Raw genomic sequence first — 50,103 nt, forward strand, 5'->3', positions numbered from 1 at the left:
CATATCGTTGACTGCATAAATGAGGCTCAGGGGCATGAGCGGCAGGATCAGGAGAATCGCAAATCGTAACTTTCCCATCGTTCCTCCAGCAAGTTATGGGTAAATAAACATGACAGAATTGCGCGCCATCTTGCCAGACAGGGACAGGCTAAGAAAACGCATCCTTGTTGTGGTTCATGAACTACAAATGAGCAGAAAAAATCTGTCTCTATCATCTATTCCCCTAATGAATGTGTTTTTCAACACACGACATTTATCTTCTTCTGCGTTCTTTGGTAGGAAGCAATCCCGGCTCAATGGTATCCTTGATTCATTCCAAGACCTACACGCATATTTTTATGCTTGCGTTATTCTTGTCAAGAACTATTTTGCCTCGAGTTCTTTCGTATTTAGAGAAACTGAGCGCATGTACCGATGTTTCCTCGTGTAACTTTGCGTTCAGCGATGCAAAGATAAAAGACCATAGGATATTATGGAACACTCATTCATTGCTGTAATCGATACTCGTTCCTTGTTGATTTCAGACATAGCGTGGCATGGGTTTTCGGCAGAGTGGGCTCACCAATCTTCCATGGCTTATTTTCACATCTGTTGATCCGGGATTATGTATTTATTCCATATTCTGAAAATTATGCGCAAAGCTCTTTTGAAGTTTACAGAGAGGCTTGGAGGGCTTGTTTTGATTCAGGTCAGGCGTAGATGATCGGCCAGGTCTGTTAGGGCGATTTTAGCAGTCTCACTTTTCGATTGACAATTTCCCGCTTTCGATTACTTTGTCCTTAGATTAGCAGATTGCCCGAGCGAGTGCTAATAAATACAAGGGAGTGACAGCCGAAACGTGAAGAAAAATCAGATCAGACTCAATACCGCATTGGTCGCGCTGGTTGATGAATACATCAACAGCAACGAGCCTGTGTCATCTCGTGTTCTGAATGAAAAGTATCTCACTGAAGTGAGTTCGGCCACGCTGCGCCTCGACCTGATGAAACTGGAGCAGGCAGATCTGATCCGCCAGCCACACACTTCCGCTGGACGCGTGCCCACCATCATGGGCTATCGCAATTACCTTCGGCTCATTGAAGCGGAGCACGAAAACGTGCGCTTCCAGAATATGGAGCTGCTGCGCGAGTTGCTGATCAAGCATTACAAGGATACCCCGCTGGCGCTGCATTACATCATGCTGATGCTGGCACAGGAGACCGACCAGCTGAGCTTTGTGGCCGAGCCGGAAGTTTCCGGCGGCTATCTTGCCAAGCTGGAAGTCTTTCCCATCGGCAACAGCAAATACATCTTCGTGATGAGCCTCGATTCGGGGCTGGACAAAACCGTGGTGATGAAGATCGAACAGGAATTCACGAAAGCGCAGCTTAAAAAGCTGGTGCGCTATCTGAATGACGAACTGGCCGGTCTCCGCATCTACGATATAGCCAACCGTGTGCTGGTGGAAATGCGTGAAAACATGTACCGCGACAACCCCATGGTGAGTACCTTCCTGCGCGAGCTGCACAAAGCTTTCGTGGACATCAGCGATTTCTACATCAACTACGACGGCAGCGTCAAGTTTCTCGAGCAGCCTGAATTTGACAACAAACGCAACATACTCAGCTTTATGAATTTCATCCAGCGGCAGGACCTCGTTATCAACCTGATGCGCAGCAAAGACAGAGGTAAAGCGGTGAACGTGCTGATGGGAGAGGATTTCAACGTTCCGGAATGGACGGAGTTTTGCCTCATCTACGGCCGCTATGAGGTGTTCGGGATTCCAGGCTACCTCGGTGTTGTGGCTCCTCTGCGCACCCAATACCGAAAGCTCGTCCCGCTGATCCGCGACATCACGCAAACCATCACTGAAACCACCAGAAAAGGCATGATGGTGGCCAAATAGGAGAAGATGTGAAAAAGAAAAAAGATAAACTTAACGAAGACTTTGAAAAGAAGGCATTTCAGGAAGAACAGGCAGCCGAAAAAGCTTCGGAAGAATTGGCAGCCAACGCCAATGACGAAACGCAAGACGAGCCGGACCTGATGAAGCGAATGGCTGAACTGGAACAGGAGAATCAGGAACTGAAGGACAAATACCTGCGCAGCATGGCGGAATTTGAGAACTACCGCCGCCGCAGCATTGCCGAAAAGAGCGATTGGATCAAGCTGGCCACGCAGAAACTGGCTTTGGAGATTTGCGACGTGATGGACAACTTCGAGCGCGCCCTGAACCAGGTTGAGGAAGCTGCGCGCGAAGACGCCTTCGTGAAGGGCGTAACGCAGATCGAACAGCAATTGCGCGGTGTCCTTGGCAAGGAAGGCGTGTGCAGGATCGATGCCCTCGGAAAGGAGTTCGATCCCGCGCTGCATGAGGCTTTGGCACACATTCCCAGCGAATATGAGGCCAACCTTGTGGCCGCTGTCATCCAAAATGGCTACACCATGCACGACAAGGTGCTGCGCCCTGTGCGCGTGGCCGTATCTTCAGGCAAACATGAAGCCAATCAGGCAGAAACCGAGCCGCCCGCGGAGGATAAGCCTTCCAGCGGCAACGGTTCCGATAGCATAAACATTGAAATTAAATAAAAGTACCATGGAGGAATAAGAAATGGGAAAAATAATCGGAATAGATCTGGGTACCACCAACTCCTGCGTAGCAGTTGTAGAAGGTGGCAAACCCGTCGTAATCACCAACGCTGAAGGTGGTCGCACCACCCCTTCGGTGGTAGGTTTCACTAAGGACGGACAGCGTCTTGTTGGCCAACTGGCCAAGCGTCAGGCTGTCACCAACCCCATCAACACGGTGTTTTCGATCAAACGCTTCATGGGCCGCTCTTTCAGCGAAGTCGGCTCCGAAATGAAGCAGGTGCCGTTCAAAGTGAAGTCCGGCCTCAAAGGCCAGGCGGCTGTGCATATCGACACCGACAACAAGGATTACACCCCGCAGGAAATCTCCGCGATGGTGCTCGCGAAGATGAAGGAGACCGCGGAAGTCTATCTGGGACAGAGCGTAACGGAAGCCGTGATCACCGTTCCCGCTTATTTCAATGACGACCAGCGCCAGGCCACCAAAGACGCCGGCAAGATCGCCGGGCTGGACGTGAAGCGCATCATCAACGAGCCCACGGCCGCGGCTTTGGCTTATGGCATGGAAAACAAAAAAGAGCAGAAAGTGGCCGTTTACGACTTTGGCGGCGGCACCTTCGACATCTCAATCCTCGACATATCGCAGGGAGTGGTTGAAGTGCTCTCCACCAAGGGAGACACCCATCTTGGCGGAGACGACTTTGACAAATGCGTCATCGACTGGATGCTGGATCAGTTCAAGAAACTGGAAGGCATCGACCTTTCCAAGGATCCGATTGCGATGCAGCGCCTGCGCGAAGCCGCTGAAAAAGCCAAAATCGAGCTTTCGGGCACGCAAACAACCAACATAAACCTGCCCTTCATCACTGCCGACGCCACCGGCCCCAAGCATCTGAGCATCGACCTCAGCCTGGCTGAATTCAACCGTCTCACGGAAAACCTTGTCCAGCGTACGCTCGGACCCTGCAAACAAGCCCTGGCGGATGCCAAGGTGAGCGCCTCTGATATCAATGAAGTGCTGCTCGTGGGCGGAAGCACACGCATCCCCGCAGTGCAGGAAGCGGTGGAGAAATTCTTTGGCAAAAAGCCGAACCGCAGCCTCAACCCCGACGAAGTGGTGGCCATCGGTGCCGCCATCCAGGGCGCCATCCTTTCCGGCGACGAAAAGGTTAGCGATGTGCTGCTGCTCGACGTTACGCCCCTCACCCTGGGAATCGAGACCCTCGGCAGCGTGATGACGTCACTCATTCCGCGCAACACCACCATCCCCACGAAAAAAAGCCAGGTGTTTTCCACCGCCGCGGACAACCAGACAGCCGTCACCATCCATGTGCTGCAAGGTGAGCGTCCCATGGCGCAAGATAACAAGTCCCTTGGCCGTTTCGACCTTGTCGGCATTCCTGCCGCCCCCCGCGGGATTCCGCAGATCGAAGTCACCTTTGATATTGACGCCAACGGCATCCTGCACGTTTCTGCCAAGGACATGGGCACTGGCAAAGAGCAGTCCATCCACATCGACCGCGCCGGTGACATGAGCAAGGATGACATCGACCGCATGATCAAAGAAGCGGAAATGCACGCTGAGGAAGACAAGAAGCGACAGGAATTCATCTCCGCGCGCAATGAGCTCGACGGCCTCATTTTCGGCACTGAAAAAAGCCTGCGCGAATATGGCGACAAGCTGAGCGAAAGTGAGAAGAGCGAGCTCGAAGCAGAGCTGAAGAACGCCAAAGAGGGTATGGAAAAAGCAACTGAGGCTTCCGAAATCGAATCAATCAAGCAGAACCTGGCACAGAAAGCGCAGCGCCTCGGCGAGATCATCTACGCTCAGGCGCAGCAGCAGCAAGGCACGGAAGGACCAAACACCTCCGGCTTTGACCAACAGGGTTTCCAGGGAGAAGCGCCTGCCGAAGAAGCGCAACAATCTGAAGGCCCAATCGACGCCGATTTCGAAGTTGTGGATGATAAATAAATATGAAAGGTCCCGGCGGGGAATATCTTTCGCCGGGGCCTCACCTTATTCGCGAGCAGAGGAGTAAAAGTGGCGAAACGAGATTATTACGAAGTTTTGGGCGTGCCCAAGACGGCAGATGAAGCCGAGATCAAAAAAGCGTATCGCAAACTGGCGATGCAGTTCCATCCTGACAAGAATCCGGACAACAAGGAAGCGGAGGAGAAGTTCAAGGAAGCCTCCGAAGCCTACGAGGTCCTTTCCGACAAGGATAAGCGCCAGATTTACGATCAGTATGGGCACGCTGGCATCGATCAACAGTTTGGCAGCGGCGGCTTCAACTGGGAAAATTTCAGCCGCTTTGAAGACATCAGCGACCTCTTTGGCGGTGGGAGCTTCGGCTCCATCTTCGACACCATCTTTGGCGGAGGTTTTGGAAGAAGTGGAGGGCAGTCGTCGCGCTCCAACAAGGGCAGCGATTTGCGCATCGAGCTCTCACTTAGTCTGAAAGAAATCGCCCTCGGCACCGAAAAGACCGTAAAGATCAACGCCAAAACAGCTTGCGACGCCTGCAACGGCAGCGGCAGCGCGGATGGAAACACCGAAACCTGCACCCAATGCCGCGGCACTGGTCAGGTGCGAACAGTGCGCCAATCGCTGTTCGGACAGATGCAGACGGTCTCCGAATGTCCTTCCTGCCGCGGGGAAGGCAAGATCATCCGCAATAAATGCTCCAAATGCTACGGCGAAGGCCGAATGGCCAAGACGAAAGAAATCAAGGTCAAGATTCCCGGCGGCATGGAGGAAGGACAAATCCTGCGTGTGCGCGGTCAGGGCCATATCGGCCCGCGCAACGGCCCCCATGGCGATTTGCTGGTGCAGGTAAACGAAAGGCAGGACGATCTTTTCGAGCGCCACGGCAACAATGTGGTCCTCGAGTTTCCTGTGCATTTCACGCAGGCTGTGCTGGGAGACGAAATCATCGTGCCCACCATCACCGGCAAAGCCAGGATGAAAGTTCCCGCTGGAACCCAGAGCGGAAGGGAATTCCGTCTCAAGGGGGAAGGCATCCAGGGCCTTTACAGCGATTCCCGCGGTGACCTCATCGTGCGGATAAACGTCCATACTCCCAGCCGGCTATCACGCGAGGAAACAGAGCTTTACAAACGTCTCGCTGATCTCAACAAGAAGCGCGAACTCAAGCCCGGCAAGACCTTCAAGGAAAAGCTGAAGGATTTCTTCACATAATCAGAGTAGCGCGATGCCGTCTGTTTATTATCCCGGTCTGGAAAGGCTGCAAGCAGATAGTCTTGTAAGGCTCGAAGGCGAGGAATTCCATCATTTGGCACGGGTGGCCAAACGCCGCCTAAAAGATATTTTGCTGCTTAATTCGGGCAAAGGCACTCTCGCCACCGCAAAGGTGGAAAAACTGGAGGCGCACTCGGTCCTGTTGAGGCTCACGGAGATAAAATTCCCAGAAGAGCGGAGGCATCCCTTCGCGATAGCTTTCGCCCTCCTCAGGAACCGAAACGATGAGCTGCTGGTGGAAAAATGCACCGAACTTGGCGTATCGGCTTTGGTTCCTCTCATCACGGAGCATTCGATACACCAGGCCATTGACAATACCATAACCCGTTTTGGCAGGATCAGCCTTGCCGCCGCCAAGCAATGCGACAATCCCTGGCTGCCTGAGATACGTCATCCGCAAAAGCTCGAAACCGCTTTGGAAACCATTCGCGAAGCCGGTTATACTCCCATCCTCTGCTCGGAACGCAAACCGGATAGATGGTTGCATCATTTGACGGAGGAAGAGGTGGGACGGCCATGTTTCCTGATCGGACCGGAAGGTGGATGGAGCGAGGCGGAATTCAAGCTGATGGAGGGTTTGACAGAGATCACCTTGGGGGATCTTATCACGCGGGCGGAAACGGCTGGCATCGTGGTCGCGGCTCAGTGGCAAGCCTTTGCCAATAATCTGGATCAATAGCCCCTTGTGGGCGTTTGAAAGAGAGCCTTTGTAAGAGAAACCTATTTCATAGAGAGTAAAAGCTACTTTCCCCACAGCAATATCCTGCCAGTTGCGTCCTTAGCGCCCGAATTCACTCCCCTCTCACGCCCCGCGCAAAATACTCGCATCAAATGCGGGCATCATGCGGGAGGCGCTTCAGGGACACGGGGCAAGGCCTTCATGGCCAGACGGCATTGCTTCTTCCCGGTTACTTCTAACACCAATTAACACATTCATACCCATGGCGTTATCTATATCTTATAAAAGAGGAACTTTAAGCTTTAGCAACTCCATCAATGCCTCTTCGTCCTCGCAAACGAGATCCATCCTCAATGCCAGCAGCATATCCCTCAATTCCCCGTGCCGCGCCAGTTTCGCCAGATCCTTTTCTGTGCAAAGCAGCGTTTCGGCTCCGTATTTTCTGGCCAGGCAAGCCATTCGCCTGATCTCTGCTTTGTTTGTGAAAGCGTGGTGGTCGGCAAACCGGAAGTGGTGCAGCCGGCTTAGCCCTGCTGCTTTCAGAGTTGCTTCAAACGAGTCGGGATTTGCTATTCCGCTTATCAGCAGCAGCTTTTTCCTCCTTAAACTGCAGATTTCTATCGCTTTGCTATCTGCCGTGACCACATCCCGCGGTTGCAGCCTGCAGTGGAGCAAGGGTTGGCGAAATTCAGCCCAAAAGTCACTACCAGCTTCTGTTTCGCGGTAAGGGTGTTTGTGGTTGACAACGATCAGGGAAGCGAAGTTGAGGGCAGAGAGAGGTTCGCGCAAATATCCTGCTGGCAGAACCCTTCCGTTGCCGCAGCCGGTGTCCGCGTCGAAGCAGACTACATCTAGGTCGCGGGCGATGCTGAGGTGCTGAAACGCGTCGTCCAGAAGCACCGCGTCAAGATCGGGATACTTAGCCAGCAACAGGGAAACTGCTGCCACACGGTGTTTTCCCACCACCACGGGGATGCCGGGCAGACGGCTGGCGATGAGCAGAGCTTCGTCGCCCGCAGCTTCAACTTCATGCAGTAAGCCATCCCTGCCTGAAATCAGCGTGGGAGCGGATTTTTCCAGTCCGCCCTTATAGCCTCTGTGCGAAACTCCGACCCTGTATCCGGAAGCTTGCATAAGGGCGGCAAGATAGATGGTGAAAGGTGTTTTTCCGCTGCCTCCGCACACGATGTTACCGATGCTTATCACCTTGCAATGTGGACGCCAGGCATTGTTGGAAAGCCGCTTACGGCGCTGTGTCTGTAAAAGGGAGTTGATCCGGCCAAGGGGACTGAGAAGGTCGCTGAGCGGTGAGGGGCGTTTAAGGTGCCGGTCTGCGAAATCCGTCAATCAACCTTCCGGTTCAAGTTTGCTTTCGATCAACGCTATCAGTTTGTCGATGTCGAACGGTTTGAACAGAATATCCTGCAGGCCGTCGGTTTTGGCCCGCACCAGCACGTGGTTGGGGTCGTAGCCGAAGCCCGTCATCATGATCACGGGCAGGCTGGGATCGTGGTCTTTTATACGCCAGAAAAGCTCGTAGCCGTCCATGTCCGGCATGGCTATATCTGTGATAACGAGGTCAATACCGCCGCTGATGATCTCTCTGATGGCGTTCAAACCGCTGTTGAACCCCACCACTTTCCAGGCGGGGCGGAGCGTCTCCAATTCCTGTTTCAGACCAGCGATTATGCTTTCTTCGTCATCCACTATGCATATTCTTTTGGGCATGGATCAATCTCCAACGATTAGGTCTCGGATTTGCCGGTATTTCTCAAGTGCTTTATGCACAATTTCTTCCGGCAGGCACGGCGCGGGCGGTTGTTTGTCCCAACCTGTGCTGATGAGGTAATCGCGCACGATCTGCTTATCAAAGCTGGCAGGACTATGCCCAACCTCATACAGCGAAAGGTCCCAAAAGCGCGAGGAATCAGGGGTAAGGGCTTCATCGGCGAGGATTATATCGCTGCCGAGGGCTCCGAATTCGAATTTGGTGTCGGCCAATACGATGCCTTTATCCAGCAGCTTCGCGTGTGCCCATTTGTATAGTTCGAGGGATTTTTCCTTGATGTAATCGGCAATGGCAGGATCCATGTGCTGTTTCATCTGCTCGAAGCTGATGTTCACGTCGTGGCCGGTTGAGGCCTTGGTTGATGGAGTGAAAAGCGGTTGGGCGAATTTCTGGCTTTCGCGCAAATCTTCTTCTATGGCCATGCCGCCAATGCTGCGCGACTGCTGATATTCGCTCCAGGCAGAGCCGCTGATGTAGCCGCGCACGATGCATTCCACGGGGATGACGCGCAGCCTTTTCACCAACATGCTGCGTCCCTCAAGATAACTCTTAAAAGGCCTCAGTTCAGGCGGATAGTCCTCGATTTTGTCGGTGATGAAATGGTTGGGAACGATGTTCGCGGTAGTTCTGAAGATGTGCGCCGCGATCTGATTGAGGATCACTCCCTTGCCGGGAAGCGGATCGGGGAAAACCACATCGAAGGCGGAAATGCGGTCGCTGGTGACGATCAGCAGTTTGTCGCCAAGGTCGTGAATATCCCGAACTTTGCCCTGATGGCTGCTAAATACAATATCCAACTCATCTATTTGTTTGTACATAGACTATCCTTTACGATGTTTAACATGATATTCATAGAGCAATCTTGCTTCATCGGTGTCGATTAGGTTGATCGCCAGCAGCTCGTTGTCCCGATAGGAGACCGGTGCTTTGGCGAATTCGTAGCTCACCCCTTCATACAGACACCAGCTCATAAGGCCGTTCATCACACCGAATTTCTCTTCATTATAATTCAAAGACTTGGTCACGTAAAGAAAATTGAGCCAGTCGCGGTATTGGGTCAGTTTTTCGATCTCGTCATCCAGCAGGTCCGCCTTGGCAAATTCGAGATCATCGAAATAGCGGTCGCGTTCTTTTGAGATCATCTCCAGAATGCCGTTTTGGGGATGCAGATATGTTTCGCGCAGAAGGATCTCGAGCTTTTCCAGATCAGGTTTCTGGTCTTCGCTAAGATCCTCCGCGAAGGCCTGGCACCAGCCCTGGCAGGCGCCGCTTTCCAGCTTCTCGCAGGGATGGCTGTCAGTTTCGCAGTTGGGTAGCTTCAGGATGCGCGCGAAGCTGTCTATCACATCGGTAAGGAAAAAGCGTCCGCGCCATGGCCCCAGATATGTCCAGTCGTCATTTGTGTCCTCTTTTACGCAGACAAAGGGGAAGCGGCGGGCATCGAGGGCAAGATATACATAGTCACGGCTGGTCCGCATGGCATGCTGGAAACGGGGCTGTTGCTTGCTTAGAAAGACTTTGAAGCGGATTAGGGCGTCGATCGCCCGCGGATAGCTTTCTATCCGCAAAGTATCCGCGGCAGAGGAATTTTCCCCATAGCGGGAGTCGTTTTCCGCTTTCTGGCGGATGACCTTCAAACGCTGTGCCACATTGGGTGTGATGCCACACCACAAAGGCTCGTCGCCTTGCCGGAAGGTGTAAAAAACCCAGCCCGAAGGCAGTTCAATGTTATTTGGACAGCGATTTTTATCCCATTTTATACTAATCATATGCCCATCGTTTTGCCTGTGCAGATTGTGTCAATAGATATTCGAGCGGGTTTGGACATCGTTTATCCCTGCTTCTTTCCGTCATTAAACCACGCCCGTCAGGACGCCATCATCAGTACTGTAAGGCCGTTCCCGACTTCATTTCAGCTTTATCAACCAATGCGTTATGAAATAGCAGCCCACCATCACCAGCGTGGAGATGGCAAAGGCGAGATAAAAATTCATAGCGCGCTTCAGCAGAACCGGGAAGAGGATGAAAAAGACCAGCGAGGGAAGCACCAGCCAGAAGATTTCCGTGGAAAGAGTCGCGATCCTTGCCGTGTCCTTGGTTTCAAGGTATATCCAGAGGATGGCGAGGAAAGAAACCAACGGGATGGAGGCCAGCACCGCTCCCAAGATAGTGCTGCGTTTGGAAATCTCGCTGACCAGCACGATCAGGGCGGCAGAAACAAGGACTTTAATCACATAATACATCAGGCTATGGTACCTCCTCCCAAAAGGATGTCTCCATCGTAAAAAACAGCGTATTGCCCCGAGGTTATTGACATTTGCGGGGTATCGAACACCGCCTCGACAGAGCCGTTTGCCAGGATTCGGAGTGTGCCGGGAGCGGGGTTATGGCCCAGTCGGATCTTTATTTCGGCGCGGGTTTCAGCGCTGGTGGGCTGGATTGAAACCCAGTTTACCTTGGTTGTCGTGAGGCGGTCTTTGTATAGAAAGCTTTGGGGACCTACTTTCACCCGGTTTCGCTTATTATCAAGTCCAATCACATACCAGGGTTCGGACATTCCACTAAGGCCCAGATGCCTGCGTTGGCCGATAGTGTAATGTATCAAGCCGCGATGATTTCCCACAACTTTGCCGAGGGGATCGACCATTTCTCCCGGCTCGATTTTAGCCGATTTGAAAAGGCGGGGATGGTCCTCCTCGCTCAGGAAATCTTGGCTTTCGGCTTTGCTGAGCAGAAAATCCAAGCTGTGCAGACGGGCAATTTCCCTCACCCTGGCTTTGGTGAGTTCGCCCAGGGGGAAAAGCGTGGTGGCAAGATGTGCCTGTGTAAGCAGGCAAAGGAAATAGGACTGGTCTTTGAAGGAATCGCTGCCTTTGAGCAGTTGCCAGCGCCCGGATTGTTCACAGAAGCGGGTTCTGGCATAGTGTCCGGTGGCAAAAAGGTCGAATTTCATGCCTTTGTCCCTCAGCATTTTGGGCAGCAGGCCAAATTTCAGCCGGGAATTGCAGACCACACATGGATTGGGTGTCCTTCCTTCTAAATAGTTGGAGCGGTAATATTCCAGGACCTCGTTTTCGAACTGCTTGCTCAGGTCAATTGTCAGGATCTGGATGCCGAGTTTTTTCCCCACCCGTTCCAGTATTTGCCGGTTTTGCGGTTCCTGGGGGCCAAAACAGCCGCTGCTCACACCGTAGGGGTCACCATCAGAATTACGCAGACGCATCGTGGCACCCATCACTTCGAAACCTTGTTCCTGAAGCAAAACGGCGCTCACAGCGGAATCGATACCACCGCTCATGGCCAGCAGAACCCGCTTCATCCGTGCACCTCGAAAAAACTCTCCAAACGCAGCAGAGTCCTGTTATCCAGCGCTTCCGGCTGATCGCCTTCGAGAGTGAGGAAGGGCAGGTCGATGTGCTTTTTTAGCAGAATGTTGTCGATCTGCAGATGGCAAAAAGACTGGGTGTAGCTAATCACCACGTCGATGCGGCGCTGGCTGAGCTGGGGCAGGATATCCTCCAGACGCTCGAAAACGCTGTAGGGATAGGTGTAAGCGAGGTATTGGTCCACGATGTCCGGCAATAGAGATGGCATCGCGAACTGGCGCTGCACCTCATTGTAGAGCACATCCGCGCCCTGTTGAACGATGCTGTCATAGATATCACGGTATATGGGAGGCACGCCAAGATAGGCACAGCGCAGCCCGGAGGGTATGGGATCGCGGTTGGCGGCCTCGCGCAGAAAGGAATCGAGCTCTTCTTCGAAGCGATCAGGATCGCCCCAAAAATCAGACGAATTCACCAGCCAGATATGGTTTTCCTTGCCGGTCACAAGGCGTTCGCGCCAGGTCCATTCATCCAGCGTTTTAAGCTTGGCGCGGATGGCATCCAGGCGTCTTTTCACCTTCATCACCTCATCCCTGCTAACTTCGAAATGCGCTTCCAGTTTGATTATCTCGGCATCCAACGCTTCCCAGGTGCGCTCCAGCGGAAAGGAAAAATGCCAGACCGGCAATCCTGCTTCTGCCAGCATCGCGCTTAGCGAAGCGCCGTTTGAGCAATCTCCCTGCACAATGCCGACAACTTCATCAAGGTCAGCGCTGAGGGCAGCGTCGTAATTACCCTTTATCCAGGCACAGATTGTGCGCGGAAAGCCTTTCAGCTCAGCGTTGCGGACGTGCGTAGCTGAATCACCCTCCACAAATATGTTGTTGAGGTCAACCGGAGTGTGCCCCGCCGCGAAAACCACTTCAACGGGGAATGAGGTGGTGAAGCCTATCCGCTTATTGTTCATAGCTTTGCCGCAGATACTGCTCTTCCCATTCGTCTATCTGGTTTTCCAAGGTCCCGATCTCGCTTTCGAGCTCAGCCATCCGCGTTTGCAGGGTGCTAAGGCGTCCCGGTTCCGCATAAGTTTCCGAGCGCGAAAGCTCTGCGTGGATAGATTCAAGCTCGTTCTGCAGTTCTCCGAGGCGTTGCCCGCCCTGTTCAATACTCAGATGTATCTGCTCCAGATACCAGGGATTTACCTTCTTTTTGCGCTCACGGGGTGGGGGAGGGGCCTTGGTCAGTTCCGGTTCCTCGAAAGACAGCTCGATCGCTCTCTGCCAGTCGCAGTCGGGTTCCTCCACGGTAGTGTAGATTCCTTCTGGTGAGGTTTTCTTCCGGAAAACCCAGAACTTGGTGGCCAGTTGGCTGAGGAACCAGCGGTCGTGGGAAACGAAGATGATTGTACCGGAAAAGGCTTTCAGCGCTTCCAGCAGGGCGTCGGTCATGTCAATATCAAGATGGTTGGTGGGTTCGTCAAGTATCATCAGATTGGGATTTTCGTGGATCATCTGGCAGAGGTAAAGCCTGGAACGCTCGCCGCCACTAAGCACGTGAACCTTTTTATCCACATTGTCGCCGCGGAAGCCGAAGCGCGCCAGCCAGCCCAGAACATAGCCCTGCGGTGCCTGAGGCACAAGCTGCCAGATGGTTTCCATCACGGTGAGGCTGTCATCCAGCAATACCTGATGCTGGTCGTAATAGCCAATATCGAGGCTGGCACCGGTTTTGAGGCTGCCGCCCATGATCTCGTGTTCCCCGAGAAGGATGTTCAAAAGGGTGGTTTTACCGCATCCGTTTGGTCCTATAACACAGATACGATCACGGTAATGGGCTTTGAGGTCAAGCTCCCGGGCAAGCTCGAGCTCCGGCGGGATGCCGAAACAGAGGTTGGTGAGGGTGTAAACGTCATTGCCGCTACGTTTTCCGGCCGCCACGGGCAGTCGCAGTTGCTTCTGCTGGCCCGGCTTTTTCACTATTTCCATCCGCTCAAGCATCTTTTGGCGCGAACGGGCTGAACTGGTGCGGGTTCCGGCGATGAATTTCTGGATGTAGGCTTGGGTTTCCGCGATGAACTTTTGCTGGCGCTCATACTGGCGTTCCTGGCTGAGGCAGGCGATTTCGTCAGCGGCCTTGAAAGAGCTGTAATTACCCTTGGTAATAGATATCTGGCCTTCGCGCAGGCACCAGATGCTGCTCACGGTGTTATCCAGGAACTGGCGGTCGTGTGATACGATCAGAAAGGGTTTGGCCTGCTTCAGCAGATATCTTTCCAGCCAGGCCATCATCGCCAGGTCGAGGTGGTTAGTGGGCTCGTCCAGAATAAGCAACTCGTGCTCCAGCAACAGGATGGCGGCCAGGCAGATACGGGTTTGCTCGCCGCCGCTGAAATCTCCGCAGCGCTTGTTCCAAATATCCGGCGGCAGGTTAAGCGAGGTGAGTACATATTTAAGCTCGTTTTCAAACTCGTAGCCGCCCAAGCTGGTGTAGCGCTCCACGCAAAGATTCAGCCGGGCTTCGGTCTCCGCGCTGTGGGTGGCAGCAAGTTCCCGGGAGAGGCGGTCTATCTCATCTCCCAGGGAAATCAGGTCGGCTCGGGAGGCGCGAACATGCTCCAGCAGTGTGATGTCCGGTTCGAGCTTGAAATCTTGCGGCAGCCAGGCCACGCGGCAGTTCCTGGCGCGCAAAACCTCTCCGGAACTTGGCTGCAGTAAGCCAAGAAACAAGCGGATGAGGGTCGTCTTACCGGAACCGTTGGCCCCGATCAGCCCCACCCGGCTGTTCTGCTCCAAACTGCAGTCCACCTGGTCCAGGATGTAATTGCCGCCAAACTCCAGCGACAAATCACGCGCACGGATCAAACTCACTGTATCTTCATCTTCCTTTCTGAAACTTGGCGCTTGCGGCTTCAATGCACACTTGCGCTAACGAATAGACCATCCTTTCCAAAGGGGCCGGGATGTCAAATACAAATTTTGCTTGTCAAAAACGGGGTATGTTTTTTTTAGGTTCCACGGTCCGGGATGTAGCGCAGTCCGGCTAGCGTACTTGAATGGGGTTCAAGTGGTCGCAGGTTCAAATCCTGTCATCCCGACCAACACTATCAGACCCGGGTGGAAGCCCGGGTTTTGTTTTTCCCGGTGGTTTACCCTTCCTTTGCCCCTTCCAGTCCACCTCTTTTTCGCCTCCCGCTGAGTTCCCGCACTTCAAACGGGAAGTTAGCGGGAAGTGAATGGGTTGTGAGTGGGATAGGGCAAAGGGCGAATAAACAGCCAACAAAAGCTGAAATCAGCTTGGAGCGAGGCTTTTGATGAATGCAGAGGCTCCGATGAGTGAAAGGGTCGGGGAGGATATCAATTCAAATGCCAGAGGGCGAGTTCTTTTTGGCGCCTGATCTCTGAAGGTTTCGGCACGTGGATGGGTTTGCCGGTGTAATAATCCAGTCCCGTGTAATACATGCAGGTGCTGATCGTCATTGGCGTTGGGGTGAATTCCTGCACCTGTTCCACCTTCAGGCGGTTCCGGATCAGCCATTTGCGGAGTTCCAGAGCGTCCTGGATTGTGGTGCCGGGATGGCCGATGATGATGTAGGGGATGATTTGGCGCTTGAGGCCGGCTTGTTTGCAGGCATGGAGAAACTCGCGGGAAAACTCTTCAAAGCTGCTGACATCAGGCTTTCCCATCAGACGCAGAACACCCGGCACACTGTGCTCGGGGGCAAGCTTTAGACGTCCTCCGGTGTGTTTTGTGGCCAGGGATGAGATGTAGTCGGGGCTTCGTAAAGCCAGGTCGTGCCTGATTCCGGAAGCGATGAAAACGTGATTAACCTGGGGCAGATGCTCCAGCTTTTCCAGCAGACGAAGCTGCTCCTGATGGTCTGGCTTGAGCCGGGGGCAAATCTTCGGATAGAGGCAGGATGCGCGTTTGCAGCTTTCCGGCCAGCCCAGTTCACAGCTCGAGGCATACATGTTGGCAGTGGGGCCGCCCACATCGGTGATGGTTATGGCTTTCTTGCGGCGAGTGGAGAGGCTTTTGGCTTCGTTAACGATGGAATCTGCCGACCGGGACTGGATGGCCCGACCCTGATGTGAAGAAATGGCGCAGAAATTGCAGCCACCGTAACAGCCCCGGTGAGAGGTGAGCGAATCCCTGATTTGTTCGAAGGCCGGAATCTTTTGCTGGCCGTATCGCGGATGGGGGGCATGCTCGAAAGGCAGGGCGTAGAGCGCGTCCATGTCATTTCGCGAAAGCGTTTTCGCTGGAGGATTATGCCGCAGCCAGCGGCCGCCGTTCAACTGGAAAAGGGTTCTGGTATGCTGGTTTTCCTCGAAGAGGTGGGTCATGCGGTGAAAGGTGAGTTTGTCAGCGCAGACGAGGTTGTCAGGCAGCACCAGATCATCCTCGGAAGGTGGTTCCGGACTGAAAGCCACGGTCCCGGGGAGTTCGGTCAGTTCGTTTGCCTGTTTGCCTTCCCGAAAAGACCGGGCTATCTCTACAACCGCATTTTCCGCCATCCCGTAAACCAGAAGGGAGGCTTTGGTATCGGCCAGCAGGCTGCCCCGCACTTTGTTCTGCCAGAAATCGTAATGGGCCAATCTGCGCAACGAGGCCTCGATGCCTCCCAATACCAGCGGAACCTTTTTGTAGAGCCGCTTCAGGACGTTCGCATAGATCAAGGAAGCACGGTCCGGACGCAAACCCGCCCTGCCGCCGGGGCTGTAGGCGTCCTCATTGCGTTTTTTGCGCTGGGCCGTGTAGTTGCAGACCATGGAATCCATGTTTCCAGCCGTGATGCCGAAAAACAGGCGGGGCTCTCCCAAAACGGTAAAATCCCCGTCCCTGGCGGGATCAGGCTGTGGAATGATTCCCACGCGGAACCCGGCTGCTTCCAGGTGTCGGCCAATGATGGCAGCTCCGAAGCTGGGATGGTCCACATAGGCGTCCCCGGTGACGATTATAACGTCAAGTTCGCTCCAGCCGCGGGTTTGGGCTTCCTTCAGGTTCGTGGGCAGAAATGGCATAGGTCAAAAAAACAGGGACAAAAGCAACGTGCTTCCGCCCCTGATCAGAACATGGATCTGGCTGGATTTCAGCCGGAAATCCTGATAATATTGATAGCTTGGGTGCCTTTGTCTGTTTCCATCAAATCGAAAGTGACGATCTCGTCCTGTTCGAGCACTTTCAACTCCCTGGGGGAATTTGTGACGATGGACTTCCAGTGCACGAAGTATTCTTTGTTGTCTTCGGTAATAATAAAGCCGTAACCTTTATTCTTGTTAAACCACTTGACTTTTCCTCTCATTGGTACCTCATCAGTATTTGTGATTCCACTAATAATATAGTCCGAATTCAGTCAATATAAAAATGAAATTCAGAACAAGGGGAAAAGCAGATGGGTCTGGATTATTTTAGTTGACATTTTTGTGGGGATTTCTGAAAATGCAAGTCAGACTAAAAACACCACTCCGACAATTGCTTGAAAAGGGCAGGACGCGGTGTGGAAAAATCAACCCAAGCCAAGGCGGTGAAATGAACACAAGAATCCTGCTGGTTGACGACGACCGGCTTCTGCGAGAAGTCATAGGCGACTTTTTGCGCTCAAGAGGATATGTTGTGGACATCGCCAAGAACCGCAAGGAGGCGGAGGAGCATTTGCAAAAAGAACAATATGGGCTGGCCCTGATCGACCACGGCCACAGGCAAGCCAGCGGGATTAGACTGATGCGTGAGGTTCGTCAGGCCTATCCGAACGTGTTTTGTCTGATCATGACTGGCTATTCTGGCGTGAAAACAGTTTCCGGGGCGATGGAGGAAGGTTTCACCGATTATATCCTCAAGCCCTTCCAACTTGAGGAACTGATCAACATCCTGAAAAAGCACTCATATGTATGACATAAGTCTCCGCGCTCCTTCCGACCAGGCTTTGCCGTCTCCCCCCATCTGGATTGATTCGCGCTTTATGCTGGCGGTTCAGGAACTGCATCAGCTGGAAGCGCTGCAATTGCTTTGTCACAAAGGCGAACAACTGGTCGCGGTGCTGCCGCTATATGAAAAAAAGAGCCTGGGCCTGAGGCGGCTGATCTGTCCCATGAGTTCTTACTATCAGGGTTTGTGGTTTTTCTGGGAACCGGAGCGTGAGCAGAACCGCAATCTGCTGGACGAACTCAAGGTAACCACGGAAGTGGCGAAGTGGCTGAAATCCCGCTATAAGCGGATGCAATTCAACCTGTCGCCGCACAATTATGACGTCCGCGGATTCACCTGGCAGGGATTGAAAGTCTTACCCTATTACACTTTCTCCTACAACAGCGCCAAAGAAATGAAAATGCTGAGAGACGAACGCGAGAAACTGCGTTCCGCCAGGAAACACGATTACAAGCTGGTGGAGGAATTCCGTCCGGAGGAATTCATCACTTTGATCAAGGACCTCTACGACCGCAAAGAAAAGAGCTTGGGATTGTCCTACAAAGCCTTGCAGACTTGGATGGAGCGGTTGCACCGGGATGGCCTGTTGGCTCAGTTCAACCTGATGGAGCAGGACCGCATTGTCAGCACCAACATAGTGTTAGGCGGCATAAACGACCAGCGCGGCTATTCCATCATGCGCAGCACCCTTCCCAGTAGCTTTAAAAGTGGGGCGAGCACCTTGCACAGCCTGCTGTTGGTGGAGATGCTCAAGGATAGGTTTGCCTGCCTGGATTTCTGCGGCGCGAACTATCCTGATGTGGCAAGGTTCAAAGCAGCTCTGGGTCTTGATTTGGAGATGTTCTTCAAGATAGTGCGCTGAGGCGGTTTATATAAGCTGACAAACAGAGGAAACATGGAAAGAATAACAGTTTTGAAAGGCGGCGACTCTTCCGAGCGGAAGATTTCGCTGTTGAGTGGAGCGGCGGTCGCGGAGGGGCTGAGAGTAAATGGTTATGAGGTCACGGAACTTGATCCGGCTGATTTTTCAACCTTGGGCCAAATGATCGAGCGGATGCAGGAATTGGAAACCGAGCTCGTCTTTCTTGGTTTGCACGGCGGTTCTGGTGAAAACGGGCAGTTGCAAGCCGCTCTGGACCTCGCTGGATTGCGCTACACGGGGTCGGGGTTCCAGGCTTGCGCCCTCACCATGGACAAATACGTGTCAAAACTGATGGCCAGGGAGGAGGGGGTGCCTGTTGCTGACTGGGTGCTGCTTCGCGGTGACCAATTGGGCGATTATAATGATCCCCGCGACCTTCAGGGCATAGTGGACAAGCTGGGGCTACCCCTGATCGTAAAGCCGAACGATGGCGGCTCTTCGGTCGGCATCAGCAAAGTGGAGCGTGTAGAGCAGCTTCGGGAAGCATCTCAGCATGCCCTTAAATACAGCTCCAGCGCGCTTTTGGAGCGCTTCATCCCAGGCCGCGAGCTTACGGCTACCGTGATTGACGGCCAGGCCCTGCCTTTGGTTGAGATCAAGCCACTGAGTGGCTGGTATGATTATGACAACAAATACAACGCCGGACGCACTGAGTATCTGGCCCCAGCCCCAATCGAAGAATCAGTGGCCCAATTGATGCAGACATACGCTGTACGGCTGTGGCAGGTTTTCGGCTTGCGGGGCTACGCGCGGATAGACTTTCGCTATGACGGAGAAAAACCGTATTTCCTGGAAGTGAACACCCTCCCCGGGATGACGACGCTCAGCCTGACCCCGATGGCAGCCAAGGCCGTGGGGATCAGCTTTGTGGACCTGGTGGACAAGATAGCCCACCTGGCTTTGGATCAAGATAACACAGAAGCGACATAAGAAACCATCCGTCCCTCCTTAACCCCTGCTAGTTCCCATCTAGCATGCCCCCGCATGATTCCCGCATTTTATGCGGGCATTTGGCGGGAGGCAATACAGGGAAACATCAGCGAGGGCTAAGAACGAACCTGGGTGAACCCGAAATCCGGGATAACCTCATTTGTTGAAATAGGAGGTATGCACCCACATGCCACGTTCTTCAAGCCAGACATCCGCCCGGCTGTTGACCAGGTCTATCTGTTCCTGCGAGAGTTCCTGCATAAGTTTGATCCTGTTGGTATATCCGTCAACGCTGCCGAACGAACTTGAGAGCATGAACCAGTAATAGGCTTCCAGACTGTCACGCTCCACCCCGCAGCCGTAGAGATAGCACTCCCCGAGTTTGTTCTGGGATTCCGAATGGTCTTGCAAAGCGGAAAGCCGGAACATGTTGAAAGCGCGCTCCTGATCCATGGACACCGTTTTTCCGCTTTCATACAGGGTGCCCAGTCAATACTGCGCTTCCTTGGAACCCGCCGCCGCTCCTGAAGACAGCCATCTGACAGCTTCCTTTGGATTCGGCCAGGTGCCTTGCCCTTTCAGATACATCAGGCCGAGATAGCCCTGAGCCTCTGCGTGGCCTTGTTCCGCGGCCAGTTTGAAGTTACGAAAGGCTTCAATGCGATTGACACCGATACCTGTGCCGTGGTATTTATAAAAAGCCAGGGCAAACTGACCAGGCGCGAAATTCAATTCCGCGGCCCGGCCAAACCATAGCTCGGCTTCCTTCAAGTTTGCCGTGATCCCCGCTTCGGTTCTTTGGAGATAGTATCCCAAGTTATAGCAAGCCTCGGGCAGATTCTGTTCCGCCGCAAGGCGATAAAGACGCATGGCTTCTGGCAAATTCCTGTATATGCCCCGGCCCGTGGCATAACACCCAGCCAATTTGAACTGCCCCCAGCTGTAGTTTTGCTCCGCAGCGAGAGCGTACAGGCGGGAAGCTTCATCCTCGTTTTTCAGTACTCCCTCGCCATTCATGTAGCAGTTCTCGAGATTCACCAAGGCGGGCGGATGACCCTGTTCCGCAGAACGGATGAACCACTTTATCGCCTTCGCCAAATCTGGTTTGAAGCCAATTCCCTCTTTGTAGCATCTGCCGATGGCGTTCTGAGCCCTGGAATCACCTTCCGAGGCAGCTTGGCGCAGGTATTTTAGTGCCCTGCCAACATCAGGGTTATCCTGTTCCAGCAATCTTACCCCGATGATGCCAAGCGCTCTGGATTCACCGGCGGCAACAGCTTTTATGTACCACTTTAAGGCAATATCTGCATCGGCTTGTGTTCCAACGCCTTCCAGATATAGATCTGCGAGAGCCGTCATCGCCTTTGGTACACCGGCAACAGCAGCAAGATGAAACCTGCGAAACGCCTGCTTTTCATCTTTGCCGACACCCCAGCCCTGGAGGTAACAAAGCCCCAAATAATACTGTGCCTCGTCTACACCACCGTCTTTGGCCAGACGGAACAACTTCACCGCCAGAGCTGGATCCTGCTCCGCCCCGTCATCCTGATACAGCGACAATGCCTGTTCAAAAAGCTGTTTGGCTGATTCAGCGGCTTCAAGTGCCGGATTATTGTAAAGTCCGTCTGTGGCTGCAACGCACACAAGACACACAGCGATGATCAGTAAAGTACGCAATTGACACCTCTCATGCCATGGGTCTTCTTTTATTCAAGCCGGGCAATAATGTCAAGTAAAAATTGCGTTTTCCACAGCGAGAAATCCCTTGACGAAAATAGGACTTACAAAAATGTTGGCGCAAAATAGACTCATCTTATTGATAATAGCAAGGAGAAATAATGGTCAAGTTGAGACTGAGAAGGATGGGAGCGAACGACCAGCCCTTTTACCGGATTGTTGCAATTGACTCCCGTGTGAGCCGCGACGGCAAGTACATAGAGAGCATTGGCTGGTATGACCCCAAACCCAACCCTTCCAAAATCCAGATCGAAAAAGATCGCGCCCTGTATTGGCTTGGAGTCGGCGCGCAACCTAGCGACACCGTGCGTTCGCTGCTGCGCAAGGCTGGCATCCTGCAGATCCGGCACGAGCAGAAAATAGAAAGCAGAAAAGCAGCAGAAAACACACAAGAGGTAAGAAATGAAGGAACTGATTGAGTTCATGGTCAAGGCACTGGTTGACGATCCAAGCGAAGTCAACATCACAGAGATTCAAGGCGACAAGATAACTCTTTACGAGCTTCGTGTTTCCAAGACCGATATTGGCAAGGTGATCGGCAAAAGAGGCCGCACCGCTGGCGCCATGCGCACCATCATCAACGCCGTCAGCACCAAGCAGGGGAAGAGAGCCGAGCTCGAAATCATCGAGTAGATGAAGGTTTCGGACCTGACAGCCGTCGGCCGTTTAGGCGGAATGGACGCGGACGGTTTCTTCCAGGTGATGGTGAAACCGCATTACCGCAAGATTCTGACTGAAACCGAAGAAATATTTCTGATCTTTAACAGCGATAGAGTGTTTTTCGTAACTATTAGTGATAGAGACATATCCGATCGTAAGCTGCGATTGAGATTTGCTGAGGACGGAATAGACAGGGAACGAAAGCTTCACCGCGAGGTGATCCTGGCGCTACCTCCAGAGGAAGAAGAATCCGACGAACCGGATGAACTTCTGGGCTACACTGTGGTTTTTCAGGACCGCGAAGTCGGCAAGGTGACGGACTATTTCCACAATAACGCGCAATATGTACTGGTGGTTACCGCTCCCGACGGGACGGAGATACTCATCCCGCAGGTTGACCATTTTGTCGGCGAGGTAATTCCCAATCCCGGAGTGGTCGTTTTGATCAATGCCGAGAGCCTTTTGGCGACCAGCACCACATGAAGATAAACGTCCTCACCCTTTTTCCGGAAGCTTTTGCCAGCGTTCTGGAAAGCAGCATGATCGCCCGCGCCAGAGCCATGAAAGCTTTGGAGGTGGAGTTCACCGATTTCCGCACCTATAGCGGAAACAAGCACAATCAGGTGGACGACTATGCTTTTGGCGGATTCGCCGGCATGGTGCTTCGCGCCGAACCGGTGTATCAGGCGATCACTGAACTGGTCAAGGAAAGCTGGGCCCCGGTTGTGTATTTCACCCCTCAGGGGCGCAAACTCGATCAGGCGGTGCTGGAATACTATGCCGGCCTGCCACGCGTTATCTTGCTTTGCGGACACTACAAGGAAACTGACCAGCGACTGCGCGACCTGGCTGTTTGCGATGAAATCTCCATTGGAGACTACGTCCTTTCGGGTGGCGAGATTCCCGCCCTGGCTTTCATCGACGGCGTTGCGAGACTCTTGCCCGGTGTTTTGGGAGACATCTTATCCGCCACCAGCGATTCCTTCAGCGCGAGCAGCGATGAACTTGGTTTTTCCTGTTACACTCGGCCGGTGAATTGGATGGGGCAGAGCGTCCCTCCGGTGCTGCGTGAAGGCAATCACGCCAAGATTCAAGCTTGGGCCAACGAAAGCGCAAAGCGGTTCACCCGGGTGAGACGTCCTGATCTGAAGCGGGGCAAATGAGCGTCCTTTATATTGCCCTGACGCATCATCCAGTGCTGAACAAAGCCGGTGAGACCGTGACCACTTCCATCAGCAACCTGGACATCCATGACATTGCCCGGGCGGCTGAAACCTACGGCGTTAAAGCTTATTATATTGTTCATGCCGACCCCCGCCAGCAGGAACTGCTCAACAGCATCAGAAACTTCTGGCAGGATCAGGGATTGCCCTATAATCCGCAGCGCAGCCAGGTCCTGGCCCGGATTCGCCCCAGCGATTCGATCGATATGTTGATAAACGAGATAACAACGCAGGAAGAAAAGCGTCCGCTCATCGTTACCACGACAGCGCGGAAGCTGCGAGACCAGATATCCTTTGGACATCTGAAAACTCTCACCCTAAATGACAGGCCGGTTTTGCTCATATTTGGCACCGGTTATGGATTATGCGATGAAGTTCATCAAGCGGCGGACCACGTCCTCGAGCCGGTTACAGGCCCGGGGGACTACAATCATCTGTCCGTCCGTAGTGCCGTGAGCGTCGTGTTGGACCGCCTTTCTTCCGAGTACATATATGGGAGGAACCATGGATATTCTGCACACAGTTGGCAGAGACCAAATCAGAACCGACTTTCCCGAGTATCGCCCCGGCGATACTGTGAAGGTCCATTATAAAATCAAAGAAGGCGCGAAGGAACGCATCCAGGTGTTCCAGGGAATCGTGATCCAGAAACGCGGATCGGGAATCTCCAAATCCTTCACCGTTAGAAAGATATCGAACGGCGTTGCCGTGGAGCGTATTTTCCCGCAGAATTCGCCGAACATCGATAAGCTTGAAATAGTCCGCTATGGCCAGGTGCGCAGGGCCAAACTCTTTTACTTGCGCCATGCCAAAGGCAAAGCGGGCCGCATCAAAGAGCGCAGACGTTTCACTGCCTAATTGCGAAACACTATCCCTCAGAGCCCCAGACTCACTTCAGAGAAAGGGGCTCTCGTTTTTTTGGCAACATAAACAACCGAGGTAAGGAATGGCCGAACAGCAAGTTGGCTATGTGGATTGGGAGGACTGGGGCCTTGAACTGGTTATGGAGCGAGGAAAACTCCGCAAGCTGCTTTTTGTGGAGAAAGGCAAGGCAGCAGAAGCCCTGGAGCCAGAAATAGCCAAAGCCTGCCAGCAGTTGCTGGCCTATCTGAATGGAAATGGCAAGGCTTTCAAGCTGGAGCTTGAACCCATTGGCACGAAGTTTCAACAGGAAGTTTGGAACGCGCTTTTGGAAATCCCCTATGGCGAAACCCGTAGCTACAAGCAACTCGCTGAGCGGATCGGTCGCCCCCGCGCTTGTAGGGCGGTGGGGCAGGCCGCAAATAAGAATCCCCTGCCCATCGTGATTCCCTGCCACCGGTTGGTAGGCTCGAACGGCTCTCTTACCGGCTATGCTGGAGGCATTGAAATCAAACGGCGCCTGCTGGAACTGGAGCGCAGGCATTTGGAGTAGAATTGATAGTGGGGATAGGAACCGATATCGTGAAAGTGGAGCGTGTGCGCAGACTGCTGGAACGGTATCCAAACTTCGTTGAACGTGTTTTCTGCGCGGGCGAAATCACCCATTGCCAGGGAAAAGCGAACCCGGAACAAAGTTACGCCGCCCGTTTCGCCGCCAAGGAAGCCGTGATGAAAACTCTGGGTACGGGCTGGGACGGCATGGTGAATTGGAGGGACATTGAGGTTTTTACAGATAAAAACGGAAAACCGGGCATTCTGCTCAGGGGCGGGGCGCTGGAACGTTTGACCGCTCTGGCGGCAGATCGCGTTCACCTGTCCCTGACTCACGAAAAAGAATACGCGCTGGCCTTTGTGGTGCTGGAAAGGCAAAAGCTTGACAGCTTGCGAGTGTCTGAATAATTTACCAAAATTGAGGTGTTTTATATGCGATGTTTCGTGTTCTTCGGTATTCAGGGTAGCGGGAAAGGCACACAGGCAGACCTGTTAAGCGACAGCCTGCAGTTCCAGCACGTCAGTATTGGCGATCTCTTCCGGGAGCAAATCTCCCTAAAAACCAAGCTCGGTTTGCAGGTGAGTGAGATAATCAGCCGCGGTGAACTTGTTCCCGACGAACTTGTATTCGACATCATAGACCAATCGCTGCGTCCAGATCGCAAGGGAATCATCTTTGACGGCTTTCCCCGAACTTTGATGCAAGCGGAGTATTTGGTGAAGCACTTCGAGGTGAGGCAAGTTTTCTTCCTTGAACTTTCCGAAGCCAAGGCCATTGCCAGGATTTCCTCACGTCGAATCTGCCGTGATTGCGGCCAAAACTATAATCTGGTGAGCGATCCACCAAGCGTGGAAAATGTATGCGATGCCTGCGGTGGGGAACTAATCATACGCAAAGACGATAAACCAGAGGCTATCTCACGCCGTTTGGCTGAATTTTACGAACAGACCCTGGCCTTGAAGGATTTTTTTGCCGAGCGTGGTCTGCTTTCTGAAGTGGATGCCGGCCAGGAGATCGAAGCGGTGGCTAAAGATATCAGTGAAATAGTGGCATCGCTGCCCGCTGAGTGAATATGCGCAAAATCCTGAAGCTGATACTGAGCCCAGTGGAAGCGGCAGCATATTTGCTTGCCGTGTGGAGCCTTTTGGTTCTTTTTCTGGAACCCCTGATCAGCTACTATTCAAATTATCAGTTGGTGCAAACCGCCACAGCCTGGGTCAATCTGCTCCTGCTGGCCTTGGCTATCCTTCACCGCCTGTTGCTGAGGGAAGGACGCGCCATCCCGATTGTGGTGATCTTCGACACGGTTATGTTGGTGGTGGGATTGTTGCTGATGAACTTCAACGCCAGGTTCGTCATTTTCTTCCTGCTTGTCCGGCAAACTTACTTCATACTGGATTTCATCCTCTTCCGGTTTTCTAGGGGCAGAATCTACAAATGGCTGGCAGACAACCCCCCGGTGACCATGATGCTTAGTTTTATCCTGGTGATTCTTATCGGGACCATATTGCTGATGCTGCCTGTGGCATCAACACAAAAAAGAGTGACGCCTTTCGTGAACGCTCTATTCACCTCAACCTCAGCAACCTGCGTTACAGGCTTGATAGTCTATGACACCGCAAACTATTTCAGCAGGTTTGGGCAAGTGGTGATCCTGTTGCTGATCCAGATCGGAGGGTTGGGAATTATGACAGTTTCCACAGCCTTCGCCCTGTTAATGGGCAGAAACATCGATCTGAAGCTCAAGAACGTTATGAGCCAGGTGGTGGGAGGCACCAACAGAATCAACTTGGCTCAGCTCCTAAAAAACATTTTGCTGGTGACCGGGATAATAGAACTGACAGGAGCAGCGCTGCTTTTCAGCAGGTTTTATCATCACCATTCGCTGGCCCGGGCGCTTTATCTCTCCATGTTCCACTCGGTTTCAGCCTTTTGCAACGCTGGTTTCGCTCTTTTTTCGGATAATCTGGTTGGGTTTCGCGACAGCGCTGTGGTAAGCATCGTTATTCCTTTGCTTATCATTTTTGGAGGTTTGGGGTTCTCAGTTATTATCGATCTTTACCGCTATTTCTTCAAGCGCGACAATGTGCGGAAACTGACCCTGCACAGCAAGATAGTGCTGGTAACTACCGCATTTCTCATTGTGGGGGGAATGATCTCCTTTTTTGTGATGGAGTATTACGGCACGATGAAAGGCTTCGGAATCCATCAGCGCTTGCTGAGTTCTTTCTTCCAGTCTGTTACCACGCGCACGGCGGGTTTCAACACACTTGATTTCGGTGCTATGGGTAAAGCGACCCTGTTGGTTAGCATGTTTCTGATGTTCGTCGGCGCTTCGCCAGGCTCCACAGGCGGCGGGATCAAGACTACAACTTTTTCCATATTAGGGCTCACGATGGTCTCACTGCTGAAGGGGAGAAGAGATATCAGCGTGTTCAAGCGGCGAATCCCTTCCAGCAATTTCCGGGAAGCAGCAGGACTGGTATTTCTTTCAGCCTCCCTGGTCTTTTTCATAGTTTTGATACTGTTACTGGTGGAACCCTTACCTTTTGAAAAGATTATGTTCGAAGTGATTTCAGCTTTCGGCACAGTGGGCCTTTCCACCGGTATCACACCTTCACTTTCCATTCTAGGAAAAATTCTGATAACTCTTCTGATGTACATCGGCAGGATCGGTCCGCTGACTTTGATCTACGCTTTCGCAGTTAGAAACAGGAAAACCAATATCAATTATGCCGAGGAAAATATAGCTATCGGCTAAGGGAATAATTATGGCACGTTACGCGGTAATCGGACTGGGCCGGTTTGGCATGACCGTGGCCACGATCCTGGCAGAGAACGGCATGGAAGTTCTTGCCATCGACAAAAAACAGGAACTGGTGGATCAAATTAGCAGCAAGGTCGCGCAGGCTGTGTGCACGGACTCCACAGATGAAAACTCTCTGAGGGACATGAATCTGAACGAAGTTGACGCAGTGATCATGGCTATCGGCAGCAACATCCAGGAATCCATCCTCAGTTGCGCGATTCTCAAGAAAATTGGCGTTGGCATTATCTACGCAAAGATAGAAAACCATTTGCACGGCCGTATCCTTGAACTGATAGGAGTTAAGCGCACCATCCTGCCCGAAGAGACGGTGGGGTCGCAACTGGCTAATACGCTGATATCGAAAAACATCCTGGAGTACTACAATCTAACCAGCGGCCATGTGGTGCTTGAATTGGTCGCGCCCTTGGAATTTGTCGGTAAGTCTCTGCAGGAGTTGGCTCTGCCCACCGGCAGGGGGATAAATGTGATTGCCATCAAATACAATTACCTGACAGTGACTGACGAGGGCAAGAACAAGGTGGAACAGAGGCTGAATGACATGCCCGGAGCCAATGATGTAATCAACGAAGGGGATGTGATGATGCTAATGGGAAGAAAAAACGCCATCGACTCCCTGATCCGGGACGTCGCGAACAAGAGGGACCTGCCATGAAACACTCTATTAGCAAACGCTATCATCTTGCCATATCCATCCTGCTGGGACTGATCCTGCTGGAGACACTCTTGCTATGGATTATCATCAGCCGGAAAACGGATTTGGCCACCATGGTCAATGATCTGCAAACAACCCTGATTGTTTCAGTTTTAGCTATCTTTGTCTGCGGTGTGGTTATTTACAACCTTATTCCGGTGATGCTCAGGAAATCCCTGAGCCGCACAGCCAAAATCGTCAGCGAAATTGCCCACGGTAATTACGAGGTGAATATAGATGGCGAACTGGCAGCCCATGCCGGAGACAGGGATATTGTGCCACTTTTGGAAGGGTTGAAGATAATGTTGCGAAACATCCACGGTTTTGACCAGGCCAAGGAAAACAAGATTTACGAGCATGATCAGCGCATCAAACAGATGATCAACCTGCTGCCCCAGGGGGTCCTGATCGCCCTCAATAACGGCGATATCAGCTATTGCAACGACGCCCTGCGGCGGCGCTACCCCATGTTCAATGAGAGCAACAATATCCAGGACCTGAAGCTGAAAAGTGAATATGACCAGCGAATCTTTCAAAAGATATTCGATTCCCTGCGTTACGGCGATAATCTCTATGACAACAGGATACCCGATAACGATTACCAACGCCTGGCCACGCTAAACGGCGCCATCGTGCGCAACGCTAGGGGCGATTCAATCGGTGGAGTTTATACACTTGTCTTCACGGAGCATGCAAAACAGGATTAAGGTTGTTTTCGACAAAGACGGGACTGACCGTCTGGACAGATACTTGGTAGATCTACGCATCCAAGAGCTATACAGCCGCAGCTTCATCGAGAAGCTGATAGAAGAAGACCGTGTGCTGGTGAACAAGGTCCCGGTTAAGAAGAGTTATCTGCTTACCAAGGGCGACGAGGTGGATGTATCCCTGCCGGAATTTAAGCCTGCAGAGGTTGTGCCGCAAAACATTCCCCTGGATGTGGTTTATGAGGATGACGACATAGCCGTGATCAACAAACCTGCCGGTATGATAGTCCATCCGGGTTACGGGGCATCTGACCAGACGCTGGTGAATGCCATCGTATTCCGCTGGAGGGAGGACCTTTCCAGAGGTCGGGAAGCCAATCGCCCTGGCATCGTGCACCGGCTTGACCGAGGCACATCCGGTCTGATGGTCATTGCTAAGAATGACCCGGTCCAAAGCGCGCTTAACGATATGTTCGCCCAACGCCAGGTGAAAAAAACCTATCTGGCTATAACTTGCGGAATTCCGGACCCAGCCGAGGACAGTATTGAAGACAACATCGGCCGTAGCATCAGCAATCCACGCAAGATGTGCGTGACCCCTGAAGGACGATGGTCGCTTACCAACTACAAGGTGATCAAGTACTTCCATTGCTTCTCGCTGGTGAAGGTATCACTAGAAACAGGAAGGATGCATCAAATCAGAGTGCATTTTGCGCATCGCAACCTGCCTCTTCTGGGAGACCTTCTTTACAACACCCGCAGGCAGGTTCATGCCATAGTTCCGGAAAACTATAAACGAAAAGTGACGCAACTGCTCACAACCCATCTGCTGAGACAGGCTTTGCACGCATGGAGGCTGCAGTTCGTGCAACCAATTTCAGGCAAGCCTCTGGATATCAAGGTAGATCCTCCGCAAGACTTTAATTATACAATGGCCTGGCTGGAGAATTATTTTGGCATTGACACAGACACCAGGGATTTATTCTCGATCCTAAACGATAATGAAGAATGGTGAAAATGACTGAAGTAAAAGGCGACAGCCCTTTTTGCACGATTGCTGAAGCCATCCAGATCATCGCGGATGGCGGAATGCTGATCGTGGTTGATGACGAGAACCGTGAAAATGAAGGTGACCTGGTAATGGCGGCGGACGCTATCACAGCTTCACAAGTGAATTTCATGATTTCCCAATGCAAAGGGTTGCTCTGCGTACCCATGGAAGCCGAATCCCTCAAACGTCTGGACCTTCCTCTAATGACGCGAAACAGCACTGATCGCCACGGTACCAAATTCACCATCACAGTGGACGTTAAGGAAGGCACTACCACGGGAATTTCAGCATCCGAGCGGGCCAAGACCATAATCGCCCTGGCTTCACCCGACAGCAGGGCTGATGATTTCATGCGGCCAGGTCACATCTTTCCGCTCTGGGCTGAAACCGGGGGTGTGCTTAAACGGGCGGGGCATACCGAAGCAGCTGTGGACCTGGTTAAATTGGCCGGACGTGCGCCGGTTGGAGCGATTTGTGAAATAATCCGCGAAGATGGGGAAATGGCCCGTCTCGACGACCTGATCCCTTTTGCCACAAAATACGGGTTGAAGATCATCACTATAGCGGAGCTGATCCGCTACCGCCGCCACCGCGAAAAGCTGGTGGAGTGCGTATCCCAAGCCAAACTTCCCACACCCTACGGTGACTTCGACATCCTTACCTATGTGAGCACCGTGTCTGAGGAATATCACCTCGCCCTGGTGCTGGGAGAGATAAAGGCGGAGGCGGAAGTGCTTGTGCGCGTGCATTCAGAATGCCTCACCGGTGATGCACTACACTCACTGCGTTGTGATTGTGGCGAGCAGCTGAAGCGTTCATTCGAGCTTATCTCCGAGGCCGGAACCGGCGTGATCCTCTACATGCGCCAGGAGGGTAGGGGCATCGGCCTGGTTAACAAGCTGCGTGCCTATCATCTTCAGGATGAGGGACTGGACACAGTGGAAGCCAATCTGGACCTCGGTTTTCCCGCTGATCTGCGTGATTACGGGATTGGGGCCCAGATCCTCAAGGACATCGGCCTGAAAAAGATACGCCTGCTCACCAACAATCCTAAAAAGATTGTTGGCCTGCAGGGCTACGGACTTCAGATTATTGAAAGAGTATCGATAGAGGTAGCCGCGCGCGAAACCAATCTGGAATACCTTCAAACGAAGAAGAAAAAGATGGGGCACATCCTGAATCATGTTTAAACCAAGTTTTAAGCGTCTCTTGACTGAGGAGGTCAGATGCTGTTTCTAAAATCACTGCTGTTTATAGTGTTGAACGTTGGTGTCGGCCTGCTGCTGGTCTATTTTGCCAAGTGGTTTCTGTTCAATTCCACTCAACGCAAGATCTTTGGGGTCAGAAATCCCCTTACACCAGGTTTTGTTGTTCGCAAGCGAGATTGGGTTTTCAATAAAGCCCGCGACTTATTGCATGATTATTTGGAACAGGCCGGCAACCCCCAGGCCAATACCGGCTATCTTTACAACCTTGAAGAGCAGATTCAGCAAAAGGTTTGGGAGCAAACCTCCTTCGTGGACGATTGGCCTCTGCTGCCCGGCGGATTAAAGGAAAGTATCCGCAACACCGTTTCCAACGCCGTGCGCGGCATTGCCAGCAAGATCCTGCGCAAAACCGTGCCCCACTTACTGGAGCATTGGCGCATCGAACACCGCATAGACGAATATGACGAGCAGTTCAACCTGGAGTTTTTTTATAAATACTTCCGCCAATACCTTTATGTGCCGCTACTTAAGATTGTGGCAGGTATAAACCTGGTCTTCGGAATCTTGAACATGATCTTGTTCCTGATCTTGGCTTGAGGCACCTGCAGAGTTATATTGTCTGTGTATCCCAGCCTTGTTTGTAATTCATTCTGCTGGGGACATTACGATTTATGTTTGATCAGGAGCGCAACATAATGGAAGAACAAAACAGCCGGATCCCCAGAACCTTGCCGGTGCTGCACATCAACAACGTGGTGATGTTTCCGCACCTGCTGATGCCTCTGGTGGTAACCGACGAAGAATCCAGACTGGTCATCGACCATGCTTTGGCACACGATAAAACCATGGCCTTTTTCCTGGATCGTGAAAAAAAAGGTCCCAGCGACATAGGCCTGAATGAGATTGGCACAGCCGTATCCATACTCCGGATGCTGCGCAATCAGGACGGATCTATCAGCCTTCTGCTGCAGGGAACCTCCAGAGTCCGCCTTCAGCGCACTGTGCAGAGGGAACCCTTCGTCATGGTGGATGTGGAAACTGTGCATGAACAAATTGAGGAAGACACAGAAATCCATGCCTATCGCACAATAGCCATCGAGCTGATGGAAAAGATAGCCTCTGAAAGCACAATCCTGAACAATGAGATGATCGCGGGCCTCAGCAACGTCAAACAATCCGGACGGGTGGCAGATATCATAGCGGGAAACCTCGACCTCCAGATCGAAGACCGCCAGATAATCCTGGAAACCATCGACCTCAAGAAACGCTTCAAACACCTGAACAACTGTCTGGCTGAGATGATTCGCCAGATGCGGCTGGAAAACGCCATCCGCAGCAACATCCAGTTGGAGATGAGCGAAGATCAGCGTCGTTACTACCTGCGCGAACAAATGGACGTCATCCGCAAGGAACTGGGCGAAAGCGACGAGGTGAGCAAAGAGGTCCTCAAATGGAAAGAGCTCATCGAGAAAAACAAGCTGCCGGATTATGTGGAGGAAGTGGCTTTCGAGGAACTTGACCGCCTGGCCACAATGCAACCTGCCGCCAGCGAATATGCCGTGGTGAGGAACTATCTGGACTGGATAGTGAATATGCCCTGGACCACCTACAGCAAGGACAGGCTGGATTTGGTCAAGATCGAAAAGATCCTCACCCAAGACCACTATGGCCTGGCCAAGCCCAAGGAACGCGTGCTTGAATACATAGCTGTGAAAAAGCTGAAGGGCAGCCTCAAAGGCCCTATTCTCTGTTTTGTAGGGCCACCGGGCACTGGCAAGACCTCGATCGGACAATCTGTCGCCCGGGCCCTCAAGCGCAAGTTTATCCGCATGTCTTTAGGCGGAATTCATGATGAAGCTGAGATTCGCGGCCACCGCCGCACCTACATTGGCGCCATGCCCGGCAAGATTATGATGGAGATTAAACGCCAAAGCACCGCCAACCCCGTTTTCATGCTGGACGAGATCGACAAGCTGGGCCGTGATTTTCGCGGAGATCCAGCCTCAGCCCTGCTTGAAGTGCTTGATCCAGAACAGAACCACAGCTTTGTGGACAACTATCTGAATCTGCCTTTCGACCTTTCCGAAGTGATGTTCATCACCACAGCAAACTCGCTGGACACCATCCCTCCAGCCCTTCGCGACAGGATGGAGATCATAGAATTCACCAGCTACCTTGAAAATGACAAGGTGCAGATAGCCCGCCATTACCTGATTCCCAAGGAAAAAGACGCCAACGGGCTGAAGGAATACAAGATCACTTTCCACAAATCTGCGCTGCAGGAACTGATCCGCTATTATGTGCGGGAAGCCGGGGTGCGCAATCTGCAAAGGCGTATTGGATCCATCTACCGCAAAATAGCCCGGCAAGTTGCTTCCGGGGATGTCCATCCCCGGGTGATCAATGCCAAATCCGTAAAGGATTACCTGGGGCCCCGCAAATTTAGTTTGGAACTGGCCAACCGCAAACCAGAGGAGGGCATCGCCACCGGCCTTGCCTGGACCAGTTACGGCGGGGAAATCTTGTTTTGCGAAACTACCCGGATGCCAGGTAAAGGAACGATCATCCTAACCGGTCTGTTGGGTGAAGTGATGAAAGAATCAGCCAGGATCGCCCTCAGCCATCTGAAGGCAAATCACCAAAAATACGGTATCGAACCCCGTGAATTGGAAAAATATGACATCCACATCCATTTCCCCGCTGGCGCCGTGCCCAAGGACGGTCCCTCAGCCGGAATCACCCTCACCACAGCTTTGGCATCGCTATTCACCGGTCGCAAGGTGAGACACGATCTGGCCATGACCGGCGAAATCACCCTCACCGGCAAGGTTCTGGGCATCGGCGGGCTCAAGGAAAAAGTGCTGGCCGCCAAACGCGCTGGCATCACCCAACTCATCCTTCCCCGCGAAAACGAGGAAACCATCAGCGATTTTCCCCGGGACATCCTGGAAGGAATGGAAATCACTTGGGTGGACAGTGTTAAGGATGTGCTGGACATGGTGCTGATGGCCAAACCCGCACCCAAGGCCGGTAAGCCAGCCCAAACTTGATGGACCGCTTCCCGAACATCCTCATTCTGCTTGATTTGCCGAGGGATTTCATACCCAAGGCCGAGTTTGTGCTGAGGACGTTCTGCAACATCCTGCGCCTGAACCCACAATTCACATACGGAGAGAGGATTGAAGGGGTTCATCTTTATTACGGGCCGGAAAGCGAACGCGCCTATCCAATAAAGATCCACTTTGATCCCGCCACTCCTGATTTTTTCAACCGATTGGAGCTTTATCCCCTGGACCGAGTGGATTTCTGCCTCTATCAGAAGGAATACATACCCTTCCTATTCTCCCAGCCCGGGGCGATTTTCGCCATCGGCGCGCAATCCATGACATTCCGCAAGGACATCGTGGCCAGCGCTTTCTACTTCCTAACCTGCTGGCACGAATACATTCTCAGCCGCCACGGTGAACAGCGAGGACGGGTTGATTACTTTGAATCGCTGCAATACCGATGGGATTTTACAGATATTCCCGTGGTCGATGTCTATTGCCAGATGCTACTCTACGCCATGGAAAGAGCATTGCCTCAATTCATCCGCGAAATCGTTTGGAATGAGGAAAACCGTTTCTGCATATCGCTTTCCCACGATGTGGATTATTGGAACTACTGGGCTGGAACACAGAAGGTTGACACCCTCAAATACAACCTCCGCACTTGGTACAAACGCCCTGTTACCGCCACATTTAAAATCCTCGGCCACACCCTCCATAAAAACCTGATCCACAATCCCCGCCGCCAAATCCGCTGGATCGTGCAGAAGGAAAGGAACCTCGGGGTTAAGGCCACCTGGTTTCTCTTTGGCAAGGGCGATTTTAAGGACAAACGCCAAAACTACATATCCAACCCCAAGGTGCTGAGGCGGCTCAAAGAATTGCTGGCCGGTGAGGAAGTGGGACTGCATGGCAGTCCGGAATCAGCTTTCGACGAGGAAGTCCTCCGAGCAGAGATGGACCGTCTGGTCAAAGCGGGATTTGAGGTGCGCGGATACCGATCCCATTACCTCCATTTCGATTATCAGAAGAGCTTCCGCATTCTCGAAAACGCCGGAATCCTCTACGATTCGACCCTCGGCTACTGGGAAAACATCGGCTTCCGGGCGGGGATATCCTTTCCCTTTTATCCCTTCAACATAGAGGAAAACCGTCCCTTCAGGGTGCTGGAGATACCTCTCATCGTGATGGACACAACCCTCCACTCCAAAAAAGCCATGAACATGAATCCGCTGGCGGCCAGATTAACCCTGCGCCGTTTGATCGACATGGCGGACAAATATCAGTCCCATCTGTCTCTGCTCTGGCACAATGTAACCTTTGACCCCATAGATTTTCCCCTCTGGGCTGGAGTTTACTGGAGTACCCTGCGCCATGCCATCAGCAAAGGCGGCTGGATCACCTCCCTGCACGATATCTGGACAGAATGGACCTATTTCGACTGACCAAGGAAAACCCATGTTCAACAAACTAACCAGCATTCTCTGGAAAGTCTTCTTCGTCATCATGATGCTGTTGTTGTTCATCTTTCTGCTTTTTCACCTTGTCACCAAGCTGTTTTTGTCACCAAGCCGTTACCGCAGGCTAACCTGGCAGATGGCAAGGGTTTGGGGCTGGTTCACGGTGGTCAGCACCGGCACGCGGGTGAAGGTTTCCGGGCGCGAGAACATTCCTTTGGAAGGTCCCATCTGCTTCATGGGCAATCACCAAAGTTATTTTGACATTCCCACCCTCCTTGGTTTTGCGGGCTGTCCCATGGGCTTCATTGCCAAGCAGGAATTGGCCAGGGTGCCTGTGCTCAAGCAGTGGATGGTCCAGCTACCCAGCTTCTTTCTGGACCGAGACAACGCCCGCCAGGCCATCAAAGTCTTTCAGGCAGCGGCCAAAGTGATGAAGGAAGGCCATCCCATGGTCATTTTTCCTGAAGGGTTGCGCGCGGAGCGGGGCAAAGTGGCTGATTTTCATCTGGGCAGCCTCAAACTCGCGCAAATGGCTGGCGCCACCATTGTGCCATTCGCCCTGGACGGCACCTGGCGCATGTTGGAGATCGACGGCGATATCCACGCCGCCAGGGTGAACTTCACCATCCTGCCGCCCGTGAGACCAGGTGATCCCATTTACGACGATAAAATCGCCCTCGCCGCTCATCTGAAAAGCTCTATCGAGGCCTGCCTCACGGATTGAGAGACAGATTTATTCCAAGCCGCTTCGCCCTTATGGGGTATGTTGATATCCTGTTTTTAGCCTCCCGCACAATACCCGCATCGAGTGCGGGAATATGACGGGAGGCAATAGAGTGGCAGAAGATAGAGGGTTAAGGGTGTGTCAGCAGTTCAGAGGCTTCAGGAACTCCACGACCAGGATGGTGGTGTCGTCGTGGCTTTTTTGGGTGTCCGCAAACTCGCCAACGGCAGCCAGGACCGCCTGAACGGTTTCTTCAGGCGAAGAGCCTGCTTCTTTATTCAGAACCTGTTCCAGCCCGTCTGTGCCGAATAGTTTGTCATATCGGTCCACTGCTTCGGAAACGCCATCCGTGAAGACGAGGATTTTGTCACCGGGCGCAAGTTGCAGCACATCGGAAGTGATCTTGATATTGTCAAAAAATCCCAGCGCAGTGGAATGGGTGGTGGCGAATTTGCTGAATCCGCCTGCCGCCTTAAGCTGATATATTGGTGTATGGCCGGCATTGGAAAACACGCAACTTCCGCTTTCAAGATCGATGATGCCTAGGACCATGGTCACAAAGTCGGATTTCGGATTGTTTTCCACCAAAAAGGTGTTCAGGATGTGCAGGATATCCTCCGGCTTGTCTTTATCCGATGAAACTGTGCGCAGCAAGGTTGTCATCATGGTCATGGTCATGGCGGCGGCAACGCCTTTTCCCGCCACGTCGGCAATTGCGAAGAGAAAGTGCTTGTCGTCCTTGAGGAAATAATCGTAGAGGTCGCCGCCAATGGCTCCGGCTGGTTCGAGGATGCCAAAGGCTTTAAGGTTGGCCGGCAACTTTGAGGCATCATCGTTTTTTGGGATAAGGTTGCGCTGGATGATCGAAGCAAAGGCAACTTCAGCCATGATGCGGTTCTTTTCCTCGGTCACTTGCTGAAGGTTGTTTATATGGCTGGTTAGCGAGCTCTTCATTTTTTCGAAGTTCTCGGCGATAACTTGGATTTCGTAAGTGTTTGAATCAATCTCCGGGCCAGACTGCAGCTCGCCTTCCCCTGCCAGTTTGATGGCATCCACCAGTTCTGAGAGAGGTTGGTTAAGGGCACTGGTGCGGTACCAGATCGTGCCTGAAAAGATCAGGAAAGCAAGCACGAAAGCAATCGTGGTGATAATGGAGAGAGAGTGCAAATCGGCAAAAACCTCACTGTTGGGAACCTCCACCAACAGGCTCCAATGATTGGAAGGCAGGGGCCGATAGGCTATCCAGACATCAGGGCCAGGTTTTTCAAAACGGAAGCGCTCAAAGCCGCTTTGGCCACTCACGGCGTTTTTACATATTTGGCGCAGTTCCTGATCGCCGTAACGGTTGGCGAAATCAAACGCGGAATAGTTCATGGCCAGGGAATCCCTGGGATGGGCTACGATCATGCCGTTGCTTGCAATCATGAAGGCAAAGCCGGTTTTTTTCACCCGGATCGGCTTCACGATGCGGTGCAGGCTTTCCATCGGAGTGTCCAAACGGATAATGCCTTGATGCTTGCCTTTGATGGTGAGCGGAAGGGAGTAAGAGCATACTCTTTCTTTGGAACCCAGGTTGTCGAACCAGGGATCGCTCCACCAAGGCCTAAGAGACAGCCAGGGTATCTGAAACCAGTCCTTGTAAAGGTAATCGTCATCTTCTGCTGGGATGCTACGAATCTGCTGGTTTTCCAAATAGAAGGTTTGGGTGCGTTTGGTGGATGGTTTGTCATAGGCCAGGCAAACCGAGATCAGCCTGGGGTTATCGATCAGCAGATGGTGGATGTGACGCTTAAGCTGTTTCGGGGTGTAGAGATCGTCGTTGATCACCGTCCTCAGTTCCTGGGCGATGGTCATGATGTTGGAGAGGTTCTTGTCGATCATCTGCGCGTTTGTCTCTGTGAGGTTGCTGATGCTTTCTTCTGCGTTGCTGCGCATCACTTTGTAGGCCAGTTGGCGGGTGATGAGAAAGGTCACCAGAAAGAGGATCAACATGAAGATGAACATGAAAGAGATGAGCTGTTGCCCCAGGTATTTGGTCTTTTTACTTGTGTTCATGGGGGTAGAAGGTCTGGTAATCAACAGGTTTGTCGATGATGCCACGCTCTATCAGGATGCGATTGGCAAGATCAAAATCTTTGGGATCGAGATAACCAACGCGGGCGGGATTTTCCAGAATACGGGACTTTATATGTTCCAGCATCCAGGCCTGATGCTCAAGGTTTGCCGGTTGATGGTTTTCCCTCAGGTAACGTAGCACCACAGCCAGGGTTTCCTCAGGATTCTGGAAGGCATAGTTCCAGCCCTCAAGGGTGGCGGCTGTGAAATCCCGGCACTGCCGGGGGTGTTTTTCAAAAAAGTCCCTGGTAGTGTAGATTCCATCGTCAACAAGGTCAAAGCCATAATCCGCAAGGTCAAAGACCACCAGGTCTTCTTCATCCAAACCGGTCATGAGCAGACGGTGATACTCATTGTAGTACATGGCGTTGATCATATCCACGGCATTTTCCAGCAGCAGGTTGACAGACCAGTCCATGGGTATCGCTCTTATGTTCAGGCCCAGGCTTTCCAGAAAGAAAAGGGTGTGGTCGCCACCTTCTTCTCGCCAGACGCCAATCTTTTTCCCATCAAGATCTTGTATGGTTTTGATTCCGGAACTCTTTTTCCCCACCAACACCGTGGAATTTTTCTGCGATATCTGAGCCATTAAAACAGCGGGATTTTTGGGATTATGATACTTGAGAGCGGTGACCAGGTTAAAGCTGGCTATGTCGGCGGAACCTTCCATAAGCGATTGGTAAGGTGGATGATCTCCTCCTCCGGGCAGGAACTCGACATCCAAGCCCCGTGCCTGATAGAAGCCTTTTTCCTTGGCCATGTAAGCTCCGGCGAATTGGGCCTGGTGCAGCCATTTCAGCCGGTAACGCAATTTGAAAAGCTCTCTGGGTTGAACTTCCTCCATACTGGGTCTGTTTTTCTTGCTTCTGCCAGAATCAATGCACTTGTCCCCGCAACTGGACAATACAAACAGCATTAGAACCACGATCAGCCTGACCGCGTGACGTATGCCACGATGTTGAGGAAGTTTGGGTTGAAGCAATGGGTTCATAATATAAAAACACTAAAACCTAAGCCAATGTTGGGCCCATAATTGTTTAAGCAATGTCATCCTAGATGATACAATGATCAAGTCAAGGCATAATATACCAAAATAACCACAATTTAGTGGAAATATTTACACAAAGGCGGCAGAAGTCTTTTCTTATCTACTGTTTGGACTTACCGGAAGAATAGGCATGGGCGGCACCAAAGAAATCCCGGAAAAGGGGGTGTGCCTTGTTTGGACGGGATTTGAACTCGGGATGGAACTGCACGCCGAGGTAAAAACCCTTTTTGGGAAGTTCCACCACTTCCACCAAAAGCCCGTCAGGTGAAAAGCCGCTCAGGCACATGCCTTTGGAGGTTAGTTTATCCCGATAAGCATTGTTGAATTCAAAGCGGTGCCGATGCCTTTCGCTGATCCTGGCACGGCCGTAAGCCTTTCTGGCTAGTGAACCTGGCTCCAAATTGCAGGGATAAGCCCCCCGCCGCATTGTGCCTCCGGTAAGTTTCTGGTAGATTGAGTCTTCCATCTTGTGGATAACCGGATGGGGTGTGTCGGCAAAGAATTCTGTGCTGTTGGCGTCTTTGAGGTGACAAACGTGGCGGGCGAATTCTATCACAGCAACCTGCATGCCCAGACAGATGCCCAGGAAAGGTATGTTGCGCGTTCTGGCATACTCCGCTATGGCGATCTTGCCTTCGATTCCCTTTACTCCAAATCCGCCTGGGATCAGGATTCCGTCCACGTCCTTGAGTATTTTTGCCAGGGAGGATGGTTTGAATTTCTGTTCGGAATTCACCCATTTCACCTGCAGCCCCATCCTATGGTGGGCCGCGGCATGGAACAACGCTTCCTCGACGCTTTTATAGGCATCCTGGTGCTTTACGTATTTGCCGCAGACGGCGATGGTGACTTTTTGCTCCCAACTGGTGCTGTTTTGCAGGAACTTGTTCCAGGCGGTCAGGCGCAGAGGCTTGCATTCCAATCCGAAGTGACGGCATATGATCTTGTGCAGATTGGCATTCTTGAAGGTGATGGGGCATTCGTAAACGCTTTTTACATCGATGGCGTTGATCACATTGGCACGGGGCACGTTTGTGAAGAGGGCGATCTTGTCGTAAATCTCGCTTTCAAAAGGTTTTTCCGAGCGGCAGAGCAGTATCTCAGGCTGGATTCCGATCTCACGCAGCTTGTAGGCGCTGTGTTGGGAGGGTTTGGTCTTCAGTTCGCCCGCTGCGTGGATAAATGGAATATAGGTAAGCATCACGTAGAGGGTGTTCTGCAGGCCAAGGTCCAGTCGCAACTGGCGCACGGCTTCTAGAAAAGGAAGGATTTCGATGTCGCCGACGGTTCCGCCGATTTCGGTGATGATGATATCGTAATCGGCATCCAGTTTTTGGATGCGGCGCTTTATCTCATCCGTCACGTGCGGAATCACCTGCACTGTTTTACCCTTATAAATTCCCTTCCTTTCGTTCTGCAGCACCCTTTCGTAGATTTGGCCGGCTGAACAGCTCGAGTGTCGGGTTAGGGCTTCATCCACAAAACGTTCATAATGACCCAGGTCGAGGTCGGTCTCGGCGCCGTCGTCAGTAACGAAAACTTCGCCGTGCTGGAAGGGGCTCATTGTGCCGGGGTCCACATTCAGGTAGGGATCAAATTTCTGGGTTGCCACGCGGTAACCCATTGATTTAAGAAGCAAACCGATGGAGGCGGTGGCGATCCCCTTGCCAAGGGAAGATAGAACGCCGCCTATCACGAAGATGTATTTTGCCATAGATCCTCAGTAAAGCATAGCTGTCCGGGGCTGGAAATCCAGCCCCGGCAGACGGTTCATTTATATTCAGGCCAGCTTTTTAAGCTCGGCCAGCGATTCTTTTATAGCCTGCACCGTGAAGGCGAGGTCGGCGTCGGTGTGACGGTAGCAGATGTAGCCGTGATGATAAGGCTGAAGGAAAACACCCCGGCGGATGAGCTGGGTGTAAAACTCCACCCGCAGCTTTTTGTAGAGGCCTTCTTCATCTCTTGGGAATGTGATGAAGGGCATCCACGGCGAGCCGGAAAAACGGGCTGGAATGCCGGATTCAGCCACCACTTTTTCCACATCTTCACCGAACTTTTTGCCTTTGGCCGCCACCACATCCAGAATCTTGTCACGCTGAAGGATCTCGATGGTCTTCAGGGCCGCAATCTGGGCATCTGAATTGGGGAAGAAGGTGGAGGAGAGGAAGACGTCCTTGGTTAGGACATCCATGACCTCCCGCTTGCCCACCAGCGCTGCGATCGGATAGCCGTTGGCCATTGCCTTGCCGAAGGTTGAGAGGTCTGGAGTTACTCCAAATAATTCCTGCGCGCCACCAAGGGAACAGCGGAAACCGCTACGGATTTCGTCGAAGATCAGCACGCAGCCATATTTGTCTGCCAGTTTGCGCACGCCTTCCAGGTATCCCGGCTTGGGCATCTGCACTTCAGCTGCCAGGGGATGGCCAACCGGGGTCACGATGATGGCGGCCATATCGTTGGCATTGGCTTTCAGGATGTCTTCCAGTTGGTCGAGGTCATTGTAGTGGAATTCGATGACGTCTTCGTAGAATTTCTCTGGGATGCCGCCTTTCACTTCCACGCACCAGTCGTGCCAGCCGTGATAGCCACAGCGTGCAACTTTCACCTTGCCGGTGTAAGCTCGGGCAACGCGGATGGAGATGGTGGTTGCGTCGCTGCCGGTTTTTACTATCGCGGCCATCTCGCAGCTGGGAATCACTTCCTGCAGCTTGCGTACCAGCTTGTTTTGGATGGATTGGGTGAGTGAGAAACAAAAGCCTTTGTTCTTGATCTGCTCGATCACCGCGTTGTCGATTTCTTCCTCGCGGTAGCCAATGATAATGGGGCCGTAAGCGCAAAGGTAATCTATGTATTCGTTGCCGTCCACATCGCGGATGCGTCCGCCCTTGCCTTCTTCAAAGAAGATGGGGTATTCGCCCTCAACGAAGTTGTAGGGTCTGCGTATGCCGGCCACAGCGCCGGGCACGAGGGTTTTGGCCTCGGCATAGAGAGCCATGCTCTTGTCCAGTTTCAGTTTGTCTGCCATGTTAGTTACTCCTTTCCCAGAGGGTTGCTATGCCCATTCCACCACCTATGCAGAGGGCGGCAAGGCCTTTATTGAGGTTGCGTTTGCCCATTTCATGCAGCAGGGTAACGATGATGCGGGCTCCGCTGGAGCCGATGGGATGTCCCAAAGCGATGGCTCCGCCGTTGACGTTAACTTTGTCCATATCCAGTTTGCCCACGCCTTCCATTTCCAATCCTTTGAAAACAGCCAGGGATTGAGCGGCAAAGGCTTCGTTGAGCTCAGCCAGTTCGATGTCTTCAAGTTTCCAGCCGGTTTTGGCCAGCAGGTTCTTTATCGCCGGAACCGGCCCATATCCCATAATGGCGGGGTCCACACCTCCGGAGGCGTTGCCGACCAGAGTGGCAAGGATGGGCAGATTTAGTTCCAGGGCTTTTTCTTCGCTCATCAGCAAAAGAATGGCCGCGCCATCATTGATGCCGGAGGCGTTGCCGGCAGTAACGCTGCCGTCTGCCTTGAAGGCGGGTCGCAGCTTGGCCAGGGCTTCCACTGTCACGCCCTTGCGGGGAAATTCGTCGGTGTCGATCACCAGGGGATCGCCTTTGCGCTGGGGAATGATGATTGGCACGATCTCGTCGCGGAAACGGCCGGAGTTAATTGCCTTCTCGGTTTTATTCTGGCTGGCTGTGGCAAATTGATCTTGTTCCTCGCGGCTGATCTGATATTTTTCAGCGAGGTTCTCAGCCGTCATTCCCATGTGATAATCATTGAAAATGTCGCTCAGGCCGTCACGGATCATCAGGTCGGTGAGAGTTTTATCTCCCATTTTACCACCCCAGCGCGTGTCCATCGACGCATAGGGGATCTGGCTCATGTTTTCCGTGCCGCCGGCAACAACTATGTCTGCTTCGCCAGTGCCGATCATCAGTGCGCCCAAGGTCACGCTTTTCATGCCTGAGCCGCAAACCTTGTTCACTGTATAGGCTGGGATATGGTCTGGAACACCACTTTTGATGGCCACTTGACGGGCGATGTTCTGTCCGTGTCCGGCGCCGCAAACGTTGCCGAGGATCACTTCATCGATCTGTTCGACTTTCAGGTTGGTTTCCGCGATGATAGCTTTAAGAACGGCGACACCCAGTTCCACTGCCGACACATTCTTGAAAACTCCTCCGAAACTTCCGATGGGGGTCCGCTTGGCGCTTACCACAACGGTTTTTCTCATGATTTCCTCCATGTCTGTATTTTGTTTTTTCTCATTTTATTTACGGGGCGGTTTTGGTCAACCGCTATTTATTATCTTTGGTCCTGAAAGCTCGCGATCAAGGACAGTAGAATGTTTGGAACGCTATTCCTTTGCTGCCAGCAAGCACGTTTGAGCAAAGCATTAGGGCACACTGATGGCCTTCACCGGGCAACCCTTGAAATCAGCTTTGTTGCCTGTTTTGCAGATGCTGCAGTTGATGCATTTGGCTGGGTTGATTACCGCCTTGTTGTTAAGCATGGTAATCGCGCCCGTAGGACAGTAGATGGCGCAGAGGCCGCATCCGATGCATTTAACAGCATCAACCCGGTGCTTTGATTCGCTGGTTTCGGCTTCGATTGTGGCAGCGGTTACAGGCTTTGAAGGTTTCTTAGCTGGCGGAGCTTTCTCGGTCTCAGGAGTCTTTTTCAAAGCCCGAGTTTTCTTGGTTTCCTCTATCTTTTCCAATGGTGGATTTGTAGCCAGAATATCAGGTTTCTCTATAGAGGAGCCTAAAGAATCTACAACAAGCTCTGAATTCTGTTCCAAATATCCGGAAGGAACCATCACCCCTGCCACGCAGCGTCGGCAGCCGATGCAATTTGTTTTGTCTATCACTGCTTTACCGTTCTGCATGGATATGGCGTCCACGGGGCAGATTTCCACCCGTTCCTGCCTGGGAAAGATATTCAGGGCGGCCAGGATCTGCAAGGCTATCACGGCAACAAGTAGCAGGGTTATCAAGATCGCGGCTGGTTTTCGCATTCGCGCTCCTCGGTGTAGGTTCCCGGTTTGGGGCAGCTTTCTGCGCAGAGGCCGCAGTGGATGCAGTTGCGGTCTTGCACGAATTCATTTTCAGCGATGTTGATGTTCATGGGGCAGTTGAGCGAACACAAACCGCAGTCGGTGCAGCGTTCCAGGTTTCTTCTGATCTTTTTCCGCTGAATCCCGACCGTATCACCCAGCCATTGGAAGATGTTCATCAAAGCCGCATAAGGACAGAGGAAGCGGCACCAAACCCGATCGCTGAAACAGGAAATAAGTAATACAATGCCCAGGACCAAAATACCCGGCGCGAACAGCTTGGGCAGCAAGGAAAGAGAATAAAAGGGACAGAGCCTGATGAAGAGATAATTAAATCCCAGCAGAGTTAGAACTATTGTTATCAACAGGATGAGATACTTTAGAAAGGCCAGCTTGCGCTCCACGTACAAAGGCGACCTGTGCTTCATCCGATAACTCTTTCCCCTCAGGGAGAATAGCAGTTCCTGGACTGTTCCCAACGGACACAACCAGGCACAGAACTTCCTACCCTGGAATATCGTATAAACCAGCATGGCGAAGCCAAAGACGACCATCCCGGCTATGGCCCAGCCTCCCAACCTCAGGAAGGTGCTGCCGCTGAGACCAAAACAAACCAAAGCGTAGGGACAGGCTTCATGAATGCTGTAGTTTGTGCCCCTAATCACTAGCGCGAGAAACCCCAAGGCAAGCGCCAAACTGGCGATTTGAACAATCATGCGCCTTGTTTGGGCTTTGCTTTTTTTCATCATGGGCTTCCTTTGCTTTTGTAGCAGCGGTGAACTACATCGTTATGTCCACGCTCGTTTCCTTTTCTTTTCAGACCGGACTGCTGTCAATGAAAAAGTCCATGTTAGCATATGGGGGTTCCGAAACCAAACCTGTTTGTCATATTTGAAATACCATGCCGGAGTCGAAGCTCATTCCTGCTTGTTCTGGTTCTCATTCATACTGGGTGGATAACTCCCTCATATTGTATGCGATAGCGTGTGTTTGAAGTTGCCTTGTCAAAGCGGAGCCTACTGGCCGTTAAGGCCCTTTCTTTGATTCCAGAGTTGCCTCCCGCATGATACCCGCATTTAATGCGAGAATCTGGCGGGAGGCGGGAGAGAGGGAAGGTCGCGGGCGCTCAGGACGAGACTGGTAGGATATTGAAGTGAGTTAGCGTTTTATGGCTCTTTTTGAATCAAGTGGATGCGGGTGTTCAGCCCGAAAGCAGTCCGAAGGGCTTTTTCCACTGGCTTGGCCAGCGCCTGAGCATAGGTAGGGTTTTAACTGCCGGTTCACTAAGAAGAATGTGATAATAGCGACTCAAGGGTTTCACAGATACTTTGTGAAATCGTAAGAAGTCATTGGAAAATAAGAAAGCCGCCTTTTGAGAGGCGGCTTGTTGTGATAATTACCAATCCTGTATGAGTTGAATTAATCTTACCCGACTGGGGTATGAATCTGCCAGGCTGAGTGAGGACCGCTCCTTACTCCGGGCGTTGGGCTTGAATCTCGAATTCGTTGAAGAAATGGTTGATGGCAGTGTTGAGGTCTTCGAACTCGATTGAGTGCTTGGTGCAGCCAACACGTGAACAGATGGAGACCTTGCCGCCTTCAAAGAGGTGAAAATCCACGAGAGGGGCCTGGCAGATGTTGCAGTTTTCTTCTGAAGTTAGGTCACCGCCGCAATGGGGGCAGGAGAAGACACTGATCTCGCCGTCCCGGGGTGAAAGGCTGGATTCCTTGCTGTAGCTTCCGTAAAGGGCTGAAAGCCATACACAGCCTTCTTCTTGGCCGGTGCGCGCCATTAGTTTCACAGCGGGAACTTTGTCGATGAGTTTGGTCTCGTCGCCGAGTTCCTTTCCGCATTTGGGGCACTTGAGAGTTAGCTTGTAGTAGTTTTGCATCGTTCCTCCAGGAAATCTGTCGTTTGGTATTGAGTATTTCAGACAATATAGTCGCATTGTTGGGAGTGACAAACACAGTTATGGGGATTGGGGAAATTGTTCAAATGAAAAAATTGCAGGATTGTGATATCGAGGTGGTATATAGCGTAGAGAGCTGTCCAGGAGATCCTGGGAAAAGAACTCGCTTTTTGCGTTAAATCAATAAAAGCTTGACAAATAACGGTAGATACAGGATTAAGACTCTCAGAAACCAAAACTAAAGGAGAATTAAATGCGTAAATTCTTTATACTGATGATTATCGCAACTCTCGCCTTGGGCTTGTTCCTCACCGGCTGTGAGAACATTACCGAGCCTGAAGACGCCAAATGGTCCGTGATGGCCATTGCCGGCCCCGAAGGCAAAGAAGACAGCCACATCGTTACTGTGATGTGGATTGGCCCCATGGGCGATTATGTCGAGCCCACCACGCTTGAACTCAAGATCGGTGGCGAGACCGTCGCGCTTTCTGCTTGGGGCGATTTCTGGACGGGTGGGACAAACCTTACTCCCGGCAACGCCTACTACTTCCAGCTTATAGTGGACGGAGAAACCGTCGTCAACACCCGCCAAACGATTGTTTACAATGCCGACGGGACTTTCCCGCTCACCTTCAACCCCGCCCAAAGCGCTTACATTTACTGGACCCTCGAAGCCAGCAACCAAAGCCAGACCGCTTCTGCCTACGCCTTCGATCCGGACGATCCCTACGATGACGAAGTTGCCGATGTTGATTTGGCTGCTTCAGTCCGCGAATACACCTTCCCCGCGAACGTCGTGCAGGACCATGGAGACGGTTCCCTATACTCCCTTGAGATCACCCAGATGAACCACAAGTATGTGGATAATGTTATGGTTGCCACCGCCCAGAGCGATTGGCAGGATTACGGCGATGCTAAGATCGACCGCTTCTCACCTGCCCGTTTGGCCAACTACGTCCGCCGCCTCACCGAGCGCGCCCTGTCCAGATAAGTCTTATCTTTCAAATTAAATACAAGCCGGAGATGTTATTCTCCGGCTTGTTTCTTTTATCCTGTATAACTGGACGATCCCACTGACTCGAAAGCGCAGATTTCCTCTATTGGGCAATAATTGATTACTGACGTAGGGGAGTGGACTGGAGATTTTGCCAGGCTTGGCGAATGGCCTCTTCAGCGGCGGGAAAATCCTCCCGTGAGCGCACCCAAATCTCAGGTCCATAGATGGCGGTGAGCCTGCTGAAGGGATGGGGGAGGCGAAAGAGGTCCCAAGAATCCAACTGCCACATCCGGCTGGCGGAGGCGACCACTGGAATGATGGGGACCTGAGCCAGCAGAGCAAGTTGGAGAATTCCGGGCTGAACTGATCCGGCAGGGCCTTTGGGGCCGTCTGGCGTTAGTGCCAGGCTACGTTCACGGGCCAGTCTAACCATAACTTTCAAAGCCTGGGAGCCGCTTCTGGAGGTTGAGCCGCGCACCGGGAAAAAACCCAGGCGGGCCAGAGGGCGGGCGATGAGTTCTCCATCCCGGGAGCGAGAGACCATCACGGCGATATCATGATCTATCCTCTGCAAGGTGAGCAGCAGCAAATCTCGGTGCTGAAGCGCGTAAACGCAAGGATGGCCAATGGGAGGTTGATTCAGTGCTACTACACGCAGGGTGCGGCGCCACAAACGCAGCAGCAAAGCGCCAAGAACACCCTCCAGCCTCAATAGCAGTTCAGACATGGACGTCCAGAAGGTCTTTCGCCAAGCGCGGCATTTCCAGGCTGGGATACGGTTCGGACAATGAAGTCTGAAGCTTGAGCAGTTCAAGCTTTATTTCCTGTAACCGGTCTTGGTCAGACAGCAGGCTGAGTGCTGTCCGGACGATGTTTTCGGGTGTGCAGGCGGATTGGATCAGCTCAGGCAAGAGGTTTTGGTCCAGCAGGATGTTGGGAAGTCCAACGCGCTTGATTTGCACCAGGCGGCGGCCGATGGCATAGGAGAAGGCGGAAGTTTTGTAGCAGATCAGCATTGGAGTGCCGATAAAGGCAGCTTCCAGGGTGGCCGTGCCGGATGTGCAGACCAGCAAATCGGCATGGCGCATCAAATCGTAGCGGTAGCCGTCGATTACCTTCAGTCCCGCGGTCCGGGTGTTTTCAAGCAGTGACGTGAAGAGACCGTGAGAAACGGTGAGGGCTTTGGAAACAAGGAGTTCGAAACCTTGGGAGGCCAGTTTCCGTGCCGCTTTCAGATAGACAGGCAGCATCCGGCTTATTTCATTGTCGCGGCTGCCGGGAAAAAAGCCAATCCAGCGTTTGGCAGGATCGAGACCATATAAACTGGCAAAGCTGTCACGGTCGAGTTCAAAACTTATTTCCTCCGCGATGGGATGGCCCACATAGGTGGCAGCAACATTGTGCCTAGCCAGCAATTCCGGCTCAAATGGCAGGATGCAGGCTACGTGGCGAACGTGGTCACGCAGTTGGAAAACTCGGTTGTGTTTCCAAGCCCAAAACTGGGGGCAGATATAGTAAAGCACAGGCACGCGATGTGAATCTGCCAGACGGGCGATGCGTAAGTTGAAGCCGGGATAATCCACCAAAATGGCCAAATCAGGCCGATCGTCCCTGAAAAAAGTGTCCAGAAAACGTTCCACTTTCCAGAAAAAGCCCAGACGGCCAAGCACTTCCGCAAAGCCCATCACGTTGAATCTGGAGAAGGGAAATAACGGTTTTAAGCCCTCGCGTTGCATTCTGGGCCCGCCGATGCCGCTGTGGCGCAGGCCGGGAATGGCGGCGTTGAGGCTTTTCATCACCAAGCTGGCATGCAGGTCGCCGGAGTTTTCACCAGCCAGCCAGAAGATGTGAAAAGCGGGGGAGCCCATGATTCAGAATATTGTGGTGCCCAGCAAAGTGATCAGCGTAACGGCGATTGCAGCCAGCAGCACACCGAGGAAGACACAGACAAAGGACTTCCAGAAATCAAGTCCAAAGATCTTGGCAGCCACCGCTCCGGTCCAACCTCCCGTGCCGGGCAGGGGGATACCCACAAATATGATCAGGCCGAGCTCCGCGTAACGTTCCACCACCTTGCCCTTGCTGCGAGTGCGGGCGTAGAGCCAGTCGGTGAACTTCTTGCCCCAGCGGAAGCGGGAAATCCGCTTCAGAAACCACTCCAGAAAGAGAAGCAGAAAGGGAATAGGAATCATGTTACCCAATATCGACAGCAACACTGCCTCCTGCCAGGACATGCCAAAAAGCGCAATGGCAACCGGGATGGCCCCACGCAGTTCAACAACGGGCAACATTGAGATAATCACCACAATTAGCCAGGGACTCACACCACGGGCCCGCAATGAAGCGGCGGTGCGCGAGCCGAAGGATTCAGCGCCCAGCAGGCTGAAGCTGAGCAGCAGGACTGTCACAAGGACCAAAGCGCGAAGTTTCGGTTTCAAGCGGTCTTCCTATTCATCATTTTATAGCGAGAATCCATATTTGGCTATGTGGAGATTTTGACAAGGGAAATTCCGGCGCACAGCCTGAAATTGAGCTTGCGATCCTGTCGGGCCGTTAAGGCCTTGTCATGGGCCGCGAATGCGCCTCCCGCATTATCCCCGCATTCGATACGGGAATAGTACGGGAGGCGGGGGAGAGGTATAGACTCGGGCGCTAAGGGTGTGACCGGCATGATATGGTTGTGAGTAAACAATTAATACCATTTCGCTTGCATAAATACTAGAATTGATTATCCTGTCTCTGTATTCATATCACTGGAGGTAGTGATGAGAAAGATTCAAGTAAGCGACACCTTGCCGGCATCAGAACTCAAACGTCGGATGCTAAGTAGCA

Annotated in this window: 50 protein-coding genes and 1 tRNA gene; 28 read left to right on the plus strand and 23 right to left on the minus strand. The window is 52.4% G+C overall.

What is annotated here, in order from left to right:
• The first annotated feature begins 838 nt into the window (after positions 1-838).
• The 5 genes from hrcA (at position 839) to GX466_02875 (ending at position 6,506) form a co-directional block, all read left to right on the plus strand.
• Positions 839-1,885: a heat-inducible transcription repressor HrcA gene (hrcA, locus tag GX466_02855; GenBank protein ID NLH93146.1), complete on the plus strand. Its 1,047-nt coding sequence runs from the start codon at positions 839-841 to the stop codon at positions 1,883-1,885.
• Positions 1,886-2,025: 140 nt separating this feature from the next.
• Positions 2,026-2,568 carry a nucleotide exchange factor GrpE gene (locus GX466_02860; GenBank protein NLH93147.1) on the plus strand — a complete coding sequence of 181 codons (543 nt, stop codon included), beginning with the start codon at positions 2,026-2,028 and terminating at the stop codon, positions 2,566-2,568.
• A gap of 22 nt (positions 2,569-2,590) precedes the next feature.
• Positions 2,591-4,540: a molecular chaperone DnaK gene (gene dnaK / locus GX466_02865; GenBank protein NLH93148.1), complete on the plus strand. Its 1,950-nt coding sequence runs from the start codon at positions 2,591-2,593 to the stop codon at positions 4,538-4,540.
• 69 nt (positions 4,541-4,609) lie between these two features.
• A complete protein-coding gene (dnaJ, locus tag GX466_02870; GenBank protein NLH93149.1) occupies positions 4,610-5,767 on the plus strand; it encodes a molecular chaperone DnaJ in 1,158 nt (385 codons plus the stop codon).
• Between the two features lie 13 nt (positions 5,768-5,780).
• A complete protein-coding gene (locus GX466_02875) occupies positions 5,781-6,506 on the plus strand; it encodes a 16S rRNA (uracil(1498)-N(3))-methyltransferase (GenBank protein NLH93150.1) in 726 nt (241 codons plus the stop codon).
• Positions 6,507-6,785: 279 nt separating this feature from the next.
• Here the strand turns inward: GX466_02875 and lpxK are convergent, their stop codons facing one another.
• From lpxK to GX466_02915, 8 genes are all read right to left on the minus strand, one after another.
• Positions 6,786-7,853 (minus strand): tetraacyldisaccharide 4'-kinase, encoded by a 1,068-nt coding sequence (gene lpxK / locus GX466_02880; GenBank protein NLH93151.1) that lies wholly within the window; start codon positions 7,851-7,853, stop codon positions 6,786-6,788.
• Positions 7,854-8,234 carry a response regulator gene (locus GX466_02885; GenBank protein ID NLH93152.1) on the minus strand — a complete coding sequence of 127 codons (381 nt, stop codon included), beginning with the start codon at positions 8,232-8,234 and terminating at the stop codon, positions 7,854-7,856.
• A gap of 3 nt (positions 8,235-8,237) precedes the next feature.
• Complete coding sequence (locus tag GX466_02890) at positions 8,238-9,113, minus strand: phosphoribosylaminoimidazolesuccinocarboxamide synthase (GenBank protein NLH93153.1); 876 nt, start codon at positions 9,111-9,113, stop codon at positions 8,238-8,240.
• Between the two features lie 3 nt (positions 9,114-9,116).
• On the minus strand, positions 9,117-10,064 hold the full coding sequence (locus GX466_02895; GenBank protein NLH93154.1) for a hypothetical protein: 948 nt from the start codon (positions 10,062-10,064) through the stop codon (positions 9,117-9,119).
• A gap of 138 nt (positions 10,065-10,202) precedes the next feature.
• Positions 10,203-10,541: a DUF3147 family protein gene (locus tag GX466_02900; GenBank protein ID NLH93155.1), complete on the minus strand. Its 339-nt coding sequence runs from the start codon at positions 10,539-10,541 to the stop codon at positions 10,203-10,205.
• Positions 10,538-11,614: a tRNA 2-thiouridine(34) synthase MnmA gene (gene mnmA, locus GX466_02905; GenBank protein NLH93156.1), complete on the minus strand. Its 1,077-nt coding sequence runs from the start codon at positions 11,612-11,614 to the stop codon at positions 10,538-10,540. The genes GX466_02900 and mnmA overlap by 4 nt, the downstream gene beginning before the upstream one ends.
• Positions 11,611-12,588 carry a 2-hydroxyacyl-CoA dehydratase gene (locus GX466_02910; protein NLH93157.1) on the minus strand — a complete coding sequence of 326 codons (978 nt, stop codon included), beginning with the start codon at positions 12,586-12,588 and terminating at the stop codon, positions 11,611-11,613. Before GX466_02910 ends, mnmA begins: the two co-directional genes overlap by 4 nt.
• Positions 12,578-14,488 (minus strand): ABC-F family ATP-binding cassette domain-containing protein, encoded by a 1,911-nt coding sequence (locus GX466_02915; GenBank protein ID NLH93158.1) that lies wholly within the window; start codon positions 14,486-14,488, stop codon positions 12,578-12,580. Before GX466_02915 ends, GX466_02910 begins: the two co-directional genes overlap by 11 nt.
• 152 nt (positions 14,489-14,640) lie before the next feature.
• On the opposite strand from GX466_02915, the gene GX466_02920 reads away from it, so the two are divergent.
• Positions 14,641-14,718, plus strand: a tRNA-Pro gene (locus GX466_02920).
• Positions 14,719-14,974: 256 nt separating this feature from the next.
• On the opposite strand, the gene GX466_02925 is transcribed toward GX466_02920, so the two are convergent.
• Positions 14,975-16,642: a YgiQ family radical SAM protein gene (locus tag GX466_02925; protein ID NLH93159.1), complete on the minus strand. Its 1,668-nt coding sequence runs from the start codon at positions 16,640-16,642 to the stop codon at positions 14,975-14,977.
• A 68-nt stretch (positions 16,643-16,710) separates the two neighbouring features.
• Positions 16,711-16,923 (minus strand): cold shock domain-containing protein, encoded by a 213-nt coding sequence (locus GX466_02930; protein ID NLH93160.1) that lies wholly within the window; start codon positions 16,921-16,923, stop codon positions 16,711-16,713.
• Between the two features lie 227 nt (positions 16,924-17,150).
• On the opposite strand from GX466_02930, the gene GX466_02935 reads away from it, so the two are divergent.
• The 3 genes from GX466_02935 to GX466_02945 are packed head-to-tail and all read left to right on the plus strand — an operon-like array spanning position 17,151 to position 19,398.
• On the plus strand, positions 17,151-17,513 hold the full coding sequence (locus tag GX466_02935; protein NLH93161.1) for a response regulator: 363 nt from the start codon (positions 17,151-17,153) through the stop codon (positions 17,511-17,513).
• Positions 17,506-18,408 (plus strand): hypothetical protein, encoded by a 903-nt coding sequence (locus tag GX466_02940; protein NLH93162.1) that lies wholly within the window; start codon positions 17,506-17,508, stop codon positions 18,406-18,408. The genes GX466_02935 and GX466_02940 overlap by 8 nt, the downstream gene beginning before the upstream one ends.
• A 33-nt stretch (positions 18,409-18,441) precedes the next feature.
• Entirely contained in the window at positions 18,442-19,398 is a 957-nt protein-coding gene (locus tag GX466_02945; protein NLH93163.1) for a D-alanine--D-alanine ligase, read from the plus strand.
• Positions 19,399-19,554: 156 nt separating this feature from the next.
• Here GX466_02945 and GX466_02950 read toward each other — a convergent pair whose 3' ends face one another.
• Together GX466_02950 and GX466_02955 are read right to left on the minus strand one after the other, a co-directional pair.
• The gene (locus GX466_02950) at positions 19,555-19,827 is read right to left on the minus strand and encodes a sel1 repeat family protein (GenBank protein NLH93164.1); all 273 of its coding nucleotides are present in this window, start codon (positions 19,825-19,827) and stop codon (positions 19,555-19,557) included.
• Positions 19,828-19,887: 60 nt separating this feature from the next.
• Positions 19,888-20,904, minus strand: a complete 1,017-nt coding sequence (locus GX466_02955; protein NLH93165.1) for a sel1 repeat family protein — start codon at positions 20,902-20,904, stop codon at positions 19,888-19,890.
• A gap of 332 nt (positions 20,905-21,236) precedes the next feature.
• On the opposite strand from GX466_02955, the gene rpsP reads away from it, so the two are divergent.
• From rpsP to GX466_03045, 18 genes are all read left to right on the plus strand, one after another.
• A complete protein-coding gene (rpsP, locus tag GX466_02960) occupies positions 21,237-21,554 on the plus strand; it encodes a 30S ribosomal protein S16 (GenBank protein ID NLH93166.1) in 318 nt (105 codons plus the stop codon).
• Positions 21,538-21,768, plus strand: a complete 231-nt coding sequence (locus GX466_02965) for a KH domain-containing protein (GenBank protein ID NLH93167.1) — start codon at positions 21,538-21,540, stop codon at positions 21,766-21,768. The genes rpsP and GX466_02965 overlap by 17 nt, the downstream gene beginning before the upstream one ends.
• On the plus strand, positions 21,769-22,278 hold the full coding sequence (locus tag GX466_02970; GenBank protein NLH93168.1) for a hypothetical protein: 510 nt from the start codon (positions 21,769-21,771) through the stop codon (positions 22,276-22,278).
• Complete coding sequence (gene trmD, locus GX466_02975) at positions 22,275-22,958, plus strand: tRNA (guanosine(37)-N1)-methyltransferase TrmD (protein NLH93169.1); 684 nt, start codon at positions 22,275-22,277, stop codon at positions 22,956-22,958. Before GX466_02970 ends, trmD begins: the two co-directional genes overlap by 4 nt.
• Positions 22,955-23,611, plus strand: a complete 657-nt coding sequence (locus GX466_02980) for an RNA methyltransferase (protein NLH93170.1) — start codon at positions 22,955-22,957, stop codon at positions 23,609-23,611. Before trmD ends, GX466_02980 begins: the two co-directional genes overlap by 4 nt.
• Positions 23,523-23,876 carry a 50S ribosomal protein L19 gene (rplS, locus tag GX466_02985; GenBank protein NLH93171.1) on the plus strand — a complete coding sequence of 118 codons (354 nt, stop codon included), beginning with the start codon at positions 23,523-23,525 and terminating at the stop codon, positions 23,874-23,876. Before GX466_02980 ends, rplS begins: the two co-directional genes overlap by 89 nt.
• 88 nt (positions 23,877-23,964) lie before the next feature.
• The gene (locus GX466_02990) at positions 23,965-24,432 is read left to right on the plus strand and encodes a methylated-DNA--[protein]-cysteine S-methyltransferase (GenBank protein ID NLH93172.1); all 468 of its coding nucleotides are present in this window, start codon (positions 23,965-23,967) and stop codon (positions 24,430-24,432) included.
• 2 nt (positions 24,433-24,434) lie between these two features.
• Entirely contained in the window at positions 24,435-24,839 is a 405-nt protein-coding gene (locus GX466_02995; protein NLH93173.1) for a holo-ACP synthase, read from the plus strand.
• A 24-nt stretch (positions 24,840-24,863) separates the two neighbouring features.
• Positions 24,864-25,502: a nucleoside monophosphate kinase gene (locus GX466_03000; protein NLH93174.1), complete on the plus strand. Its 639-nt coding sequence runs from the start codon at positions 24,864-24,866 to the stop codon at positions 25,500-25,502.
• Positions 25,503-25,504: 2 nt separating this feature from the next.
• Entirely contained in the window at positions 25,505-27,193 is a 1,689-nt protein-coding gene (locus tag GX466_03005) for a potassium transporter Trk (GenBank protein ID NLH93175.1), read from the plus strand.
• A 10-nt stretch (positions 27,194-27,203) separates the two neighbouring features.
• Positions 27,204-27,914 (plus strand): TrkA family potassium uptake protein, encoded by a 711-nt coding sequence (locus GX466_03010; GenBank protein NLH93176.1) that lies wholly within the window; start codon positions 27,204-27,206, stop codon positions 27,912-27,914.
• The gene (locus GX466_03015) at positions 27,911-28,660 is read left to right on the plus strand and encodes a hypothetical protein (GenBank protein ID NLH93177.1); all 750 of its coding nucleotides are present in this window, start codon (positions 27,911-27,913) and stop codon (positions 28,658-28,660) included. Before GX466_03010 ends, GX466_03015 begins: the two co-directional genes overlap by 4 nt.
• Positions 28,644-29,675 carry an RluA family pseudouridine synthase gene (locus GX466_03020; protein NLH93178.1) on the plus strand — a complete coding sequence of 344 codons (1,032 nt, stop codon included), beginning with the start codon at positions 28,644-28,646 and terminating at the stop codon, positions 29,673-29,675. The genes GX466_03015 and GX466_03020 overlap by 17 nt, the downstream gene beginning before the upstream one ends.
• Before the next feature lie 2 nt (positions 29,676-29,677).
• Positions 29,678-30,901: a bifunctional 3,4-dihydroxy-2-butanone-4-phosphate synthase/GTP cyclohydrolase II gene (locus tag GX466_03025; GenBank protein NLH93179.1), complete on the plus strand. Its 1,224-nt coding sequence runs from the start codon at positions 29,678-29,680 to the stop codon at positions 30,899-30,901.
• A 36-nt stretch (positions 30,902-30,937) separates the two neighbouring features.
• Positions 30,938-31,516, plus strand: a complete 579-nt coding sequence (locus tag GX466_03030) for a hypothetical protein (protein NLH93180.1) — start codon at positions 30,938-30,940, stop codon at positions 31,514-31,516.
• A gap of 98 nt (positions 31,517-31,614) precedes the next feature.
• A complete protein-coding gene (lon, locus tag GX466_03035; protein NLH93181.1) occupies positions 31,615-33,969 on the plus strand; it encodes an endopeptidase La in 2,355 nt (784 codons plus the stop codon).
• Positions 33,969-35,411: a hypothetical protein gene (locus tag GX466_03040; protein NLH93182.1), complete on the plus strand. Its 1,443-nt coding sequence runs from the start codon at positions 33,969-33,971 to the stop codon at positions 35,409-35,411. The genes lon and GX466_03040 overlap by 1 nt, the downstream gene beginning before the upstream one ends.
• A gap of 13 nt (positions 35,412-35,424) precedes the next feature.
• The gene (locus GX466_03045) at positions 35,425-36,150 is read left to right on the plus strand and encodes a 1-acyl-sn-glycerol-3-phosphate acyltransferase (protein NLH93183.1); all 726 of its coding nucleotides are present in this window, start codon (positions 35,425-35,427) and stop codon (positions 36,148-36,150) included.
• A 141-nt stretch (positions 36,151-36,291) separates the two neighbouring features.
• On the opposite strand, the gene GX466_03050 is transcribed toward GX466_03045, so the two are convergent.
• From GX466_03050 to GX466_03085, 8 genes are all read right to left on the minus strand, one after another.
• A complete protein-coding gene (locus GX466_03050; GenBank protein NLH93184.1) occupies positions 36,292-38,205 on the minus strand; it encodes a SpoIIE family protein phosphatase in 1,914 nt (637 codons plus the stop codon).
• Positions 38,192-39,109, minus strand: a complete 918-nt coding sequence (locus GX466_03055) for an ABC transporter substrate-binding protein (protein ID NLH93185.1) — start codon at positions 39,107-39,109, stop codon at positions 38,192-38,194. Before GX466_03055 ends, GX466_03050 begins: the two co-directional genes overlap by 14 nt.
• Positions 39,110-39,413: 304 nt before the next feature.
• Positions 39,414-41,027, minus strand: a complete 1,614-nt coding sequence (locus tag GX466_03060; protein ID NLH93186.1) for a CTP synthase — start codon at positions 41,025-41,027, stop codon at positions 39,414-39,416.
• Positions 41,028-41,093: 66 nt separating this feature from the next.
• The gene (locus GX466_03065; protein NLH93187.1) at positions 41,094-42,338 is read right to left on the minus strand and encodes an aminotransferase class III-fold pyridoxal phosphate-dependent enzyme; all 1,245 of its coding nucleotides are present in this window, start codon (positions 42,336-42,338) and stop codon (positions 41,094-41,096) included.
• Between the two features lies 1 nt (position 42,339).
• Positions 42,340-43,542: an acetyl-CoA C-acetyltransferase gene (locus GX466_03070; GenBank protein NLH93188.1), complete on the minus strand. Its 1,203-nt coding sequence runs from the start codon at positions 43,540-43,542 to the stop codon at positions 42,340-42,342.
• Positions 43,543-43,704: 162 nt separating this feature from the next.
• Positions 43,705-44,325 carry a 4Fe-4S binding protein gene (locus GX466_03075; protein NLH93189.1) on the minus strand — a complete coding sequence of 207 codons (621 nt, stop codon included), beginning with the start codon at positions 44,323-44,325 and terminating at the stop codon, positions 43,705-43,707.
• Positions 44,301-45,113: a 4Fe-4S binding protein gene (locus GX466_03080; protein ID NLH93190.1), complete on the minus strand. Its 813-nt coding sequence runs from the start codon at positions 45,111-45,113 to the stop codon at positions 44,301-44,303. The genes GX466_03075 and GX466_03080 overlap by 25 nt, the downstream gene beginning before the upstream one ends.
• Before the next feature lie 723 nt (positions 45,114-45,836).
• Positions 45,837-46,256: a hypothetical protein gene (locus GX466_03085; protein ID NLH93191.1), complete on the minus strand. Its 420-nt coding sequence runs from the start codon at positions 46,254-46,256 to the stop codon at positions 45,837-45,839.
• A 271-nt stretch (positions 46,257-46,527) separates the two neighbouring features.
• On the opposite strand from GX466_03085, the gene GX466_03090 reads away from it, so the two are divergent.
• Positions 46,528-47,265 (plus strand): hypothetical protein, encoded by a 738-nt coding sequence (locus GX466_03090; protein ID NLH93192.1) that lies wholly within the window; start codon positions 46,528-46,530, stop codon positions 47,263-47,265.
• Between the two features lie 124 nt (positions 47,266-47,389).
• On the opposite strand, the gene GX466_03095 is transcribed toward GX466_03090, so the two are convergent.
• The 3 genes from GX466_03095 to GX466_03105 are packed head-to-tail and all read right to left on the minus strand — an operon-like array spanning position 47,390 to position 49,709.
• The gene (locus GX466_03095) at positions 47,390-47,998 is read right to left on the minus strand and encodes a lysophospholipid acyltransferase family protein (protein ID NLH93193.1); all 609 of its coding nucleotides are present in this window, start codon (positions 47,996-47,998) and stop codon (positions 47,390-47,392) included.
• Positions 47,991-49,139 carry a lipid-A-disaccharide synthase gene (gene lpxB / locus GX466_03100; protein NLH93194.1) on the minus strand — a complete coding sequence of 383 codons (1,149 nt, stop codon included), beginning with the start codon at positions 49,137-49,139 and terminating at the stop codon, positions 47,991-47,993. The genes GX466_03095 and lpxB overlap by 8 nt, the downstream gene beginning before the upstream one ends.
• A 3-nt stretch (positions 49,140-49,142) precedes the next feature.
• Entirely contained in the window at positions 49,143-49,709 is a 567-nt protein-coding gene (locus GX466_03105) for a small multi-drug export protein (protein ID NLH93195.1), read from the minus strand.
• Positions 49,710-50,103 lie beyond the last annotated feature (394 nt).

The sequence above is a fragment of the Candidatus Cloacimonadota bacterium genome (assembly GCA_012516855.1).
Taxonomy (GTDB): Bacteria; Cloacimonadota; Cloacimonadia; order Cloacimonadales; family Cloacimonadaceae; genus Syntrophosphaera.

Bases quoted from the DNA above. Each gene is read 5' to 3' on its own strand.
- GX466_02860 (NLH93147.1), top strand. From the start codon at position 2,026: ATGAAGCGAATGGCTGAACTGGAACAGGAGAATCAGGAACTGAAGGAC.
- dnaK (NLH93148.1), top strand. From the start codon at position 2,591: ATGGGAAAAATAATCGGAATAGATCTGGGTACCACCAACTCCTGCGTA.
- GX466_02875 (NLH93150.1), top strand. From the start codon at position 5,781: ATGCCGTCTGTTTATTATCCCGGTCTGGAAAGGCTGCAAGCAGATAGT.
- GX466_02885 (NLH93152.1), bottom strand. From the start codon at position 8,234: ATGCCCAAAAGAATATGCATAGTGGATGACGAAGAAAGCATAATCGCT.
- GX466_02890 (NLH93153.1), bottom strand. From the start codon at position 9,113: ATGTACAAACAAATAGATGAGTTGGATATTGTATTTAGCAGCCATCAG.
- GX466_02895 (NLH93154.1), bottom strand. From the start codon at position 10,064: ATGATTAGTATAAAATGGGATAAAAATCGCTGTCCAAATAACATTGAA.
- mnmA (NLH93156.1), bottom strand. From the start codon at position 11,614: ATGAAGCGGGTTCTGCTGGCCATGAGCGGTGGTATCGATTCCGCTGTG.
- GX466_02910 (NLH93157.1), bottom strand. From the start codon at position 12,588: ATGAACAATAAGCGGATAGGCTTCACCACCTCATTCCCCGTTGAAGTG.
- GX466_02925 (NLH93159.1), bottom strand. From the start codon at position 16,642: ATGCCATTTCTGCCCACGAACCTGAAGGAAGCCCAAACCCGCGGCTGG.
- GX466_02930 (NLH93160.1), bottom strand. From the start codon at position 16,923: ATGAGAGGAAAAGTCAAGTGGTTTAACAAGAATAAAGGTTACGGCTTT.
- GX466_02935 (NLH93161.1), top strand. From the start codon at position 17,151: ATGAACACAAGAATCCTGCTGGTTGACGACGACCGGCTTCTGCGAGAA.
- GX466_02940 (NLH93162.1), top strand. From the start codon at position 17,506: ATGTATGACATAAGTCTCCGCGCTCCTTCCGACCAGGCTTTGCCGTCT.
- GX466_02945 (NLH93163.1), top strand. From the start codon at position 18,442: ATGGAAAGAATAACAGTTTTGAAAGGCGGCGACTCTTCCGAGCGGAAG.
- GX466_02950 (NLH93164.1), bottom strand. From the start codon at position 19,827: ATGTTCCGGCTTTCCGCTTTGCAAGACCATTCGGAATCCCAGAACAAA.
- rpsP (NLH93166.1), top strand. From the start codon at position 21,237: ATGGTCAAGTTGAGACTGAGAAGGATGGGAGCGAACGACCAGCCCTTT.
- GX466_02965 (NLH93167.1), top strand. From the start codon at position 21,538: ATGAAGGAACTGATTGAGTTCATGGTCAAGGCACTGGTTGACGATCCA.
- GX466_02970 (NLH93168.1), top strand. From the start codon at position 21,769: ATGAAGGTTTCGGACCTGACAGCCGTCGGCCGTTTAGGCGGAATGGAC.
- trmD (NLH93169.1), top strand. From the start codon at position 22,275: ATGAAGATAAACGTCCTCACCCTTTTTCCGGAAGCTTTTGCCAGCGTT.
- GX466_02980 (NLH93170.1), top strand. From the start codon at position 22,955: ATGAGCGTCCTTTATATTGCCCTGACGCATCATCCAGTGCTGAACAAA.
- rplS (NLH93171.1), top strand. From the start codon at position 23,523: ATGGATATTCTGCACACAGTTGGCAGAGACCAAATCAGAACCGACTTT.
- GX466_02990 (NLH93172.1), top strand. From the start codon at position 23,965: ATGGCCGAACAGCAAGTTGGCTATGTGGATTGGGAGGACTGGGGCCTT.
- GX466_03000 (NLH93174.1), top strand. From the start codon at position 24,864: ATGCGATGTTTCGTGTTCTTCGGTATTCAGGGTAGCGGGAAAGGCACA.
- GX466_03005 (NLH93175.1), top strand. From the start codon at position 25,505: ATGCGCAAAATCCTGAAGCTGATACTGAGCCCAGTGGAAGCGGCAGCA.
- GX466_03010 (NLH93176.1), top strand. From the start codon at position 27,204: ATGGCACGTTACGCGGTAATCGGACTGGGCCGGTTTGGCATGACCGTG.
- GX466_03015 (NLH93177.1), top strand. From the start codon at position 27,911: ATGAAACACTCTATTAGCAAACGCTATCATCTTGCCATATCCATCCTG.
- GX466_03020 (NLH93178.1), top strand. From the start codon at position 28,644: ATGCAAAACAGGATTAAGGTTGTTTTCGACAAAGACGGGACTGACCGT.
- GX466_03025 (NLH93179.1), top strand. From the start codon at position 29,678: ATGACTGAAGTAAAAGGCGACAGCCCTTTTTGCACGATTGCTGAAGCC.
- GX466_03030 (NLH93180.1), top strand. From the start codon at position 30,938: ATGCTGTTTCTAAAATCACTGCTGTTTATAGTGTTGAACGTTGGTGTC.
- lon (NLH93181.1), top strand. From the start codon at position 31,615: ATGGAAGAACAAAACAGCCGGATCCCCAGAACCTTGCCGGTGCTGCAC.
- GX466_03040 (NLH93182.1), top strand. From the start codon at position 33,969: ATGGACCGCTTCCCGAACATCCTCATTCTGCTTGATTTGCCGAGGGAT.
- GX466_03045 (NLH93183.1), top strand. From the start codon at position 35,425: ATGTTCAACAAACTAACCAGCATTCTCTGGAAAGTCTTCTTCGTCATC.
- GX466_03050 (NLH93184.1), bottom strand. From the start codon at position 38,205: ATGAACACAAGTAAAAAGACCAAATACCTGGGGCAACAGCTCATCTCT.
- GX466_03055 (NLH93185.1), bottom strand. From the start codon at position 39,109: ATGGAGGAAGTTCAACCCAGAGAGCTTTTCAAATTGCGTTACCGGCTG.
- GX466_03060 (NLH93186.1), bottom strand. From the start codon at position 41,027: ATGGCAAAATACATCTTCGTGATAGGCGGCGTTCTATCTTCCCTTGGC.
- GX466_03065 (NLH93187.1), bottom strand. From the start codon at position 42,338: ATGGCAGACAAACTGAAACTGGACAAGAGCATGGCTCTCTATGCCGAG.
- GX466_03070 (NLH93188.1), bottom strand. From the start codon at position 43,542: ATGAGAAAAACCGTTGTGGTAAGCGCCAAGCGGACCCCCATCGGAAGT.
- GX466_03075 (NLH93189.1), bottom strand. From the start codon at position 44,325: ATGCGAAAACCAGCCGCGATCTTGATAACCCTGCTACTTGTTGCCGTG.
- GX466_03080 (NLH93190.1), bottom strand. From the start codon at position 45,113: ATGATGAAAAAAAGCAAAGCCCAAACAAGGCGCATGATTGTTCAAATC.
- GX466_03085 (NLH93191.1), bottom strand. From the start codon at position 46,256: ATGCAAAACTACTACAAGCTAACTCTCAAGTGCCCCAAATGCGGAAAG.
- GX466_03090 (NLH93192.1), top strand. From the start codon at position 46,528: ATGCGTAAATTCTTTATACTGATGATTATCGCAACTCTCGCCTTGGGC.
- GX466_03095 (NLH93193.1), bottom strand. From the start codon at position 47,998: ATGTCTGAACTGCTATTGAGGCTGGAGGGTGTTCTTGGCGCTTTGCTG.
- lpxB (NLH93194.1), bottom strand. From the start codon at position 49,139: ATGGGCTCCCCCGCTTTTCACATCTTCTGGCTGGCTGGTGAAAACTCC.